Raw genomic sequence first — 57,671 nt, forward strand, 5'->3', positions numbered from 1 at the left:
TATCAACAACCTTATTGGTTTTAATATCTATCTTAATTATTTTAATGCCTTTTTTATTTGGTTTGTTCCCGAATTTATCGATACCATTATCAATGATCCATAGATAACCATCAGGTGTTAAGGTCATTCCAGATAATCCAACAAATGCGTTTGAGGGATCAAGGTTGGATGTCTTGTTCCAGTCATTCCATTGACCTCCCGGATATGGAGTAACTGAATTATCAGCGTTTATAGTTGCCAGGGAAGGGCCTGAATCTCTATTGTAATTGAAAAATTGAACAAAAATTCTTTTTTCCGTATCAACCGCAATATAATTTGGAATATATTGATTAACAGTTGCAACGCTTTGTAACGCATTGGATGGTAATAGAGAGGGTTGATCTAATTTTTGCTTTGCCATACCTTTGTCAAAAGAGACGAACACAACCATCAGGGTCATGGACAGGGCAATGAAACAATATTTTAAAATGCTCATGATGAATATTCTATTACCAGTTAATTTTTGTTTATTTATAAGTTAAAATCAAAGATTATGATAGAGACTAACCTTATTTAATACTGTTATTCTCATAATAGAATAAAAAAAATGTATAACGCACGAAATTTTAAACCAATAAATTTGTATTGATTAATTTTTGATCATTCTTCTGTTTATAAAGTGACATTTGTTTATGACAAATTATAAGCTGTTGATAAAATTGGGTATGGATTACATATCCGAGGGAAAATTTCAAGAAGCGGATCAAGTTTTCTTTGAAATTTTAGAAAGCAATCCTGATGAACCAGATGCATTATATGGGCGCGCACTTGTTTTTTATATGGCCAAAAGATTTGATCTATCCATAGGTTTCGCAGGTAGGGCCGTCCAACTTTTGTCCAAACCTGAATATTATGTAATTCTTGGGAAAGCGCTGCATTGTCAGGGTCATTTAAATGAGGCTAAATCAGCGTTAAAAAGTGCAATTATTTTACAACCATCCGATGATCGGGCATTAAACGCCATAGCTAGAGTTTATAACGATTTAGATGATTATACACGTGCCGAACAGACATTTAAGCAGGCGGTTGAATTACAACAGCAGATATTCAATTATTGGAATGATTTGATCGATTTTTATTGGGATCGGCATTTTTATGAAACGGCTTTGTCGGTTGCACAGGAATCTGTCAGAAATAATCCAGGAGAAATAGATTTTCTATTTAAACTTACATTGGTTTTGCAGGCGTTAAATTTATTGGATGAAGCTGTTATTGTTTATAAGAAAATTATACATTTAAAACATGATGATTACGGTGCCTATGCTAATTTGGGGGGGATATTATTTCAATTAAATCAAATTGATGAAGCCAAACATTATTTGGAAAAAGCATTTGATAAGCAGAATGACAATTCAGAATGTCAGGTTAATTTGTCCCTTGTTTATATGGCAGAGGGATCATTGCTGAAATCTCTAAAGTTACTGAAGAAGGTTTATGACAAATTTCCGGCAGATCTGAAAGTAGGCTTGAATTTAGGTACGTTATTTTTTGAATTAGGAATGATTGACGAGGCTGAAAAACTATATATTCGGTTGTTTCATGATGATAATTTTCATTTTTTGTCAGAGGAAGATCAGAACAGAATAAAATATAATTTGTCATCGGTATTATTGGCCAAGTGTCAATTTAAAGAAGGCTGGAGACTTATGGAATCTCGTCATCCTTTACTTGAAATTGCTCCAGAATATTCTGATATACCTTTTTGGGACGGGAAAGTGCTAAAAGGCACATTGCTGATAAGATCAGAACAGGGATTGGGGGATATTCTTCAGTTTATCCGGTATCTACCATATTTAGATAAAAACCTTTCTATAATTTTGGAAGTTCCTTTACCAGTATATCGATTGGTTGGATTGGTTATTGTTCAACAAGAATTAAATAATATTTGTAAAGTTATTGTAAAAGGGGAGGAAATTAATCAGCCAATTGATTTCCAGGCAAGATTAATGAGTTTGCCCTATTTGTTAGATATTAATTTCATTCCAATTATGCCTACAGTTATTCTTGATAAAACAAGTGAAATAGTTTTGCATGAAAACAAATTTCATGTTGGAATTTGTTGGGCAGGCAGTCCGGATTATCGATTTGACCGAATAAGGTCTATATCTTTTAAATTATTATCAAAGTTATTTTCAATTCAACATGTGATTTTTCAATCTTTACAAATTAATTTTTCTCAGAAATTACTTGATAAATATAAAATATTGACTTTACCACAGGGTGATTTACTTGATACAGCCATAATTATGCAGAAAATGGATTTGATCATAACAGTTGATACTGTAATAGCGCATCTTGCCGGTATTTTAGGTAAAGAGACCTGGCTTTTAAACCGTTATGGTGGGGACTGGCGATGGTACAATCAAAGTCCCGATATACCAAAAAAGAATTTGTGGTATCCAACTTTGACATTATTTAAACAAGAAAAAGCGGGGAATGGGGAAGAGAGCTGGCAAGCTGTCATTGATAAGGTAAAACTTGCATTGGAAAAGAAGGTAAGTAAATTTATAAATTGATATTTTCTGACTGAGGTTGATGTTGTGTTACCTTAGATTTTTCAGATTGTTGACCAGTAATTTTTTCTTCAGCTTGGTAAAGTTTTTGAAGAATAGCGTCTCTTATGAGAGACAATTTGGTTTTATCTTGAATTTTTAGACCAAACGCGTCTTTAACATAGAAAACATCCACAGCTCTAATACCATAAGTTGTAATATGGGCGGAACTTATCTGTAGATTTTGTTCCTTAATAGTCTTTGTCACATCATAAAGTAAACCAATCCGGTCACGTCCATTAATTTCAATGACGGTAAAACTGTTAGAAGCCTGATTATCTATAACAACACGGGGAGGGACATGAATTGCCCGCATACGTCTTCCATATAACAGGTGATGGGAATAATTATATATGCATTGTTCTATGTCTGTTTTCTGTTCGAGAGTTGAATGAATTAATTCCTCAACTCTTTTCAGGCGGTGGGGTTCATCAAAAACATCTTTGGAGGCGTTTTGTATCCAGAATGTATCCAGAATCATGCCATTTGTGAGGGTGTGAATTCGTGCATCCACAATGGATGCCCCAGCAATCGATAGGGCACCTGCGATTTTTGAAAATAAACCGGAGTGATCCTGTGTATAGATGGTGACTTCTGTGACACCACGGTCATGAATGGGATGGGTATGGACCGTTAGGGGAGAGCTTGCTTGATTCGCTTTTGTAATTATTTCCGCGTGGCGCAAATATGTGTCTTGATCAAAAGATAGCCAATAACTGGCATATCCCAGCTTGATAAAATCATCAATTTCCCATGAATTGAATTCTTTGCTATTCAACAGGTTGGTGATATTATCTTTACTCTGGTGGACTCGGGTATCTTGTTCAGCAGTTGCAAGACTTCCTTCTAAAACCTCGGATATTCGGTTGTAAAGTTCGACTAAAAGGGTGGCTTTCCATGCATTCCAAACTTTATCGTTAACGGCACGAATATCAGAAACGGTTAGTAAAAATAATAAACGAAGACGTTCTGGAGATTGAATGGTATCAACCAGATCCAAAATTGTTTTTGGATCATCGATATCGCGTTGAAATGCAGTACTGCTTAAAAGCAGGTGATGAAGGATAAGCCAGGAAACGGTATCTGATTCATCGGCTGACATATGCAATCTTGCACAAATATTAACCGCCATTTGAGAACCAAGTTCAGAATGATCTGAACCTTTGCCTTTGCCTGAATCATGAAGAAGGGTGGCAAGATATAATGCCCGTCGTGACTGTAATCCCTGAATGAGTTTGTAGGCAAAATGTAAATCCTCGGGATAATATCCTGCTTCGAGTAGCGCCAAAAGTTTGACAGCTTCAATACTATGTTGATCAACGGTAAATACATGATAGGTATCAAATTGCATCTGTCCCACCATATGACGCCATTCAGGAATGAACTGACCCAATACACCTGTTGTATTAAGGATTTGCAGCCAATGAAAATTATATTGTTCGTCCGAGACTGGGTCAAACGGAACAGCTATCTGACGTTCATTTTTATTCTGGCTTAGACGTTTATAGCGTGCCTTTGAAGTAAGTACTTTCGGTATATCGCATAACAGATCAAGGAAAATATGGGAAGCCTCTTTGTCCCCACGTAATAGGTTGGTCTGTCGTTCCGCTCTGATCATTTGATGAATTGCCAGAGGATGAATGGCACGTTTTTGGGTCTGGGCAATCTTAAGCATTCGCATCATGTAAATGGGCTGATTGTCAAATGAAATTTTTGGCGTTGGAAAAAGCTGGTTTTCTAAAAGGGCAAAACCGGTATGTTCAAGAAATTTATTGTTTTGGTAATCGGTTATTTTGAGCCGTTGGGCATGAAGATATAAAGCCGCCTCGATAACATAGGTTAAACGCGTTATTTCGCGGGCCGTAAGAAAATAATGTCGCATAAATCGTTCAACACCGACTTGTTGTCCATGTCGTGTGTATCCCATCCTCCCCCCAATGATGGGCTGCATATCAAAAGTCAATCGGTCTTCAGCTCGTCCTGCGATATAGTGCAACTGAAAACGAACCGTCCATAAAAAATTATGCGCTCTCCTTAAACGTCGAACCTCTTGTTCATTCAGTACATTCAAGGATCCGATATATGGATTGATAAAGATATTGTCCTGCTGATTTAACCCGAGGATATAGCGGCATTCCCAATGAATTGTCTGTAAGTCTCTTAGCCCTCCCAAACCTTCTTTGATATTAGGTTCAACTAGATATGGAGTTTCTCCAAATTTTTTGTACCTGTTTTTTTTCTCTTTACGCTTTTCCTGAATATAACGAACATCACCCACGGTTTCATGGGTCCTTTTGAATTCAATACTAAATTGGTTGAAAAGTTTCTGATCTCCGCTTACAAAACGTGAATCAAGTAAAGTGGTCAAAATGGTTATGTCTTTTTGTGCTGTTGAAAGACATTCCGAAATGGAACGTGTGGCATGACCAACTTTTAACCCTAAATCCCAAAGAAAATATAAAAATTGTTCAATCGTATTGAGCAGATTGCTTGAGGGATGCTCAGACGTTAAAAAAAGAAGGTCAATATCACTGAACGGGGCAAGGGCCTTTCTTCCATATCCACCTGTCGCGACCAATGCTATGGAATGTGTGGCGATATCTGTGGAGGGTAAGGTTTTATAGATAAAATCAAATATAACGGTAATTAAACCGTCAATATATTCGGCCAATTCCGTGGCGGCTTTCAGTCCTGGAATTTTGGATATCTCAAATTCGGATTGAATTTGTGTCTGTATGCGCCCGAGATGACGTCTGAAAATTTGAAGCAATTCCTCTCTGGATAAATCTGGATTATTATTTAAAACCTTTTGAACGTAATTGCGAAGAGATTCTGTCGCTTTTTCAGGGTTAGAGGAGAAATTAAGTAAAGATTGCTTCAATTTATTTAACCAATTTCATAATAGAATAAAGGGCATTTACAGATAATAATTAAAAAAAAATCATCATCTATCAATAACTTTTTTTAGTTTATAAAGAATATTTATGGCATCCATTGGAGTGATTTGATCAGGATTGATTTCTATAAGGGCAGTTTCTATTTCATTAAGCATTTTTCGTTTTTTAGTATCAAAATTTACTTGGGAATGATCCTGATTTCCAACCGTTGCATCAGTGTCTGATAGAGGAAGTGAGATTTGGGAACCATACTGTTGCGTTTCAAGAGTTTGTAAAACCGATTTTGCCCTGTTTAACGTTGTTGTTGGAACTCCTGCTAACTGTGCGACATGAATACCCCAACTATGTTCGGCTGCGCCAGGCACTACCTCATATTGGAAAATTATGGAACCTTTCCATTCTTTAATTTTCATGGTAAAATTTTGTATAAATGGCAAATGATGGGTCAATTGTGATAATTCATGAAAATGTGTGGCAAAAATTGTACGACATTGTATCGTATTATGCAAGGTTTCTAATATAGCCCAGGCGATGGCCAATCCATCCAGAGTTGAAGTTCCTCTTCCTATTTCATCAATTACAACAAGAGAACGGGGACCAGCCTGATTTAGAATTGAAGCTGCCTCGGTCATTTCAACCATAAAGGTTGATCGGCCATTGGCAAGGTCATCAGAGGCACCCACCCTTGAGAACAGGCGATCGACAATTCCAATTTCGGCATTTGTTGCAGGTAAGGGCAAACCACTTTGTGCAAGAATGATGTTTAGGGCGACTTGTCTTAGGAATGTTGATTTTCCGGCCATGTTAGGACCTGTAAGCAGCATAACCCTTTTATTGTTGGATAAATTGCAGGAGTTGGGTGTAAACTTATCAGGATTTTGTAACGCGGCCTCAACAACTGGATGGCGTGCGTTTTTAAGTGTGAAGCGTGTATCATTGGTTAAAGTTGGTACACACCATTCTTGCGAGGAATAAAGCGTCGCACATGCCTGTAAAACATCAATGACAGCAATGGCGTTTGCCAGAAGCGGCAAATCTCTTTCCCGTAACGTTTCCTCAATCAGCTTATCAAAAAGCATCTTTTCATATTCTGCAGAAATGGAGGAAGATTCAAGGATCTTTGTATTTAAGATATTTAATTCGTCGGTTGTATAACGTGCAAGATTAACTGTTCCCTGTCTTAAAATCAGTTCTGGACAATCTTTTAATTTTGCGGCTGCAGTACGACTGAGCTCAATGATATATCCCAATTGGTTGCTAAATCGAATCTTTAATGTGGAAATATCATATTTTTTGCAGTATTTTTGTTGCAAATCAATAATTATTTGCCGGCTTTGCTGATGAAGATGACGGTAAGTGTCAAGCTTTTCATCATAACCCTCTTTGATAATTGAACCCTCTTCCAGTTTAAGGGGAGGATTTTCCATCAAGGCTTTGGTTAAATTTTCAAGAAGGATGTTTCCTGATAAAAGATAATGCTTGATTTTATGGATATAAGGTGGAGTTCGATCAATTTTTTTTTCGTATTTCGACAAGATTTGTGCTATTTTTCTGGCAACATGCAAACCGTTTCGTATGGATGCCAGATCACGGGGAGAACCTCTGCCGACCGAAATTCGACCCAGAGAGCGGGCAATGTCTGGCGAACCTTTCAGGGTCTGGCGTAAAAGGGTTAGAAGCTGTGTATTTTGATATAGATAAATCCATCCTTTTTGTCGGGCTTCAATTTTATCGATTTCAGTCAGGGGTGACGACAGCCAATTTGCCAACATTCTTGAACCTGGTGCCGTAATGGCACGGTTAATGCTGGAAAATAGGGTAAATTGGTTGTTGCCAGCATTATTTTCAAGAATTTCAAGACTGTTTCTCGTTGCTTGATCAATAGCTAGGATTGATTCGTATTTTTGTGATTGAGGACGTGATAATTGTGGAATTCTACCATTTTGTGTTTGGCCAATATAGGTGATCAGTTCATATCCAGCAATAATTTCTTCATTTTTGAAATCACCTAGTGCGGATAAGGAGTTGATATTGAATAAAGTCGCAAGTTTTTTTTGAGCAATCTTGATATTACTGATTTCATTCAATATTGTTTGACGATTTTCATACGAATTTAGATATAATTGATTGGGTGCCAAGATTTCAGAGGGATTGATACGGGCTAAAAAATCATCTAATTGAAAGGATTTGAAATAGCTAGTTTCAAAAATTCCTGTTGAGATATCAATCCATGCCGCTCCCAGATTGGAGGAATTTTTTTTAAGGTCAGGGATGATACAAAGGATATAATTTGGTTGAGAAGCGTTTAATAATTCATCTTCGGTCAGGGTTCCTGGAGTGATTAAACGTATAACAGCTCTTGAAAGCGGGCCTTTTTGATTTTTTCCTCTGTTTTTTGGACTTTCTGTTTGTTCTGCAACGGCAACCTTGAATCCTTTTTTGATGAGACGAGCAAGATAGGTTGCAGCAGTACCAACGGGAACACCACACATGGGAATTGGCTGTCCGGCATGGGTACCACGAGCAGTCAGGGCAATATCGAGTGCATTTGCCGCCGCTTCTGCATCATGAAAGAACAGTTCAAAAAAATCACCCATTCTAAAGAAAAGAAGGGCATCAGGATGTTCTTTTTTAAGAGAAAACCATTGTGCCATTACGGGTGTGGCACCTTTTGCAGAAGGAAGTGTCATATATACCTGTTTAAACTGCTTTTTTATTTATCGTTTCAAAATTCTTTGTCTGACTTTTAGGCAAGTCGAATTCAAATCAATGATATCAAGAATGTGAAGAATTCCTCCATAAACAAGTCCGCCTGTTAATACTAAAATAGAAAGATCTATTATACGAAATAAAATTGGGTTTTTAATTATATTTTGAAAGAAAATCATTTCTGTCAAAAATATGCTCAAACTCATGATGAATGCGGCAACAATCATATAAATGATACGTTTTATTATAGAAACTGGTAGGTAAAACGCATCTTTCTTCCATAAAATGAAAGTAAGGGCCCCGACATTAGCAATGGCCGCAATACTGCTTGCCAGAGGGGGGCCCATATGGGCAAGAGGATACATGAATATAAGATTCAGGATGAAATTCAACAAAAGGGTGAATATACCGATTTTTACAGGAGTAGATGTATCACCTCGGGCAAAAAAAACAGGAGATAAAACCTTGATAAGGATAAAGGCTGGAAGGCCAACTGTATAGGTCCGTAAGGATTGAGCTGATTTATAGACAGCGTCAAGATTAAAAGCACCATGACCAAATAAAGTTGAAATTATAAGAGGGGCCAAGGTAAATAAACCAAAAGCTGCAGGAAGTGTCAAAAGCAAACAATAATCAAGAGTTTTATTTTGAATGGATAAGGCAGCTTCTTTATTTCCGGTATTAAGCTCTTTTGTCAATAGGGGTAATAGGGTTGTTCCTGCAGCAGCCCCCAGAACACCAAGGGGTAGCTGATTAATTCGGTCAGCAAAATACATGACTGAAACGCTACCGGTCGGTAACAAGGTGGCGATGATTGTATCAATGGTTAAATTGATCTGTGTGATGCCACTTCCAATAATACCGGGGGTCATCTTCGTAAAGAGTTTTTTGATACTTGGACTTAATTTTGGCCGATGGAAAAGGATAGTGATACCAGCTTTTCTTGCCGCTAACCATAAAATACCAAACTGGGCCACTCCTGAAATTGTAACTCCCCATGCTGCAGCCCATGCTGCGTTTGGCATAAAAGGGGTTAACCAGAGCAGCGCGGCAATTCCAAATATATTAAAACTGACATAAGCAGCAGCGGCAATGCTGAAATGATGTAAACTGTTCAAAACACTAGCCAATAAAGCTGCTCCACAGATTAAGATCATATAGGGAAAGGTGATACGGCTTAAAATAATGGCTTCATGATAACGATTTTTATCGGTGGTAAAACCTGGAGCTATGATGTGAAGCAGTTGGGGCATAAAAATTTCACCCAGTAAGGTGAAAATCAACAAGATGAATATAAGAATATTGAACGATTCATTTGCAAAATTCTTAGCCTCGTTGATATTTTTCTTATCAAGAGTTAGGGTGAATAAGGGGACAAAAGCGGCGTTAAAAGCGCCTTCACCAAATAAACGGCGAAACATGTTTGGTAACCTAAAGGCAACCTGATAGGCATCCTGTAAAGAACCGGCTCCAAGAAAGGCGGCAAGCAGTTGATCCCGAACCAGTCCCAGAAGACGGCTTAACATGGTCCATCCACTGACTGTTAAAAGATTTTTAAACATTGAAACCTTTACCAAGGTGAAGGTGTTTTATAAAACAATATTATTTAGTTATTATCATTATTTAGTTATTATCAGATTTATAAATCATAGGCTACACGTTCAACCGCATTAATAAATCTCTTGGATGAAGGACGTGTTAAACATGAATACCAAGATGACAACTTACCCTGACGGCTTATAATATATTTATAGAAATTCCATCTTGGTTTTGATATATATCCCCCTGCTTTATTCAGCCATTGAAAAAGTGGAATGGCCTGTTTTCCCTTTACATGGCTTTTTTGGGCCAGAATAAAATCAATACGATAACGCTTAAGACAAAAATTCCTGATTTCTTCATTTGTTTCAAACTCTTGATTGCCGAAATCACCGGAAGGAATGGCGATAATATTCAAATCCCAATTTCTAAAATAAAGCCATAAATCCTGTAAATCTTCATATTGAGGCGTAAATTTACAATGAGACGCGGTATTGATAATTAATAAAGGCTTACCCTGGAATTTACCAAGGTTAATACTTTCTCCTGTAGAAGAGGATATAGTTAAATCATAGAGTGATGTGGTCATTATATATGTTATGGATTCAGTTTCGTTGACAAGATTTTTAAAATTTTTTTTATTATATTAAATATTATTTCAAATATAAATGTTTATTTATTCGAAAGGAATGGGACGGGACATCAATCTTTCCTTTGCTTGATGAATGGTGATTTTATCACTTAATATGGCGGCGACTGTTTCAATAATTGGAACGTCAATATGATGGTTTTGCGCTCTTTTAAGCAAGGCGGGAGTGGTTGTAACGCCTTCTGTCACGACAGTTCTTTCCTTTAGGATGGCGTCAAGTTTTTTTCCATTACCTAATTCGATTCCTAATGAATAGTTTCTAGATGACGTTCCCGTGCATGTCAAAATCATGTCTCCCAATCCAGCCAATCCTGATAATGTTCTGGGAGATCCTCCCAATCCGAGACTGAGTCTCGAGAGTTCGCTAATACCACGGGTTATTAGCGAAGCACGGGCATTTTCCCCCAAACCGGCCCCAATTGCCGCTCCTGCGGCAATTGCAAATATGTTTTTTGCAGCACCGCCAATTTGAACACCAATGGGATCATCATTTTTATAAAAACGAAAATTAAAAGTTGAAATTTCATCTGAAATTTCCTGGGCCATTTGTATGTTTTCAGACGCGATAACACTGGCTGTTGGTAAATTTGCTGCTACTTCGTGAGCAAAATTTGGGCCTGACAAAATGGCAATATTCTGTTTTGGCACAAATTCTTCAATTATCTCTGATGGAAATTTAAGGGTTTGCTGTTCTACACCTTTGCAGCAGACAATAATCGGACATTGTAAACTACTGATATTCGGTAGAATGGAGCGGATAAATTGAAGGGGTACTGCCAGGAAAATAAGGTCGGCATTCTTTGGAAATGAATTATGGACCTTAATATTATCTGGTAAAGGGAAATTTTTTAATCTTGAAAGTGTTTTTGTATTCGGATCGGGAAGCTCTTTTCTACTCCATAAATATACGTTGGCGTTTGTACGAGCAACATGAATGGCAAGGGCTATTCCCCAAGCGCCGGCACCAATGACAGCAATCGATTTCTTCATGTTTCATAATCCTTCAAATAATAAAAGACTTATTGTTCAAAACGAGACTTCATTTCAGACAAAGGCCAACGTGGACGAGGTATCAAATCAATGTCGTTTGGAATAAAATTATTTGTAATGGTCTTTTTTAAAATTTCAATTGCTGCCCATCCAATCATAACTGCGTTATCCGTACAATAACGAATTGGAGGTGCTATAAATTCCATATTATATTGACTGGCAAGTCTCATTAGATGAAACTTTAAATATTGGTTGGCCGCAACCCCACCAGCTGTCGCAAGAATTTTGGTTTTAGGGGCCATTTGAATGGCATTCTCTAATCTGTTGATAATGGTATCCGTTATAGTTTTCTGGAAACTCGCCGCAATGTCAGCTGCCAAAGAGCGTGGCAAGCAAGATAAGTCCTTATAGGGTTCTAGTAAATTAGCCACTGCCGTTTTAAGTCCGGAAAATGAGAAGTCACATCCGTCACGGCCATATAAAGGATGAGGCATGATGAATGCATTTTCATTTCCCTCTTTTGCCAAGGCTTCAAGGGCTGGACCACCAGGCCAGGGAAGTCCAAGCATTTTTGCAACTTTATCAAAAGCCTCGCCAGCCGCATCATCAATAGTACCTCCCAAGTGTTGATATTTACCGACATCGCCAACATAGATACATTGACAATGGCCACCTGATGTTAAAAATAATAAATAGGGAAATTCTATTTTCTTGCTTGAAATATCCGGTAAACGGACAGTAAGGGCATGAGCCTCGATGTGATTGATACCAATAAAGGGAATTTTTTTTGAAAGTGCCAGACCTTTTGCAAAACTGCTGCCAACAATTACCCCACCAATTAAACCGGGTCCGCAGGTTGCGGCAATGGCATCAATTTGACACCAAGAAACTTTTGCCTCATCCAACAATGAATTTACCAAAGAAGGAAGATGGTGCATATGAGCACGGGCAGCTATTTCTGGTACCACACCACCAAAATGAACATGTTCCTTTTGTGAATGAACCTTTTCTCCCAAAACCATTCCGTCCGAACGAATGATTGCGCATGCTGTATCATCACAAGAAGATTCAATAGCCAGAATTTTAAAGCAGTTATTTGTTTTTATACGTGTTTGGTGTATGGATATCATAATGAATATTTTTCTTTTAAAGAGAATATGAGCATAAATATAGATAAAGTATATTTTTATGGATATCAAAAACATAGTACATATTGCTTCAAATCCCAATTTACAACGGGTTGCCGCCAAGGCTGCGGAATTACAGAAAGCAAACTATATTAAAGCCCATGGAAAAAGAGGACTGCCTCTGCGAGTAGGGACCAGGGGTTCTCCTTTGGCTTTGGTCCAGACTCGCAATTTTCTCACATTATTGACACAATTCTGCCCTTTATTACGTCAGATTGGGGCGTTTCAGGAATTTCAAATTCATACTTCAGGAGATCGCATACAGGATCGACGTTTGGCTGAAATCGGTGGCAAGGGATTATTTGCCAAGGAAATTCATGAACAGCTGTTAGAAGGGAATATTGATTTTGCTGTCCATAGCCTTAAAGATCTAGAAACAGACCTGCCCAAAGGTCTTGTTTTGGCATGTACGCTAAAAAGACAAGATGCGAGGGATGCTTTAATTGTTAGAAGTGAATATCAACCCATTGATTCTAAAAATCCATTTGATGTTTTACCAAAAGGCGCGTTGATCGGGTCTTCTTCCGTACGACGTCAAGCTCAATTGCTGCATTATAGACCTGATTTGAAATTTGGATTGTTGAGGGGTAATATTCAGACACGTTTGGATAAAATTACCTCAAAACAATTTGATGCAACTTTTCTTGCTGCTGCAGGATTGCAAAGACTGGATATGGAACATCGAATTGATGTTTTGATTGATCCCTCAATTATGGTTCCAGCGGCTGGTCAAGGTATTGTTGGAATCACAGTTAGAGAAAAGGACACAGAATTGCTTGAAATGCTTTCGGCAATTGAAAATAGGGAGGCAAAGGCGGTATCCAGCGCTGAACGTGCCTTGCTGGCTGAGCTTGATGGATCTTGTCGAACACCAATTGGCGGGTATGCAAGGGTTGTTTCTTTTCCGGGTCAGGAAGAACGGTTGCATTTAACGGGATTGGTTGCAAGAGAAGACGGTTCTTTTTTAATCAAAAAAGATGTTATAGGAACCCTGGAAGAAGCTGAATTGATCGGTCATGAGTTAGGTAAACAATTGCGTAAAGATAGTCCGAATGATATTTTTGAGTCTTGAAATTGGGTGACAAGCAAAAAAATTATGTTGTAATAACTCGGCCAGAACCAGGGTTGAGTGAAACGATTTTAAAGGTTCAGAAATTGGGATGGAAAACATTAGCCTTACCCTTGATGAATGTTAATCAATTGTCTGTTGAATTTACCAATATTGATCAAATTCAGGCTATTTTGTTTACAAGTCGCCAAGCTATCATTTCTACGGTAAAATTATTTATTCGGCAAGATATAAGATATAGGGATATCCATGTTTTTGCTGTTGGCGATATAACTGCGCATGATGCTAAAATTGCTGGTTTTGAAAAGGTTCTAAGTGCGCATAAAGATTCGAACGCTTTGAATGATTTAATTCAAAGGGAATTGTTTCCCAAACAAGGCGGTTTATTGTTTCCTGTAGGAAAAGGGCAGGGAAAACAATTGATTTCCAATTTACAAAATTCTGGTTTCAAAATGATTGTGGAAGAAGTGTACGAAACCAGACGAAAAGATTTTATACCTTTTTCTTTTATTGAGAAACTCAAACAGGGGGAAATTAATACAATTCTATTTTTCTCTTCGGAAACAGCCCAGTTTTTTAAGGATCTTCTATATGAAGAGTATAGATATTTGCTTAACCAGATTTATGCTATTGCAATAAGTGAAAAAGTGAAAAAGGTATTGGAGAATTTTCAGTGGAAAGGGATTGTCGTTGCGGATCATCCCTCTACTGAATCCATGCTTTATCTTATAAAGTGATAGCATGCTCAAAATTATGCATGACCTGCCTCGGTATGTGTTTGGGCTGCCTGTTGTTGTTTATTTTGCCATAAAGAAACAAAATCTATGGGTTGTAGAACAACGGGTGGAAACCCTCCATCTCGTGTAACTTCACTTATAATATTTCGTGCATAAGGGAAAATCAAACGCGGAACTTCGACAAGAAGAATGGGTTCAATCAATTCTTCTGGCGGATTATTCAGGGTTACAACAGCACAGTAGATAAGTTCCGCAATAAAAATTGTGCGACTGGTACCTTCATTTTGTTTTTGTGCCTCTACAGCGTCAATTTTAATTTTTAAACTGACCTCATAAACTCCGTTTTCATTTAATCGGTTGGCATTTGTGTCAATTGAAACCGATATTTGAGGAGCCTCTTGCAAACTTGCGAAAATGGCAGCTCCGTGAGGGACTTCAAATGAAAGATCTTTTGTAAACTGGATATTAAGGGTTAATGGAAGGGAAGGGGGTGTTCCTTCTGTTTGATTGCTCGATACCGTATTTGTTGAGTCAGTCATTATATTCTCTATATATTCTTAATTTAAAAATTTTTAAATTTTCATATAACATAAATTTTATCATTAAATAAAACGATTTATACTAATTAAACTTATAGTAAAAAAACAAGAGGCAGTTTAAAAATTGAAATAATTAAATAAAATAATTTGTTTTTAATGTTTTAAATGATCATAAAAGAATATAGTAAATAACTTCAATATAGGTTCAAGTTAACAGGTTAAAAGATGGATTTTTCTGTAGGTGATATTCCCATAGATATTATAATATTTTCCTTGATAGCGATTTTTCTGATTCTCCGTTTGCGAAGCGTATTAGGGAAAAAAACTGGATTTGAGAAACACGAAGCCATTTCCTTGACAGTTAAAGCACCAGCTTTTTTATCAAATACAAAAAATAAACCCGTACAGCCAGCAGTAGCACCTGTACCCAAGGTTAATTATGAAATACCGGCTGCCAATAGTGAATTAGGACAGACTTTACAAAATATTAGCGCGCTCGATTCAACTTTTGTTCCGCAAAAATTTGTAGCAGGCACTGAAATAGTATTTCGTAAAATTCTAACTGCATTTGCTAATGCAGACTTAAATAGTCTTGGGTCAATGTTGACATCAGATGCCTATTCTTCATTTGAAAGGGCCATTAAAAAACGTCAAGAGGCACACGAAATTCAAAAAATTGAAATTAAAGCAATTTGTTCGATCGCTATAACAAAAGCTGAGATTAAATCTGAAGTTGATCCTAAAAAAGCATTGATTGAGGTTAAGATCATTTCCGATCAACTGAATTGTATATTTGATAAAAAGAAAGAACCTGTAGTTGGTACGGAATCTGTGACGGAATTTATTGATTTCTGGTTATTTGAACGTGTATTAGGAATGAATGGTCAGGATATTTCCTGGCGTTTAAAATCTACTCGTACAGGAACTTGAATTTAATAGGCTTGTTATGAAACGCTTTGTTCGTGCAATATCGATATCCCTTGGGATATGTCTGACCGCTTGTGTACAGGAAGGTCAGGAAAAACTGTCAGAATACTATCCGGTTTCCTATCAGGTATTACAAGGATGGAATCAGGAAAACCACTTACAAATTTTGACAGTTTTTCGTCAAACCTGTAGGCAGATAAGAAAATTGCCATCTACCACTTATCTAGGGGGAGTTAGCGGTTTGCCAGGAAATCAGGCTAAGGATTGGATTCCAGTTTGTATTGCTGCGGAACAGATTGATATCAAACAACCTCTACAAGTGAAAAACTTTTTTGAACAATGGCTGCAACCCTATCAATATTCCTATAGAATTCAAAAAGGAAAGGTGACAGGATATTATGAACCAGAAATTGAAGGGTCAACTGTAAAAACAGGCAATTATCAAGTACCTGTATATACACGTCCCAACGATCTGAAAGCGCGTAAAACTGTTGATGGTCAAATTCAGTATGGTCACATGCAGAATAATCAATTTATTCCCTACTACACACGTGCTGAAATTGACAGAGGGGCATTAAACGATAAAAATCTTGAAATTGTATGGTTAAAAAATTCGGCAGATCTGTTTTTTATGCAAATTCAAGGATCAGGCCGGATTTTGTTACCGGACGGTAAAATTTTACGTCTGGCTTATGCCGGCAAGAATGGACAACCCTATACACCATTAGGAAAAATCCTTATTGACAAAGGATATATGAATTCTGATGCAATCAATATTTATTCATTGAGGACGTGGTTATTCAACCATCCTGATCAAGCACTCTCCCTGATGGAAGAAAATAAAAATTACGTTTTCTTTAAAATTTTAAATAATCAAATTCTTGATGAAGGACCAAAAGGTGCTTTTAATGTTAGTTTAAGTGCAGGTCGATCTGCTGCTGTTGATAAAAAATGGATACCGTTGGGTAGTCCTTTATGGATTGAAACCCTAATGCCTGAACCTGGACATCAGGATAAAAGGTCATGGAAACATATGGTCTTTGCCCATGACTTGGGCGGGGATATTCATGGAATGAACCGGCTGGACCTATTCACCGGATGGGGTAAGACCGCTGAATGGTATGCGGGGTTGATGAATGAAAAAGGAAAGATATATCTTTTGTTGCCCCGTCAGTTTTCCCATTCCAATCAGTCAGTTCCTGTATCAGTGAAGCGATAATCAAGTGAGATTTTAGGTGTCTTTACGTAAAAAGACCAAAGTTCAAATAAAACAGGAACTTTTATTACGTCCATATAGCTTCAGGGTTGATAGGCATACTATTATTAGGGGGGATTGTTTAACGGTTTTGCAAAAAATGAAAGACCGTTCCGTAGATGTTTTTATTACCTCTCCCCCATATAATCTTGGTATAGTCTATAGCGCTTATCAGGATAAAAAGGGAGAGGCAGAATATCTCGATTGGCTTGAAAAAATCTGTTTTGAAATTAAAAGAGTCATGAAGGATGATGCTTCGTTTTTTTTGAATATTGCCGGATCATCATCAAATCCTTGGTTGCCATTTGAACTGATTGTCCGATTGAGAAAAATTTTCATATTGCAAAATCACATAGAATGGGTGAAGTCTATTTCAATTGGCGAGGAAAGTTACGGTCATTTCAAACCTGTAGTCAGCAAACGATTTCTGCATCGCAATCATGAATATATATTCCATTTGACGAAAACTGGGATCGTACAGTTAAATCGTCTCAATGTAGGGGTTCCATATAAGGATAAATCCAATATTGCTAGACGATCTCATACGTATGATTTACGTTGTCGAGGTGATGTATGGTTTATTCCCTATGACACGATTAGAAAAAAATCGGAAAAATTCAATCATCCTGGAACTTTTCCAATTGCGTTGCCCCAAATGTGTCTAAGGTTGCATGGAAGAAAAAATCCAGTTGTAGTGGATCCGTTTATGGGTACGGGAACTACTTTATTGGCAGCCCATTATGAAGGGGGAAGGGCCATAGGAATGGATATTGATAAAAATTATGTAAAAATTGCCAAAGAAAGGTTGGAAAAAGCGGTATTGACCAAATAAAAGATGAATTCTGATTTATTATTAATTCAAAACTTGATATTTTTTTTGAAATTCTAAAGATTTATAAAAATTCTAGGTTATGTATTGTTTGGAAAATAGTGGATGAAAAAACTTATTTTAATGTTTCTGGTGGTTTTTGCCATCGTTTATGGAGGGGTTGTTACGTATTTAACCCGTTATGATCATTCTACAGCTCCTAGTTTGTCAGATAGTTCACCATTGCGTCACGATAAAATGGCGATGGATGCTTTTAATGTTTTAAGGGAAGCCCGTTGTGATTACTGTCATACGCAAAAAGTGGATATGCCTTTCTATTTCAAGATACCTGTGGCAAATCAGTTGATGCAAAGTGATCGCACAAAGGGACTGGAAAATTTTCATCTTGAACCCGTTCTTGATTCGATGAATAAAGGCGAGCCAGTTGATAATGTTTCCCTGTCTCGTATAGAATTCGTAATGCAACGAAATCTAATGCCGCCATCACTGTATTTGTTAATGCACTGGCATGCACGACTTTCAGCTGAGCAACGGGATACCGTGATTAAATGGATCAAGCGTGAACGTAGACAAAGTTACGCAACATCAGGTGTTGCAGAACAATTTGCTGATGAACCCATTCAACCTATTCCTGAATCTTTAGAGGTCGATGCCAAAAAGGTTGCCCTGGGAGAAAAACTGTTTTTCGAAAAACGTTTGTCTGGTGACAATACTCTTACCTGTGCTTCATGCCATGATCTGAAAAAGGGTGGGGTGGATAATCTTGTAACAGCAACCGGGATTAATGGTCAAAAAGGTCCTATCAATGTACCCACCGTATATAATTCTGTATTCAATCACACCCAGTTTTGGGACGGAAGAGCCAGCGATCTGATGGCACAGGCTGCAGGGCCCGTAATGAACCCGATTGAAATGGGATCAAAAAAATGGGAGGAAGTTGCTGACAAATTACGTAAAGACCCTTCATATGAAAAAGATTTCATGAATGTCTATAACAGCCCCGTAATTGACCAGAAAACAATAACAGAAGCGATTGCAGAATATGAAAAAACCTTGATTACGCCAGACAGTCCCTTTGATATGTATTTGAAGGGGATAGATAGTGCGATTAGTGAACGGGCTAAACATGGATATCAAGTATTTAAGAATATCGGTTGCGCAAGTTGCCATAATGGAGTCGGTGTTGGTGGAGCATCTTTTGCCAAAATGGGACTGCAACGTGATTTTTTCCAGGATCGTCTAAACAAAGCCTTGACAAATGCGGATTTTGGCCGATTTAACTTTACACATGATCAAAATGATCGTTTTTTCTTTAAGATTCCCTTATTACGTAATATTGCCTTGACCACGCCTTATTTTCATGATGGCAGTGCGAAAACCCTAAAAGAGGCTGTAATTGAAATGGTTAAATATCAAACTCCTGATCATCAAATTCCAGATCAGGATGTTGATGATATTGTAGAATTCCTGAAATCATTAACAGGAAAATATCAAGGTCAAGCCATTGATAAAATGAATCCATAATTTCAAGCTAGTTTATTTGTTTAACCTTTCACCTGTTAAAACGGGTGAAAGGTTTTTTTGTTGTGATAAGATAAGGGTAAATGAAAGAGGATTATTTTGAAAAAAAGACAACTTAGTAAAGATGAACGAATATTATGGGATAATTTTACATATTCAATTAAAAAATCTGTAAAACGGGATAATTTAATATATATAAAAAATGATCTTGATTCATTTTTCATGTCTCAAAAACAAACGAATAAAAATAATTTCAAACAGACGAACAATATTAAGAAAATAGTGCTGAATGAAAATTCCTTGTTCATACAGCATTATAAACTTTTTAAAGCTCATAAGAAGCAATTAGATAATAAAAATGATTCTTTCATGGCAATTGGACAGAAACAATCCGGACTGGATAAAAATACCTGGAAGAAGTTTCAAAATAGCGAGTTAAAATCGCAATGGAGATTAGATTTACACGGTTTTACAGCACATCATGCATTTTTAGCCTTGGAAAATTTTATTTTAAATGCCTATAGACAACAAATAAGATGTATCGAAATTATAACAGGTGTTGGGAATCTATCCCAAGGTGGTGGTATACTCAAAAGAGAATTACCTCATTGGTTAAATCGTCCTTATATACATTCAATGATACTTGCAACTTCCTATGTGTCTGCCACGAATAATGGAGCGGTTAGAATTCTACTGAAAAAAAGGCGTTAGAATTTTTTTCAATTTTCCCATTGGGAAATTTTCAATGACAACCAGCGTCTCAATGCCAAAGTTGCTGTAGCAGAGGGGATCAATTTTGAAAAATTATCAATTGTTTTTAAACTATTTTGAGTGACAATATTGTTGGCATGTACAATTGATTGAAAATAAGGATTATCAGTGATTTTTTCGAAATTCAAACGCCATTTTGTAACAAGCGCTGAAGGGGTCAGCATGGGCAAGAAAACGGCAAAATTAATTCTGGCTGCAAGGGCAAGGGTTTGCCATATTTCAAATAATGTGTTGCCTGTGCGATAATGGGGCAATTTCGTGTAGAGACTGGAAAAAGAAGGGCTATAAGAGGATTCCTGATCAAATGAAAAAAAGATATGAAATCCCTCGGCCAACAATTTTGGCAGTTCTGCAAACCCCTCAGGGGAATCTATCTGTAATATATCTATTGTTCGGTTACGTAATGCTTCAATTCCAGTTGATAACGTTGTAATTCCGATTACGGGTTTAGTACTGATTTGTAAAAGTTCAATTCCCAATAATGTTGGAAGTTCTTTTCCAATAAGGGTGGAGACTCCAACTTTCATTGTTCTATTCTTTAAAAGATCAGGAATAGAGTTGTGAAAAGGTTGTCTCGATATGACAATAATTGGAGTGATGGTTGAAAATACAGGTATCCAATGTTGATAATCAAAATGAACACGCGGATCAGCGGCCAAGGCTGCGATAATGGCAGATCCAGAAGTTATCAATGCGATCGAGCCGTCTTGGGTTAATCTTGTATCGAATAAATTTGATGCTGTTACACTATCATAACCAGTTGTGAATTGCAGAGATAACAAAGGGTTACTCTCGATATTCTGTTTAAATAAATCTGCTAGTGTGCTGGAAAATTGACCTATTCGACTTTCTTTTGTACCACCCACGATAAGTGAATAATCATCTTTACCATCTTTAGTAGGGTCAACCGTTGATAAAACTTCATTAGCTTTAATAGGCAATGAGGGTAGAGCTGTTGTCATACCTGTCAGAGATAAAAATTTAAGTAGATGTCGTCTGGATATCGATAAAGACATGAAGGATTGCTTTATAGAAAATTATTTTTTTAAGAGGAAAAAACAAGTAAATCATTAATAAAAAACATGACTGGTTTTATTTTACATGGAATTGTAGCAATATAAAGGCGAAATTGTTATTTATTATATTATTTATAATATTTTAGAATTTGTATGCTTTTTATTGAGTAAGTTAATGGCATGGGTGATCTGAATTTATCCCAGAATGGGCAAAGAAAAAAAACTGTTAGGAACAAACAGTCTTTTAAATTATGGCTGGACAAACGTTTTCCCTTTTTTTCGGTGATTCAGAAAGAATACATTCAGTTTCCAATGCCTAAAAATTTGAATATTTGGTGGACATTTGGTGCTGTCTTAACTGTTATTTTATTCTTGATGTTACTGACAGGGATTTTTTTAACTTTATATTATACAGCTTTGCCTTATCATGCTTTTCTATCAATAGAGATGATTGAAAGAAGGGTGCCAAGTGGCTGGTTAATTAGATCCATTCATATGGCAGGATCAAATTTGTTTCTGGCTTTTCTATATTTGCATTTGTTTAGGGGATTATATTACGGTTCTTATAAATCACCAAGAGAGCTGGTCTGGTGTTCGGGGATGATTTTGACAGTTTCTGTAATGATAACGGCTTTTGCTGGATATATATTGCCATGGGGGCAAATGTCTTACTGGGCTGCTAATGTAGTTATTCAAGCGATTTCATCCATTCCAATTATAGGACAAAATTTGTCCGGTTGGTTGATGGGTGGAGAAATACCAAACGCACTGACATTACATCGTTACTATACAATTCATTTAGTTATGGCGTTTGTAATCTGTTTTATCGTTTTTCTTCATGTCATTTGCATGCATCATGTAAAATCCAATAATCCTGAAGGAATCGATATTACATCAAAAAAGAATGTTCTTCCTTTCTTTCCTTATTTTGTGGCAAAAGATGGACTGGTTCTAGGCGTTTCCGGATTAATAATGGTTATTTTGATTTTTTTTGAACCAGGGTTGTTGACGAATAGTGAAAATTATATTCCAGCCAATCCACTGGAAACTCCAGCGTCCATTGCTCCAGAATGGTATTTCTTACCTTTTTACGGAATTTTACAAATAATACCATATAAATTTGGGGGAATGGCTTTATCAGCAGGAACGATTTTTCTTCTATTCTTGGTTCCGTGGCTGGACTCATCACCTGTTAAATCGGCACGATACAGACCTATTTACCGTATATCATTGATTATTTTGGTTATTGCTTTTGTAATGTTGGGTATTGTAGGAAAATTTCATACATTTAACTCACTTATATGGATGGGACGTCTTTCATTATTGTATTATTATTGCCATTTTTTAGTGATTTTACCCTTATCGGCCCGTTTTGAAATTCGATGTAAATTACATGATTCTTCATTATGTGATAATAAATAGGACGCGATTTATGGGCATGGTTAAGAAGATTGTTCTAGGTTTTTTCTTAAATATCCTGATTTTTATAACGGCAATGATGACAATCTGGGCAGCGGATAAAAATCAATTAATTAAAAATCATGAAATTATTATACCGCATTATGAGTGGAGCTTTAAAGGTTCATTAGGATATTTTGACAATGCGAGTGTGCAAAGGGGTTATCAGGTTTATAGACAAAAATGTGCTTCATGTCACTCCATCAATGTGATGCGTTATGCTGATTTGCAGCAAATGGGATTGACTCTTGAGCATATTGATAAAATTGCCCATAGGGATCAGGTCATGGATGGCAAGGATAATCAAGGGCAGGATTATTACCGTCCAGCCAATGTAACTGATTATTTAAAAAAACCGTACTTTAATGATAATATTGCGAAAACAGCCAATAACGGTAAAATACCGCCGGATTTTTCACGTTACATGATGATCAGAAAAAACGGGGCCGATTATGTGATGGCTCTATTATTGGGTTATGAAACTGCACCATCAGGTTTTCATTTTGACAATAAAGCCTCATATTATAATCTTTATGCACCGCATCACCAGATAGGAATGAAACCTCCTTTGACTGATGGAGGTATTCATTATGAAGATGGCACGTCAGCAACTGTTGAACAACAAGCAAGAGATGTTGTCATTTTTCTGAATTGGGTTGTACACCCCCATTTGACAGAACGTCATCGTATGGGAATAATGCTTTTTCTTTATATGATTTTTATCGTTATTCTTGTATTTCTTATTAATCGTAAAGTGTGGTCAAATGTCAATAAATAATCATACTCATGATAAGCCAGTCATTGGGGTTATCGGTGGTTCGGGATTATATAATATTTCAGGTTTGAGTGATCAACAGTGGGTGGAAGTTGATACGCCCTGGGGAAAGCCATCCGATCAGTTATTAAAAGGTACACTTGATGGTGTTTCCTGTGTATTCTTACCGAGGCATGGTCGGGGCCATGTATATTCCCCAACAGATGTGAATTATCGGGCGAATATTGCAGCGATGAAAAAACTAGGTGTTACGGATCTTGTTTCTGTTTCTGCTGTCGGTTCCCTGAAAGAGGAATTGTCCCCAGGTACATTTGTTGTGGTGGATCAATTAATTGACCGTTCACGTTTACGAACCAAAAGTTTTTTTGAAAAGGGATTGGTTGCCCATGTATCTCTGGCTGATCCATTTTGTCCTAAATTGAGTCAGATGCTGTATGAACAGGCAAAACAATTAGAAATCAAAGTTGTCAAGGGGGGAACCTATCTTGTTATGGAAGGTCCCCAGTTTTCAACACGGGCGGAAAGTCAGCTTTATCGTTCATGGGGTGCGTCTGTTATTGGTATGACCAATATGCCAGAGGCAGCTTTGGCGCGAGAGGCAGAAATCTGTTATGCGACAATTGCTATGGTTACCGATTATGATTGTTGGCATGAGGAACATGATGCGGTTAGCGTTGAAGCTGTTGTCAGAATACTGAAGCAAAATGCCAGACATGCTAGCTCTTTGGTTGAGAAATTTATTCCAGCTTTAGGGAAAAGACCTCAGGGAAACAGTGAATGTCAATGTAAACATGCCCTGGATTATGCATTGATAACGGCACCGGAAAAACGTGATCCTGTTTTGGTTGAACGTTTAAAAACGATTGCTGGTCGGGTTTTATAATTTCATTTTTGAATCTACTCTGATCAATTTTTATAAACCAGAGTAGAGCTTGGATTATTTTGCAACGGGATAATCCGTATAACCTTCTTTTCCCTGACTGAACCAGGTTTTGCTATCAGATGGTTTTAGGGGGATATCATTTTTAATTTTGTGAACAAGGTCGGGATTGGAAATAAATGGTCGGCCGAATGAAACGGCATCCGCCTCATTGTTCTTGATAATTTTTTGAGCAGAGTGCCCATTATAGGAGCCATTAATGACAAAATTTCCCTTAAAATTTTTCCTCATTGCGGGAGCGATGGGGGGGTAGAAATCCTGATCTGTAAGTGTTGACATGACAAAATTGTCTTCACCTGGTCGTGGTTCCCTCACTTCCAAAAAATTAATATTTTCTTTACTTAAAGCCTTTGAGGCGGCGATAAATAATGGTTCGGGATTACTGTCATGAACGCCTTGAATTTCCTCATTTGGTGAAAGTCTAACTGATGTTCTGTCTGATCCCACTGTTTTGCAGACATTATGTGTTATTTCAATTAGTAGCCTGATTCTATTTTCAATACTTCCGCCGTACTCATCCGTTCTAAAATTGCAATTGTCTCTTAAAAATTCATCAATCAAATATCCATTGGCGGCATGAATTTGTACACCGTCAAATCCCGCTTCCATGGCATGATTTGCAGCTTTTATATAATCATTGATTAATCGGGGAATTTCCTCTTTGGGTAATGCACGTGCTTTTTCATACGGCTTTTTTCCTTCATATGTATGTGCATATCTTGGAGCTGTTGTTGCTGATGCGGAAATAGGAGAAGGATAAAATGATGGATGCACGGTTCGACCCATATGCCATAACTGACAAATAATATGCCCCCCCTCATCATGAACAGCCTGGGTTACAGGTTTCCATGCCTCAACTTGCTGTTTATTCCATATGCCTGGAGCATATGCCCATCCCAACCCCTCTTGTGAAATTCCTGTTCCTTCTGAAATGATCAGACCTGCAGAGGCTCTTTGACGATAATATTCAATCATTAAAGAAGTTGGAATATGATCCTTTGTGGCCCGTCCCCGGGTTAAGGGTGCCATGATGATACGGTTAGATGCTTTTATTGCGCCCAATTGAATAGAGTCAAATAAAGTAACCATTTAATTTTTCCAATGTTATTATCATGTTAAGTCAGTTTTATCTATTGACGTAAGCAAATGAACATAATGATATTATCATTAAAGATACGGGAAGGCTATTCATTCATTTTTTTACTTGAAGTCAATATAGCCTTTTTCATCCTGAGTATACCAAATGGACGAATCATGTGGGACAAAGGGTTTGCCCGTTTTAATTTTTTCGACCAAATCCGGATTGGAAATAAAAGGACGACCAAAAGAAACTGCATCGGCTTGTCCCGCTTTAACAATTTTTTGGGCCAGTTGACCGTTATACGTTCCATTAATAACGAAATTACCCTTGAAATTTTCCCGCATAGAAGGAAAAATCGGTGGATGATAATCAGCATCTGTCAAATCTTTTTCCACATAATTATCTTTATTGCCGATTTGTGGTTCCCTGACTTCCAGGAAATTAATTTTTTCTCTACTCAATGCTTGGCTGGCAGCGATAAAAAGGCTTTTGGCATTGCTGTCAAATACACCCTGTACACGTTCATTTGGAGAAAGACGCACAGATGTTCGATCTGAACCCACCTCATGGCAAACCCTTTGCGTAATCTCGATTAGTAGACGTAGGCGATTTTCAATTGAACCGCCATATTCATCTTGACGGAAATTACTGCTGTCACGTAAAAATTCATCAATCAGGTAGCCATTTGCGGCATGAATCTGGACACCATCAAAACCAGAGTTCATCGCATTTTGTGCCGCTTTGGCATAATCATTGAGTATTCTTGGAATTTCATCAACAGGTAAAGCCCTTGCCTGAACATAGGGTTTCTTCCCATCATAAGTATGTGCATGACCTGGCGCTGTGGTTGCTGATGCAGAAATTGGGGATGGATAAAATGAAGAATGCACTGTGCGTCCCATATGCCACAATTGGCAAATAATTTTACCGCCTTCATCATGAACAGCCCGGGTTATGGGTTTCCAAGCTTCAACCTGTTCCTTATTCCATATACCAGGAGCATAGGGAAATCCCATTCCCTCTTGTGAAATTCCTGTACCCTCGGAAATAATCAAACCAGCTGTTGCCCTTTGACGATAATATTCAATCATCATAGGGGTGGGAATGTGATCTTTGGTCGCTCTTGAACGTGACATAGGAGCCATGATGATACGGTTGGAAGCTTTTATTGCGCCCAACTGAATGGGATCAAATAGGATAGGCATAGTGGTAAACCTCACTAATAATTATATTTTCAAAAAAATAGTAGACCGGTCGTCTATTAATCTATGAAAAATTAAATATTATTGTCAAGAAGAAAGTTTGTGAAATGGAGAGCAATAGTAAATGCTGTAGACCGTTTTTGTATTTTCACCATTAAACTTGCCCCCAACCATTGTTGATATAGTTGTTGAGCTATAAAAAAATTGTCAGCCTGATTGTGAATGGAATTATCTTTTTGGCCTATGGCAATAATTTGTGCGATAAGAGATAATATCCGGTCGGTTCCTCTACAGAATGCCTTACGCATCGGTTCGGAATAATCCGTCACCTCAGAACTTAATTTAACGATAAGACAATGTCCCTCAAAATTATTGTCGCATTGTGAAAATTGCCATTTTTCCCAATATTTAAGTAGACGATCTTTTCCTGAAAGTGAAGAAGACTTAAGTAAGGACTGAAGAGCCATTATATAATTGTCAATATAGTGATCAATGACCTGAACGCCGTAATCTTCCTTGGAATTGAAATAATAATAGAATGAGCCTTTGGGAATATTTGCTTGTTTGAGAATTTCAGCTAAACCAACATTTGTAAAACCTTGGCTTGCAAAAAATTCCTGACCAATTTTCAAAAGAAGATTTTTTTTATTTTTAGCATTCATAAGACGATATGAGGTTACGGAAAAAGAGATTTAAGTCTGAAAGCACGTTATGTTATGTGATAAAATCTTTTGTAAGCAACTTACTTAATAAGTATTATTCTTTAAAATATATTGTAATTATACACAATAAATCAATCGATAAAATTTAAGTAACTTATATCTGTGCATAGGAATTAAATTTAGTTGACATTGTACATGATTATGGTTACCTTAAAACCAAATATAAGTGGCAATAATGCCACTGTAATATTTGGAGTAACGCGGCAAAAACGCGCGTAGTTAAAACCCATAATGCTGCTTTGATTAAGGGCATTATATAGAAATTATGGAGCGATCCAAATGACGAATTTTCGTCCATTACATGACCGTGTAGTCGTTCGTCGGCTAAACAGTGAAGAAAAAACTGTCGGTGGAATTATCATTCCAGACACAGCAAAAGAAAAACCTCAAGAAGGCGAAGTCATTGCCGTAGGTCCGGGAGCTCGTAATGAGCAGGGACAAATTGTTCCTCTGGATGTTAAAAAAGGTGATAAAGTTTTATTCGGTAAATGGTCTGGGACCGAAGTCAAATTAAATGGCGAAGAGCTTTTGATTATGAAAGAAAGCGATATTATGGGAATTGTAGGTTAATCCGCAATTTTTCACCAGCTTTTGATTTTGACTTTTTTTAAAGAATTTCTTGTAGGAGATTAAGATTATGGCAGCCAAAGATGTAAGATTTGGTGCTGATGCACGTCAACGTATGTTACGTGGCGTTGATATTCTGGCAGATGCAGTTAAGGTAACCTTGGGTCCAAAAGGACGTAACGTTGTTCTTGATAAAAGCTTTGGTGCACCCCGTATTACCAAGGACGGTGTATCTGTTGCAAAAGAAATCGAGCTTGCTGACAAGTTTGAGAATATGGGCGCCCAAATGGTTCGCGAGGTTGCTTCAAAAACCAATGATGTTGCCGGTGACGGAACAACAACCGCCACAGTTTTAGCTCAAGCGATTGTTCGTGAGGGGTTAAAATCGGTTGCTGCCGGTATGAATCCTATGGATCTGAAACGCGGGATTGATAAGGCGGTTTCAATCGTTGTTGAAGAATTGAAGGCAAAAACAAAGAAAATTTCTACCCAATCCGAAATTGCTCAGGTTGGAACCATTTCTGCAAATGGTGAAAAAGAAATTGGTGATATGATCAGCAAAGCCATGGAAAAAGTTGGCAAAGAGGGCGTTATCACTGTTGAGGAAGCCAAAGGGTTGCAAACAGAACTCGACGTTGTTGAGGGAATGCAATTTGATCGTGGTTATATTTCTCCATATTTCGTTACAAACGCAGAAAAAATGACCGCTGATCTTGATAATCCTTTAATCTTGATCCATGAAAAGAAGCTTTCATCTTTACAGCCAATGTTGCCTTTGTTGGAAAGTGTTGTTCAAAGCGGTCGTCCGTTGTTGATTATTGCTGAAGATGTTGATGGTGAGGCATTGGCAACCTTGGTTGTTAACAAGTTGCGTGGTGGCTTAAAAATTGCTGCTGTGAAAGCGCCTGGTTTTGGTGATCGTCGTAAGGCAATGCTTGAAGATATTGCCATTTTAACCGGTGGTCAGGTTGTAAGTGAAGATATCGGCATTAAACTTGAAAACGTTACAATTAAAATGCTTGGTAACGCTAAAAAAGTTCATATCGATAAGGAAAATACAACAATCGTTGAAGGTACTGGTGACGTTGATCAAATCAAGGGACGTTGTAACCAAATCCGTGCTCAGATTGAAGAGACAACCTCAGATTACGATCGTGAGAAATTACAGGAACGTCTTGCTAAATTAGCAGGTGGTGTTGCTGTTATCCGCGTTGGTGGATCTACAGAGGTGGAAGTTAAGGAACGTCGTGATCGTGTGGATGATGCTCTTCATGCAACTCGTGCAGCAGTTGAAGAAGGTATTGTTCCAGGTGGTGGTACCGCATTGGCACGTGCATCTTTAAGACTTTCCAATCATACTCACGAAAATGATGATCAACGTGTTGGTGTTGATATTGTTCGCAAGGCATTGCAAACCCCATTACGCCAAATTGTTGAAAATGCTGGTGAAGACGGTGCGGTTATCGCTGGTAAAGTTCTTGAAAATGACTCATATAATTTCGGTTTTGATGCTCAGGTTGGAGAATATAAAGATCTCGTTCAGGCCGGTATTATTGATCCGACAAAGGTTGTTCGTAGCGCTTTACAAGATGCGGCTTCTGTAGCCGGTCTGTTGATTACAACTGAAGCGATGGTTGCAGAACGTCCAGAGAAAAAAGCTCCTGAAATGCCTGCAGGTATGGGTGGCATGGGCGGTATGGGTGGAATGGATTTCTAATTTCTCCCTTATTGCACAAAAGATAATAACTAAATAATTATCTTATTCTGAAAGGTTACTGTCAATAATGGCAGTAACCTTTTTATATATGTGAATATTTGATCACAATTATAAAGTAGTAATTGTTAAATTAACCATATTAAATAGTCTTGAATAATATTGTAAATGAAATGTTACGATATATTTTTTAAGTGTTTTATTCTAAATAATAAATAAATATTTTAAAATTTTAATAAATACTAAAAATTTATTTATATTTTATATTAAATTTACAATATATATGTTTTTTTTATTTAATAAATAATAATTATATTGACAGTTTATTTATTTTATGTGTCAAATAGTCCCATGAAAGTTTTCTTTCTGAATAGGTAAACGATTTATTCGTTTTGATTTTAACTCTATATCAGGTCTATGTTTCAAGGCTTGATATTCTATATATGATAAGGATGCGCGGTTATAATGTATACTGGAACCGTGAAATGGTTTAATCCTACAAAAGGATTTGGTTTTATTGTCCCTGAAGAAGGTGGCAAGGACGTTTTTGTGCATATTACAGCTGTTCAGGCTGCTGGACTTCGTGATTTGAAGGAAAATCAGCGTGTAAGCTATGATATTGTAACAGAAAGAGGTAAAGCTGCTGCAGCTAATCTCAAGCCTTTGTAAGATCGAAGCATACGATTACTGGTATTAGAGTTATCTATTTACCGTAAGCAAGCCAGCTCTTTTGATAAAGAGCTGGTTTTGTTGTTTATGATGATTTATTTTTCATAAAAAAGGGTCGTCTGATTGATTACCTCTTGTAGGCTTAGTCTTCGTATCGGAACATTTTTTGGGAAAGCGGACAATACACGAGTTGGTGTACGACGGTCCAAAATAATAAAAATTCCCTTGTCTGATTGAGTACGTATCAATCTGCCAAAAGCCTGTCTTAAGCGCAAGCGAACAATTTGCTCATCATAAAGATTGGGTTTGTCCTTATAAAAATACTTTTTTCTTTCTCGATAAAGAATATCAGGGCGAGGCCAGGGTATTCTTTCAAATACAACAAGGCGTAAAGAATTACCTGGAATATTGATTCCATCCCGCATGGCATCAGTACCCAATAGACAGGAGCGCATATCACTTTTAAACAATTCAACCAGACTATTATTACTCAATGGATCGATATGTTGTGCAAAAAGAGAAATATTATCTTTTTCTAAAGATTCATTAATCTGGTGATAAATTGTACGTAACCGATGAATTGCTGTAAACAATCCCAATGCGCCACCTTTGGAAGCCTTGAATAAATGCAGGTAGGCATGGGCCACTTCATTGATGGAATGAATATTAATGTCATTAACTACAAAAACGCGGGCTTGCTTGTCATAATTGAAGGGACAACTTAATGCAGCTCTAAGAGGTTGAACGGGAAGATGTTCTGTCCCAACTCTTTGTTCGGCTGCTTGCCAGGATGCTTCTGTGTCATTGTTACTTTCATCGCGTAAGGTTGCAGAGGTGAAAAGCATACCTTGTATTGAGGGTGCCAGCATTTTCATCAATGGAATGGTTGGGTCAAGCCAATGATGAAATAAACCTACGTTTGTTATATTTTTATTCTTATGTTCAGATTTCAGAAATGAAACATGAGTTTTAGGTTGGCTGTTGGAATGTTCTGGTTTATTCAGTGAAGTCAAAAGATCCAACCATAGAGTTAAGGGAGTAACCGCTTTCCGGGTTAATGTTGCGTGAGTTGTCTCAAGTCTCTCAAGGGACATTTTGTCCAGAGAGTCTTTTTCATTATTTAATTTGGTTTCTATATTGCGTGTAAATTTTAAAAGACAGTTTAGCAATTTTTGAAAGGATTGAATTAAATTTGGTACAAGTGCAACTAATTCCGGTAATAGCGGATAGAGATCGCATTCATATTGTCTTGTTTCCGCGTAGGACTGATTGATAATTTTGTTACGGGAAGAGCGGGCTTGAATTTGCTGATATATGAGGTAAAAGAAACGCTCAGATATATTGGTTGGGTTTTCATCCTTATTGTCATGAAATGATGCAAGATGACTTGACCAATTTAAGGGGGGTAAAATAAAGGCGGAATCAATAATTTCTTCCAAATCCTTTTCAAGCGCTTTATTGCCAATAATTACGTCATGAATACGCTTTTTCAATCCTTTTGAACGTGTATTGTTTCCTTCATTTCCTAATAGCCATCGTCTCAATTCGCTGGTTTCAGTAGCCGAGAAAGCGGTTGAAAAAGCTGAATCGGCTGCATCCGATATATGATGGGCCTCGTCAAAAATCAAGCGGGACGGTAGATTACTTTCCCATTCAGGAGAGGCATTATCTAAAGACCAGGCAAAGTGGTTAATGACCAGGGCGTGGTTTGCAATAACAATTTCTGCATTTTGGGCTCTGCGAATGGAATGTTCAACAAAACAAGTCTGGTAATGTGGGCAACTTGCATGAATGCATTCACCCCGTCTTTCAGCAAGAATAGATAATATTCTGTTGTCAAAAAGATCATGGAACCAGTTGGGCAGGTCACCTCCAAAAAGATCACCATCATTGCTTTGTTCAGCCCAGTTGCATAATAAAATAATGGCGATATTATTACCGTTACCATCATTTTTATTAAAATGAAGCGTAATATATTCATCTAAATTTAATAAACATAAATAATTCTCTCTACCTTTTCGGACAACAATTTTTTTCGTGCGGGTGGCAGGATCTGGATAAAGATGATCGAATTCATGTTCGATTTGCCTTTGTAAATGGCGCGTGTAGGTATTTATCCAAACTGTTCCTTTATTGTGTTCAGCCCATAAACTTGCTGGAGCAATATAGGCCGAGGTCTTTCCTGTACCTGTTCCTGCCTCGGCTAATACAATATTGGGTTTTCCCTGTTCCTCACAAGGTTCAAATGCATAACGGGCAACATCTGTAAAATCAATTTGTCCAGCTCGATCTTCAGCGCCAGGTCCCAGAATTTCGGCCAAACGATTAAAGGTTTCCTGGCGTTTGACAGGAAATTGACTGGGTTGGGGACGTGGGGAAAGTTCTTGCCATTTTGGTAATCGTTGCCATATTCTGAGTGCGTCGGAAGCTTGCATTTGTTGCGCTGGTAACGGTAGAGAAATATCAAGTGCAGATAATAATATTGGAGCCCATAACCATTGTGCATGATAGAGGGCCGCTAGGCGAGCGGCAATCAGGTCTTTGTTGCCATGATTATATTCTTCCTTGAATTTTAGGATAAGATAATCGCAGATAATTATTAAAAAATCAGCTTCAGGATTTAAAGGCATGGGGATTTTTAATGCATTGGCAAAATTTGTGACTGTATAGCCAAAGGATTGAACGGGAAATACAAATGCGGCAAGTTCAAGCAAATCAAGCCACCGGTCAGTATGAATGGTTTTTGGGGATTTTAGTTTACGGTAGGTATAAGATTTGTGTATGATCAGCAATTCAGTTGTTTGTTCAAGTTCAGCAATCAATGTCTGTAATGGTAAATTAAGAATTTCTCCATCCGTATTAAATAATGAAAATTGATTATCATGAATAATTAATGCGGAATAATCTTTTAAAACCATTTATTTTCTAACAATTCATACGTATATGATAATATATTGATTTTTATCCTGTTAATCTAACAGATAATAGTTTTTTAAATCCATATTTAATCAGAGGGCAGGCATTTTTATAGTGGCTGTAAAATAATGACAATAAACGATTTTTCTTCTTTTACTTCAATACCCAAAATATGGCCTTTCGAGGAAGCCGTAAAATTGGCTGAACATGTTCGGAATAAAAAAGATAAATCGGATAAACCCGCCTTGCTTGAAACAGGATATGGTCCTTCTGGTTTACCGCATATCGGAACATTTGGCGAAGTGGCTCGCACTTCTTGGGTCAGCCAGGCATATCAGGCCCTGACAGGCAAAAAAGCTGTCATTCTTGCATTTTCAGATGATATGGATGGTTTACGTAAAGTTCCAGAAAATGTACCTAATCAGGAAATGTTAAAAGAACATTTAGGAAAACCTTTGTCAAGTATACCTGATCCATTTGGAACACATGAATCTTTTGGTGCACATAATAATGCCCAACTTTGTTCCTTTCTTGATCATTTTGGATTTGAATATGAATTTGCCTCCTCAACAGAATATTATCAATCAGGAAAATTCGATTCCGCTTTGAAAAGAATATTGGAAGTTCACGACAAGATAGTTGCTGTAATTGCACCGACACTGAGAGAAGAAAGACGGGCCACCTATTCCCCTGTGTTACCTGTCCATCCTGAAACGGGAATTGTTATGCAAGTTCCCATGGAAAAAATTGATCCGGTATCTGGAACTATTCAATGGCGTGATGGGAATGGCAAGCTTTTTGAAACCCCTGTTACAGGTGGACATGCAAAATTACAATGGAAAGCTGATTGGGCAATGCGCTGGTATGCCCTGGGGGTAGATTATGAAATGTCAGGAAAGGATCTGATTGACAGTGTTCGACTTTCAAGCAAGATTTGTAAAATTCTTGGTGGCACTCCACCAGCCAATCTAACCTATGAATTATTTCTTGATGATCAGGGGCAAAAAATCTCAAAATCGAAAGGAAATGGACTGTCGATTGAAGAATGGTTGCGATATGGTCCCTCTGAAAGTCTTGCGCAATATATGTTTAATGCACCTAGACGGGCGAAAAGATTATTTTTTGATGTTATACCCAAGACTACAGATGAATATCTTAAACATGTTGAAAATTGGCAGAAATCAGAGCAGGAAGATGACACTGTCGTATCCGCTGAAAAAGAAAAGAAATATGCTAATCCTGCCTGGTTCATACATGGAGGTGTTTTACCAAAAAAAGTGGGAAGTCCGATTTCATTCGCAATGTTATTAAATCTTGCCAGTGTTGCGAATGCGGAAAGAGCCGAAATATTATGGGGATTTCTTAAACGATATGATGAATCTGTATCGCCAGACAATAACCCCATGTTGGCTCAGCTAGTAGAGAATGCCCTGGCATATTATGCTGATTTCATTCGTCCCAATAAGGTTTATCGTACACCGGATGAACGAGAGGCAAGGGCTTTGATTGAGTTATCTGTTGAATTGAAGAAATTACCAGCGGAAGAGCATAAACCAGATATTTTACAAAATTTGGTGTTTGCAATCGGTAAAAAATACGAATTTGAACCGTTAAGGGATTGGTTTGGTTGTCTTTATGAAGTGTTACTCGGACAAAAAGATGGGCCACGTTTTGGAATGTTTATCGCCGTATATGGAATAAAAGAAACAATAGAGTTGATTAACAAGGCGATAAAAAGATAAATATAAGAAGATCGAAAGATTTTGCTTTATCAATTATAACATAGAAGATTCATGCAGCCATCGGATTTCGAAAAACTCAATAACACCCAGAATGATGGGAAACATTATAAAAACACGGGTTGGAAGATTCATTTAAAATATTGTTCTCGTATTCTTGGTGTTTTGTTATTCATGGCTGCAATTTATGTTGTGCAAAAGGAATTCAAACATCTCAGCCTGAAAGAGATTAAGCTATCTTTTGAACAAATTCCCACTTTTTCCTTGTTAATGGCTGGTGTGTGCACCTTATTGTCATTTTTTGTCCTGTCGTTTTATGATAAAATGGCTGTTAGACAAATTGGATACCGCTTGTCTTTTTTGAAAACTGCCTTTGCATCTTTTTGTTCCTATGTGCTTTCACATAATATTGGTTTGTCGGCAGTTTCTGGAGCAATGGTTCGTTTCCGGTTATATGGGAGTTGGGGGCTTAAGCCTTTAGAAATCCTTCAGGTTATCGCCTTTTGTTCCATTACCTATTTTATAGGTGTTGCGGTGCTAGTAGGCGCGTTATTAATATTTAAATCGAATTCATTACCAATCATTGGGCAGGCATTGCCAGACTGGATATTTATTTTTATCGGAATTGTCGCGTGGTTAGGGGTCTTTGGTTATATTTTTCTTTCATTCCGATGCAACACGTTAAAAATCTGGAAATATACTTTATCGTTTCCTCGGCCATCCATGGCTATTTCACAAATTGTTGTCGCAACTGCTGAAGTTATAATAACGGCTGCAATCCCTTATTGTGTCGTGCCGTCTCATTCAATCATGACCGGTTATCCTGCACTTGATTTTATGTCTTTTATGGCGATTTATATCGCTTCTTATATTGCCGGGTTAATATCAAGTGTACCTGGAGGTGCAGGGGTGTTTGAGGGCAGCATGATATTGGCTTTAAAAAATTATATGCCAATGGCCAATATTATGTGTGTTATATTTGTTTTCCGGTTTTTGTATTATTTAATACCATTGTTTATTGCAGGCAGTATGTTTGCAGTGCATGAAATTTTAATTAGAAGCAAATCCATATTTGATAAGCCCAGAAAAAAGAATCTGTTACGATTCAATCCATCTCTATTCATTGATGAAAATCTGCGGGAGAGTGATGCGGCTTTTTCTGTAGCCATTGCAGCAGCGGCAGTTTTTATTTGCGCTTTGATTGATCTGGCTGTGCCTTTGTTTGATTCAGGATTGATTCTTCACGATGCAGGAACTTTTTCATTATTTATTGAACTTACAGGCGATTATATTTTATCGTTTTTAGGTCTTATCCTATTAACTCTTACGGTGTCATTAGTCCGTAGAATTACACTCGCATGGGGATTAAGTCTTTGTATTTTAGTTGCATCAGCAGTAATTACGTTGATTATGGGAACTTATCTCATTATTCCGGCCATACTGACTTTGGTTGCGTTTTTTATTGCTCCGTTTAGAAAGTGTTACTATCGATCAGCCAGTTTAACGGATGCACCGTTTTCCAGCAAAATTATTGTAGAGGTTATTTTATTTTTAACCACTGTATTGATAATAAACTGGTTAATCCCGCAATCAATTGCCCAATATGGAGTTGTTCAGGTTTTTTTCTCTGGCAATATTTCAATCGCAACAAAAATAATTATTGCAGTGGTGGGAATAAGCGGAATTTTAATATTGTTTAAGCTTATGCTTCCAGCAAAAATAGTTTCATGGCCCTGGTCAGGGGAAACTAAAGAATTATATCGGGTTATGTCTGATACAGACAATAAATTACTGGATGATATTAAACCGAATGGTATCTTGATCTGCTCAAAGGAGGGAACGGCTATACCTTTTATTCGTAAGGATAATTTTTTAGTCGGAATAGGAGATCCCGTGGGTAATGAACGTGAAATTGTCAATACTATCTGGCGTCTTAGGGATTTGGCGTTACAGGAAAATCGGTCTATTGGTTTTTGGGGTGCGGGAAAAAAATACCTGACCATTTATCACGATTTTGGATTGGCGAGTTTGAAACTGGATAAAACGGATCATTTTGTTTGTTGTGAAGTCCAGTATGCTAGTTTTATGATTAATCTGATTGGTAAATTCAAAAAATCTTAAGTTTGAAAAGATAATGGATAATTTTTCTCAATTATGTAATTGGGCTGCTCCTTACCAGGATACGAGCTGAACAATGAGAAGTGGGTTATTTCAATATCGGGAATTTTTAACAGGTTATAATGATTCAACCATTGTTTGATATGTTCTTGAGGAAGGTAAGAACCTTTCCCCAGTGTAATATGGGGAACAAATTTTTGTTTTTGAGTTTTGATATCTAATTGTCTTAAGATTTGTTCCACTTTTTTACGTAAATGAACCAGACTCTCAGAAGGCTGGATCCCCGCCCATAATATTTGGGTATTGGATGCTGTTTGAAATAGATTAACCTTATCAATTGTCAAATTGAATGAAGGAGGCGATATTTTTTCAAGTGTCAAATCAAGATCATTCAACAGATCATAGTCATTAATTTCACCTATAAAATTTAGTGTGAGGTGGTAGGTCCCAGGGTCATACCATCTTACATAGGTCAAACTACCTCTTAATTGACTTAAATGGCGAGTTACATAATCTGGGAAATCAATACCTATAAATAAGCGCATATGATCAATTCTGTTTTTATAATTCAACTCTTTGCGTATTAATTATGAATATAACATATTTTTTTTCAATGCTTGATATTTGGGCTGTAAATGAAATATATTATATAAGTCTATGAAAATTTTAATGAGTAAAGTAAATGGTATTTCGTCCTGATTCTTATAACAATATGACCAATGTCAATGCCAAAGTCGCATATGATGCAGGTCTTAGAAATTATATGCTTCGTATCTATAATTGGATGGCATCAGGGTTGTTGCTAACTGCATTAGTTTCATATTTGGTTGTTAACACATCTTTAGGTGATATATTTTATCATCCGGTAGTGATGGGGTACAGAACCATTGGAATCACTCCAACATTATTGGGTTATATCGCTATTTTTTCACCATTGGCATTTGTATTGGTAATGTCCTTTGGGGTCAATCGTCTTTCAACGCAAGCTGCACAAACGCTTTTCTGGGTATTTTGTGGTGTCATGGGCGTTAGTATGGCAAATATCTTTTATGTATATACAGGTGAATCCATCGTAAGGACGTTTGTAGTCACAGCAGGTATGTTTGCAGGAATGTCTTTGTGGGGATACTCAACTCACAAAGATTTGACAGGTATTGGTTCTTTTTTAGGAATGGGCCTGTTTGGTCTTGTTTTAGCCATGGTTGCGAATATTTTTTTCAAAAGCGGACAACTAGGATTAATCATTAATATAGTTGGAGTGATCATTTTTACAGGTCTTGCCGCTACGGATACTCAACGTATTAAGCTTTCATATCAAAATCTCTATCAATATGAAGGGTCTGATATCGTGCTTAAAGCCAGCGTTTATGATGCCTTAAGTATGTATTTGAATTTTATTAACCTGTTTCAGTTTATGCTGCAATTCATGGGTGTTCGTCAAAACGACAACTAGGCTTAAAATGACAGTTTTATGAATGTTGAAAATAGTGCTGATTTTTTCAGCACTATTTTTTTTGACTATAGGTATAATCCATAATCAATATTTAAATAAGTGCTTGCTTATAAAGTGAGTTGTAATGGGATGTTATTTATAGTAAACAATTAGATATAAAATAACATTATACTAAGATCATGATTATATGTCTAAATTTAGAAAAAATTGTGGTCTTTTTATGAAGAATGAATTTTATGTAAAAAATTTAATAATATAAAACTGTTTTTTTATATGATTTCTCAATTAAAAAGAAGTTTTATAAAATAAACACGCTGATGAGTTGAGCGATGTCAGAATCAACGAGGCATAGAATGAAAAAATTATTACCGAAAATTACATTATCGGTAGTGGGTTTAACATCTACTCTTATGTTGGGTGGATGTAACTTGGTTTTATTTGATCCAAAAGGACCGATAGGACAAAGTGAGAAAGAATTGATTATGATGACGGTAGGGGCAATGCTTTGCGTTGTTATTCCCGTTATTATTGCAACCTTAATTATTGCAAGACGTTATCGTGCATCAAATACCAGTGCGACATATTCACCAAAATGGGATTTCTCACTTCCGATTGAAATATGTATGTGGGGAATTCCAATGTGTTTGATTGCTTTTCTTGCATATAAAACATTTGTTTCATCTCATGAATTGGATCCTTATAAACCAATCGCTGCACCTGCTGATAATCCACAAGTCAAGCCAATTGATGTTCAGGTTGTTGCGTTAAACTGGAAATGGTTATTTATTTATCCTGAATATGGTATAGCCACAGTTAATCAATTGGTGGTACCTGTTAATACACCAGTTTCCTTCCGATTAACATCCGATGCGACAATGAACTCTTTTTGGATTCCGCAGCTTGGGTCACAAGTCTATGTAATGGCCGGTATGCAAACTCAATTGCATTTATTGGCTTCTACAGAAGGTGATTATTTTGGGGAATCCAATAATTACAGTGGTGCTGGATATTCAGATATGAAATTCCGTACATTGGTTAAAGATGAAAAGGGATTTCAGGACTGGATTGAAAAAGTTCGTGCGTCTTCTCAAGACTTGAACAATGAAACATATGCTAAACTGCATGAAGATAGTATTAAAAATCCAGTTGAATACTATGCTCATGTGGAACCGGTTTTATTCGATACAATCATAGCAAAATATAACAATGGTATGGTTATGGATAAAGCTACTGGGCAAATGATTCATATGAGCTCAAGTCAATCTGGTGAAATGAAGCACGCAGAGGAATAGATAAATGTTAGGTAAATTAAGTCTTTCGGCTATTCCATATCATGTACCTATATTGGTAGGGACATTTATTGGGGTAGTTATTGTTGGATTGGCTGTTTTAGGAGCGATCACATACTATGGTAAATGGGGTGTATTGTTCAGAAACTGGCTTTTCTCGGTTGATCACAAGCGTATCGGTATAATGTACATCGTGCTTGCACTTGTTATGTTATTCCGTGGATTTGCGGATGCTATCATGATGCGTCTGCAACAGGCCATGGCTTATAATAGTCCTGGTTACCTGCCTCCATCGCATTATGACCAAATTTTCACTGCTCATGGTACAATCATGATTTTCTTCATGGCCATGGCATTTATGCAGGGTCTATTTAACCTTATCGTTCCTTTGCAGATTGGTGCCCGTGACGTCGCTTTTCCATTTATCAACTCATTAAGTTTTTGGTTAACGACTGCTGGTGCTATACTAGTTAACATCTCTTTGTTTATTGGTGATTTCTCGACTGCTGGTTGGTTGGCCTATCCACCTGTTTCTGAATTGCAGTTCAGTCCTGGCGTAGGGGTAGACTATTATATCTGGGCTGTTCAGATTTCCGGTGTTGGAACGCTTTTGACTGCTGTTAACTTTATGACTACAGTTGTCAAAATGCGTGCCCCGGGAATGACATGGATGCGTGTTCCTGTTTTCACATGGACTGTTATTGCATCTTGTATCATGATTTTTACGACATTCCCTGCCTTGACAGTAGCTGTGGCTGAATTGGCACTGGATCGTTATTGTGGAATGCATTTCTTTACCAATGATGGTGGTGGAAATGTAATGTTGTATTTGAATCTGATCTGGGCATGGGGACATCCTGAAGTTTACATTCTTGTAATTCCTGCCTTTGGTGTTTTCTCGGAAGTTGTTCCTGTATTTTGCAAAAAACCATTATTCGGTTATGCAACAATGGTTTATGCAAGTTTGGCGATTACGACCTTGTCCTTGCTGGTTTGGGTTCATCACTTCTTTACAATGGGTGCCGGAGCAAATGTTAATACCTTTTTTGGTATCATGACGATGATCATTGCCATCCCAACAGGAGTTAAGGTCTTTAACTGGCTCTTTACCATGTTTAGAGGACGTATCGAATTTACTGCACCAATGTATTGGACAATCGGATTTATGATTGTTTTCGTTATTGGTGGTATGACCGGGGTTATGCTGGCAATTCCAGCCAGTGACTTCGTTTTGCATAATAGTGAATTCTTGATTGCTCACTTCCATAATACTATTATTGGTGGTGTTTATTTTGGTTATGTCGCGGGAATGAATTTTTGGGCTCCAAAAGTAACCGGTTTCAAGATGAGTCAGAAACTTGGTAAGGCCGCATTCTTTTTCTGGTTCTTTGGATTTTTCCTTTCATTTGTTCCATTATACATTACCGGATTTGATGGAATGGTTCGTCGTTTGAATCATTATGACAATCCCAATTGGCATTTCTGGTTACAGATTGCCTGTGTTGGTGTATTTTGTATCCTTTGTGGTGTTGTTTGCCAATTATTACAGATTTTCCTTGGTATTATTAACGCGAAAAAACCTGAAAATATTGATGTAACGGGTGATCCATGGGATGGTCGTAGTCTTGAATGGTCAACTTCTTCTCCAGCTCCTGTTTATAACTTTGCTCATATTCCAGTTGTTCAATCACGTGATGCTTATGCATATAATAAAGAGCATGGAATTGATACACGTCGTACGTCTGAAACCTATAAGGATATTCTTATGCCCAAAAACACGTCTGCAGGTTTTTGGCATGGCATGTTTGCATTGGTTCTGGGATTTGCGGCAGTTTGGCATATCTGGTGGCTTGTGATTGTTACCGTAATTCTTAATTTTGTATTAGCTATTGGCTATAGCTTTAAAGATGATAAAGAATATGTCATTCCTGCTTCAGAAGTTGAACGTATTGAAAAAGAACATTCTCGTAAACTTATGACACAGGTGGCTGAATAATGGCTGAGAATATGAGTACAACGATGTCAAATACTTCACAAAATGTTCATGAACACGAACATGAGCATGAAAATCATTCATTCTTTGGCTTTTGGATGTATTTGATGTCGGACTGCATTGTCTTTGGGTGTTTATTTACCAGTTATGCAGTTTTAAGAAATCAGTTTGCTGGTGGTCCAACCAGTAAAGAAATGTTTGAACTGGGACGAGTGGCTATTGAAACTGCCTTGCTGTTGACAAGTTCACTTACCTTCGGTTTCGCGATGATTCAGGCGCGTCGTAACAGTAACAATGGAACACTTTTATGGATGGTGGTCTCAGCCATTCTTGGTTTAGGGTTCCTTGTTTTGGAAGTTCAAGAGTTTATCGCTTTTGTTCAACATGGTGCCTCACCAACCGTCAGCGCTTATTGGTCGGCATTCTTTACACTTGTTGGAACGCATGGCTTACATGTTACTTTGGGTCTGATTTGGATGACGGTTCTGATGATTCAATTGGTAACAAAGGGTCTAAACAAAACAATGATGCCAAGATTGGCTTGTATGAGTTTATTTTGGCATTTCTTGGATATTGTTTGGATTTGCGTATTTAGTTTCGTTTACCTGTTGAGTATGGCATAATGACAGAAAATCACACTACAGCCTCAGAAGAGGCAGGACACGGCTCTGTAGCATCCTATATAGTCGGGTATGTATTATCGATCATCCTTACGGTAATTGCTTTTTATATCGTTATGGAACATATGTTTTCAACGATGGCTACTGCAACTACGCTTGGGGTATTGGCAGCATTACAAATTATTGTTCAGTCAGTATTCTTCTTGCATGTCAGTGTGTCTCCAGAAAAACGTGTTGATTTGGTAAGTTATGCATTTTCGCTTTTCGTAGCAATCGTTATTGTATTTGGAACGTTATTCGTAATGCATAATGCAAGTTATAACATGATGTCTCGATAATTATATTTACGTTTTGTCCTGTAAATCATTATGGGGCAAAATGAAATCAAGTTATAAAAAAACCCTTTATCAAATGATAAAGGGTTTTTTATTGATTAAAGACTGATATACATTAGCTCTTATGCGGTTCCCGGGAAAGCATATCCTTTTTATCAGGCTTTCCGTTCCATTCATCAGCATCCGAAGGTGTATTTTCTTTTCTTGTAATGTTTGGCCATGATTTGGACAGTTCAGCATTGATCTCAATCCAGTCGGTAGAACGATCATCACTGTCAGGGAATATAGCTTCTGCAGGGCATTCAGGTTCACATACTCCACAATCGATACATTCTTCTGGGCTTATAACTAGAAAATTTTCACCCGCATAGAAGCAGTCGACGGGACATACTTCTACACAATCCATATATTTGCAGCGGATACAGTTTTCTGTGACCACATAGGCCATTGTTTTCTCCGATTCATACTAGTTAAATAAGGGTTTTTCCCTAAATAATTGTTTTTCTTAATTATATAAAATAGCTTACTTATATAAGTTAGGTATCGTCTTGATGACTAACAAGAAAATTATTCATTTTCTTTATTACATCAAAATCTATTTTTCAAGAATTTCTTTGTATAAAGAGTGACATAATTTTGCTGAAACTCTTCGGATTGAAAAACCCAAGACCTGTATTACCCTGCTACTGTTATTCCAGGGAATGGTAATGATATCGTCTTTTTTTATTAAAGTTGCAGGTTTGATAACTGATTTTGAATTTATTTTTATAATTTCGTTTTTAATCGAGAAATGACTGATCGATCGGGATTTATATATTCTAGCATGCCAAAGCCAGACATCAATACGTTGGCAGGTTAGCTCAGTTTGATAGTTCATGTACGATTCAAAAGTAGGTTTTTAAGAATGTTAAATGGATTATCTTGGGTAAGATGTGTCATATGTTTAATTTTGCGCTGTTTTTTTATTTTAATTTTTTTAATTAATAAGGGTGCTGGAGGACCAAATTTTTCATATGATAATTTTTCTGGTTTTTTGGGTTGCAATTTTAGCGATTTAAGTAGTGGAATAATATTATCATTATAATATGGAACAGGTGCTATCCATTTTTTATGAAAACAAACAGGATGTTTTTTTGACGCTTTCTTAAGCTTGAACGTCAATTTTTCTGCAATATCCAATCTGATGATCTGTTTATTGGCAACAAGCCATCCCATCTTGGCAACAAGATTTTTGTTCATTTTCGTAGAAGTTGAATAAGCAACTTGTTTAGGTGAAAGTAAAACAGGATTAGCAATCTGTTCATTGAGTGTGAGGAGTGTATGTCGTAAATAATATTGTTTTTCTTTAAAAAGGTTTTCGATATAAATTGCGTGATTTCCATAATGAATCTTGTAATGTTTCAAATGTTTAATTGTGTCTTTTGACAAACTGAAATATTGTTCAGTCCATAAAATGCCACCATTTTCATAAAGTTGATGCAGAATTCCACGTAGTTCTGATGTGTTATTATCATTATCCAAGGCATTAAAAAAATTTGGAAATAATCTTCGGTTATAATTTTCTAAAAATTCTATCAATCTTCTCAAGATTAAATTTTGAAAAACTTGTTGAATTAAATCCTTATTTAAAAGGCAGATATCTGGATGAAAAAAATCCTTGCCTTTTTTTAATTGAGCGATTGGTGATTTTTGCCATGATATAATTTTTTTATCATGATCTATCGTAAATTCTTTATCATTATCGTGAATTAATCGATTAACTTGTTGAGGGATAAATTTTTCAATCGATTTATTAATTTTTTTTAAAATAAAAGAGCGTTCCTCTTTTTGGATTGAATCTGGAAGTTGAAAACAAAATCCCCGAATTTTACCAATAAACTCGCCATCAATTGAAATATTCCCTTCATTTGTTATAGAGGTAAAGGCATTTATTTGTTTAGAGTGAGATAAATGATGGATAAGGTTTGTGACCCTTTGATTAACGAACTTTGATACCAAACTGTCATGTAGCGCGTCGGAAAGTTTTTCTTCTATCTCTTTTGTTTGGGCGTGCCAATAAGATGATGATTCTACCCAATTATTTTTTGTTGTTAAAAATGAATAGATACGAATACTGGCAAGTCTCTGCATTAAGGTATCGATGTCCCCCTGCAAATGATTTAGCTGTTGAATTTGCTGATCAATCCAATTTTCAGGTATATGGCCTTGTTTGATCAAAAAAAGGAAAATTTGTTTACATATCCGCGCATGATATTCACTGCCAATTTTTTTAAAGTCGGGTATTTGACAACATTCCCATAACAATTCAGTTTTAAATTGTGACGTACATATTGAACGTACTTCATGGTCTTGGATAAGATAAGATAGGTTTTTAAGATCAGAGGAATATTGACCAGTTATAAGCTGTGGAAACTGTGAGGGTGTGGTTAAGGTGGAAAAAAGTGTCAGGGGATTTTGAAAATCGAGATCATGATTACGCCAATAAATTTGTTTTATGGGATCGAAAGCATGATTTTCTACGGCATTGACAATTTTATCAGAAATTATTGGACAATTCGCGGTTATGCCAAATGTTCCATCCCTTGAGCCTCTCCCAGCCCTACCTGCAATTTGAGCAATTTCACTTGGATAGAGATTACGCATCTGTCGTCCATCATATTTTGATAAATTCACAAAAGCGATATGATTGACATCCATATTCAAACCCATGCCAATTGCATCAGTGGCAATCAAATAGTCAACCTCTTTATTTTGATAAAGTTCCATTTGTGCATTACGGGTACGGGGAGAAAGTCGTCCCATGATAATAGCACATCCACCTTTTTGACGCTTGACCAATTCTGCAATGGCATAAACTTCATGGGCTGAAAAGGCAACAATTGCACAACGTGGTGGTAATTTTGTTAATTTGGTAAATCCATTATATATTAATGATGAAAGTCTTGGCCGTGTTTGTATTTCGATAGATGGAACAAGTTTTTTCAAAATAGGGATGATTGTATCAGCCCCGAGAAAAATTGTTTCATATGTTCCGCGGCAATGAAGAAGCCTGTGGGTAAAAATGTGTCCACGATCTGGATCTGAACAAAGCTGAACTTCATCAATGATGACAATATCAACGGGTATATGAACGGGCATTGCCTCAACAGTGCAGGAAAACCATTTTGCCTGGGGTGGGACAATTTTTTCCTCACCTGTTATAAGCCCGACATTTTTTTTCCCTTTGATTTTAACCATTCGGTCATAGTTTTCCTTGGCAAGAAGCCTTAGGGGAAATCCAATGATTCCGGAAGGATAAGCAAGCAAGCGTTCAAGGGCTGTATAGGTCTTGCCAGTATTTGTTGGTCCAAGTATTGCTTTGATTTGTGTCATTATAGGTAATTTATATCAGCTGTTTTTGATAAGCGTACAGGATAATAGATAAATTAATTAGATAATCATTCAATGATAATTATAAATTACAATTGTTTTGAGATTTTATTTTAATTAATAATTAAATAATTAATTTATTGCTTGCAAAAAATTAATCATTTTCAAACATGTTTGAAAAATCAATGTAACAAAGGTTTTTTATGGGTCAGGGTATAGATACAGAACTAAAAAGAAATTTGAGTAACCGACATATGCAGTTAATTGCAATTGGAGGGTGTATAGGCACTGGTCTTTTTATGGGAGCGGCTAATACGATTTCACTTGCTGGTCCCTCTATTATTTTTATTTACTGTATTATTGGTATTATTGTATTCCTTGTAATGCGTGCCTTGGGCGAAATTCTTTTATCTGATTTACGATACAGATCATTTGTAGATTTTGTTACAGAATTGCTTGGACCTTGTTGCGGCTTTGTTTTGGGTTGGTCTTACTGGTTGTGCTGGATTGTCATTGGTATTGCAGATTTAATTGCCATTTCAGGATATACGCAAATATTTTATCCCAATTTGTATTCTTGGATACCGGCTTTATGCTGTATCGCAATATTTTATATTTTAAATCGCTTGACTGTTCGAATATTTGGTGAAATGGAATTTAGTTTTGCCATTATCAAAATTCTAGCCATTATTGTTTTAATTCTTGTTGGTATCTTTTTTATCGTTACGGGTTTTCGTTCTCCATCAGGAGATGTGACCTCTGTAAAAAACATATGGAATCATGGTAATTTGTTTCCTAATGGATTTGAGGGGTTTTTGGCTGGATTTCAAAGTGCCACTTTTGCCTTTATTGGAGTTGAACTGATTGGTACCGTTGCGGCTGAATCTAAAGATCCGGAAAAAAATTTACCCAAGGCTATTAATAATATCCCTTTAAGAATTTTGATGTTTTATGTATTTTCTGTAATGGTTATTATGGCGGTTATTCCTTGGCAAAGTATCAATCCATCCAAAAGTCCATTTATCATGTTGTTTTTGTTTGCTGGTCTCCCTGCAGCTGCTGCAATAGTCTATATTGTTGTGATTACGTCAGCGGCATCATCCACAAACAGCGGGGTATTTTCCAGTAGCCGTATGTTATATGGTTTGGCAAGACTTAATAAAGCGCCTGCTTTTTTTGGGAAATTATCCAAACATTCTATACCGATAAATGGTCTGAGATTTTCTTGCTTATGTTTATTAACTTCAGTTATCTTATTACTTTTTAATAATAAAAGTATTATTGAAATTTTTACTTTGGTGGCTTCCGTTGCGACAATTATTTCATTATTTACTTGGTTGCTAATATTACTGTCCTATATCCAGTATAGAAAAAAACATTTTCATAAACACATGAGCTCTTTCTTCAAATTACCTGGTGGATATATCTCCTGTATTCTTTGCATAATTTTTATTTTTTTCACGTTATTGACGCTAATGATACAGTTTAACACGCGTATGGCATTATATATCGGAAGCGCTTGGTTTATTTTTATTACTTTTTGTTATTATATAGTTACAAAATCAAAAAAAAAGAGTAAAATAATTTTATTATCAAAATAAAAAGGAGATGAATAAAGCTTAAATCTTAATAAACTAATTTTTCAATGAGAAATTTTATTGCTTTTCCTATGTTTTTTTGGTGTGTCAAATTAATTGTAATTAATTTGTTATAATTTTTTGTAGAGAAGGTTGATATTTTAAGTCATAATACTCATTTGTTTAACTGACACAACGTTATATGTAAGTAATTATTCAAAGGTTATAAAATGACTTCTAAAAAAATCCCTTTTGAACAACAGATTGTTATTCTCCAGAATACAATCACGACAATGGTACGTCAGGATAAACCTGACTTGTCAGCACGTCAATTGGCTGTTTTCTTGATTTGTTATTTGAATGAAACAGTTCAGACTGTTCGTGGACTGGCAGCGGCTCTAAGAGTTTCAAAACCGGCTATCACAAGAGCTCTGGATCGATTGGAAGAACTCAATTTGCTAGGTAGAAAAACAGACCCTATGGATCGTCGTTCTGTATTAGTGCAGCGTACAGAAGAAGGATATGAATATTTGCAGAATATTCAATCTATTATGAGCGAAGCTGTGAAGCAATAATAATAGTTATATAACAATTACTATATATGTTGTAAGAGCAGTTATTAATTTAATAACTGCTTTTTTATTTAATACCCAAATGAGAATGTAGTTTAATATATTTATTTATTTCCAGGTAAGTGTTATTATAGTACAGAAACTATTTGGGGAAATCATAATGAAAAATAATAACTTACTCTTTGCCGCTACTCTGATTGGATCGTCTTTTTTGATTAATCCAATATTTGCGGCCAATCATCATAAACGTGTTCACCAAGCTGCTGCATCTTCTGAAAAATCCGTAGGTACGGTGACTATGACCTTTCATTCAGCAGATTTAGGCGTTGGTTATACTTGGGGAGATGGTGTTCTTCATTATAGGGGACATGTTTACAAGTTCAAGATAAAGGGTGGTGATGTTGTTGCATTAGGTTTTTCAAAATCTCAAGCAACAGGACGTGTTTATCAGTTGAAAAATATATATGATTTTGCTGGAAAATATGCTGCTGCTACGGGTGAAGCCACAGCTGGTGTTGGTGTAGGGGCTGGAAATCTAAAAAATGCAAAGAATGTTATCATTAAAATGGATACAAACACTGTTGGCGGAAGATTGGCCGGTGCACCTGCAGGTTTTGAAATTAAATTTGTTGATAAACATTTGCAAAAAGCAGCTGAGGCTGACAAGCAGAAAGAAAAAAACATTAAGAAATCTGCAAATAAAAGTCATATGACTGCAGATGAATTAAATGGTGAACAACTAGATAAAATGAAAAAATAGTTGTTTGAATTTTTGGAAATGGTAACTGGATATCATACAGTTACCATTTTTTTATATTTAAAGACTGTGTTTTGTAAAGAATGAATAAAGTCCAGATAAGTTGAGGCAAAATCAGTAGCGAGCACGCGAGTTCAATGTTTTGCAATGAAGTAAGGGGGAATATATAGAATAAAAAACCACCCCAAATGCAAAATAAACATTCTATAAACGTGATTAAAAACGGAGAAATATGACTGCGATGTGCCATTTGATATAAATGGCTGCGATGTGCTTGTAAAAAAGGTTCCTTGTTAATTATTCTACGTATTAATGTAAAGGTCACATCAAAAATGAAACCAAACAAAAGAAAAAATATTATTATATTTTGAGAAATTAAGGTGACAAAGTTTGGGTTGATCGCTGTGCCTAAGGGGATAATGGCAAAAGAGGCCAATATCAAACCGCAAGCTTGACTTCCGACATCTCCCATAAAAATTTCAGCTTTTGGAAAATTAAAAGGAAGAAAACCAAGCAATCCAGTCAATAGGGATAATGCAAAAATTTTATTTTCCATATTTGTGCTATAAAAATAAATAAACAGGCAGCAGATTGCGGCAACTCCAGCAGCCAATCCGTTTAAACCATCCATAAAATTATAAGCATTAGTTATATAAACAAGCCAGATTATAAAAAAAGGAAGCAAATATAAATGGTTTTCTAAGAAAGAGGCTGGAAAGACAAAAATACAAACACTTATGGATGCAATAAATTGAATTGCCAGTTTGGATAAGGCTGACCATTGTTTGATATCGTCCAGCCACGAAAATAATGATATGAATGTAATGGTTGATAATAAACCTATGATTGATAAAGAATAATGCTGGTTAAATAAGTAAATAAAACTTATATTGGCAGTTAAAAAGGCGGAAATGATACCTATCCCACCGCCTTTTGGTATTGGAAAAGTATGAGAACTCCGTTGGTTTGGATTATCCATAATACCAACTGAGGCAACATATTTCACAATTGTTGCGGATAATAGTGTATTGGAGATAAGCCAGATAAGTAACAAATATTTATAGTTTACAGAGTTCATTGTTTTTTAAATGTAATGTAATTAAATAAAGTTATTCTACATTATTTAAATGGAAAAGTGATTTTGCAACAGCCTAGTGTAACTATTTCTAGCCAACAAAAAAAGATTTTTAATCGTATTGCTATCAATATTTTTATGGATGGACTGTTGGCGGCCATTGCCGCTCCATTGGCACGTTGGCTTTCTGATCCACAGGGCGGGTTTATCCATCCATTATGGTTTTTAACGGGTGGTGTATTGACCTTGCTGGTTAGTGGAATACCATTTCATATTCCACAACAATATTGGCGTTTTTCCGGGATAGCGGATTTGTTAAATATAGCCGCTGCATCTGTAGGCAGTGCGATATTATTCACCTGTTTATTGTATGTAACCGGATATCCATTACCTTCCGTGACATTTCCGTTTATTTATGCAATGGTTCTTTTGCTATTAATGGGCGGTGGTAGAATAGGTTACCGGATTTTATCTTCAGAAGCATTTAGAAATTATTTCAATAAAAAAAGAAAAATTATCATTGTTGGAAATGATGCAGATATTGATCTGTTTATGCGGGCTATACGGCTTGATCATTCAAACGTATTATCGGTTATGGGACTGATCTCTTTTCGTCAGAATAGAAAAGGGCATCGTATTCATAATATTCCCATTTTAGGAAGTTTGGATGATTTTTCTGTCATACTGACACAGCTTGATGCACAAAAAAAATTACCTTCTTTATTCGTGATTATTGGTCAAGAATTAAGAGGGGAGCAATTGCGGGATTTTTTAGCAATTGCGGGTAAATGGAATATTGATGTTCAGAGAACACCAGTAATTACCCATTTATCACCTGCCGCCAATTTAGAATTGAAACCGATTGCTCTTGATGAATTATTGAACAGGCCACAGATTGTCTTGGATCGTGCTGGCATGGCTGAAATGATAAAGGGCAAAGTCGTGGCCATTACAGGTGCGGGAGGAAGTATAGGATCAGAATTGGTTCGGCAAGTTGCTGATTTATCCCCTAAATTATTATTGTTGCTTGATCAAAGCGAATATGCACTATGGAAGATAAATATTGAATTATCGGAAAGTAATTTTGCAGGTTTAAGGGAAACGATCTTAATCAATATACGAGAAAAGAAAAGAGTGGATTCCCTCTTTCAAAAATATAAACCAGATTTGGTCTTTCATGCTGCAGCATTGAAACATGTATTTACAATCGAGAATAATCCAATCGAGGGATTTTTAACAAATATTATTGGCACGCGTGTTGTGGCTGATGCTGCTGTTAAATGCGGGACACAGGCATTTATCATGATATCAACTGATAAAGCGGTTAATCCCTCAAGCTTTATGGGCGTTTCAAAACGAATTGCAGAAATGTATTGTCAGTCTCTCGATAAAACCATTCGTGACCATGATCCTGAAAAGAAAAATCAGGGTTTTGAATGGTTGGGTATGAGCAAAATGCGATTCATTACGGTAAGATTTGGAAATGTTCTTGGCTCAACAGGATCTGTTGTTCCCTTGTTCAAGCGTCAGTTGAGTCATGGAGGACCTTTGACGGTTACCGATCCAAATATGCAACGTTATTTTATGACTATTCCAGAAGCGGTAGGGTTGGTTTTACAGGCTAGCGTAAGAGCAACAATAAGATTTGGGAATGGAGACAAAACGGATGAGATGTTGCATCAAGGGGGCATTTTTGTACTTGATATGGGAAAACCCATAAAAATTCTGGATTTGGCACGTCAGATGATTCGCCTTGCCGGATTAAAACCGGATGAGGACATAGTCATAGAATTTACCGGGGCAAAACCTGGTGAAAAATTATTTGAGGAATTATTTTATGGTCGTGAAGCCCCAGTTCCAACTGATCATGACGGTTTATTGATGGCAACGCCCAAAGGTATGGATATCAAGGTGGTTACGGAATATATCGATCGGATTAGATATGCATGTGATAATAATGATGTCGTTGAGGCAATAACATATGTGCAGAAATTAGTGCCTGAATTTAAACATTTGTCGAATTAAATGAACGAAATCAAAAAATCGAATAAGATAATTTAAAAAATTATACTAGAGGTGAATATGAATGATCCGATATTATTTTTAGATTTGAACAAACAACAGGCACGTATAGGAAAGATTTTAAAAGATCGTATAGACAAGGTTTTTTCACATGGAAAGTTTATTTTAGGACCTGAAGTTCAGGAACTTGAAGATCGTTTGGCGGAATATGTCGGGGCTTCATATTGTATAGGGGTTTCATCTGGAACAGATGCAATCCAGATTGCGTTAATGGGTGAAAATGTTGGAAGAGGGGATGCTGTATTTTTACCTGCATTTACCTATACAGCAACAGCTGAGGTTCCATTATTGCTGGGTGCAACTCCCATTTTTGTTGATATTAATCCTGAAACTTTTCAAATTGATCCAATTAATCTCAAAAGTGCAATTGATAAGGTTAAAAAAGAAAATAAATTAAAACCTAAAGCCATTATTGGGGTAGATCTTTTTGGACAGCCTGCGCCATGGAATGAATTACGCCAGATTGCTAAAGATGAAAATTTATTTTTGTTGGATGATTGTGCTCAGTCCTTTGGTGGTCAATATCATGGAAAGAAACTGGGGAGTCAGGCAGATGCCACGATCACCTCATTTTTTCCATCCAAACCTTTTGGAGCCTATGGGGATGGTGGTGCAATTTTTACAAACAGTTTAGAAAAGTTTGAACTTTATCGCTCGTTGCGTTCGCATGGCGAAGGACAAACACGTTATCAGGTTTTGCGAACGGGAATAAATGGACGTTTGGATACGATACAGGCAGCGATATTATTGGCCAAATTCGGTTATCTTGAAGAGGAGCTTGTAAGAAGAGAAGAAATTGCAACTTTATACGATGCCGCGCTTTTGTCTTGTGTAAAAATACCCGATCGGGTATTAAATAGTAAAAGTGCCTGGGCAATTTATTCAATTCTATTAAGTGATGAAGCAGAACGCAAATTTGTACAAGATACGTTAAAGGCTGAAAATATTCCCTCGGCCATTTATTATCCCTTACCATTGCATTTACAACCTGCCTATCACTCCTATCATGATGGAACATATTTGTCAGTATCAGAGGAAGTTTCCAAACGGATTTTGGCATTACCTATTCATCCAGAACTTTCGAATGCTCAGGTTAACCGTGTTATTCAAGCAGTTTTAAAAGTAAAAAAATAAAAGAATGAGAAAGCAAAATATAATTTTAACCCTTGTATTAATCGTTTGTCTTACCATTGTGATGATTATATGGCTTTCGGTCAGGGATAAAATTCAACCTGTTACTTTTCCACCGATAGTCAATGCAGAACTTGTTGTTGGGCCCTTGCACAAAAAACGTAGTTTAACACCTTCAGAGCTTGAATCGGTTAAGAAATGGATAAAATCCAATCTAAAAGGTTGGGGACCATTACATCAGAACCCACCATCTACCGGGGATGTCGAAATTCAGTTTAATCGTGATCTGGACAAAAACTATTATATTAACAAGCCTGAACATGAAAAACCTCATCCTTTCACTTTGGTATTGTGGCTTGGGATCAGTCAGGCGGATTGGAATAACAAGATATTTTATGAAGTCATCAATGAGAGTGAAAGCAAGATATTTGTAAAAGATTGTAATGATAGTGCTTTTGATCCATTAAGAAAGCTTGTTGATCAATATGATTATGAAAGGACAGATTTTCCTTAAAATATTTAAATCTTGTTAAAATCAAAAAAATTAAAAATTTAAAAAATAAAAAAAATTGATTTATGAAGATAAATTATACTTTTGAAGGAAATATTAATGAGGCCAGCAAAAAAAATATATAAACCAATGAATATTAATGACATCACCATTATCGATGATGACAAATTAAAAAAAGCCATAACTGCAGCCGCACTTGGAAATGCAATGGAATGGTTCGATTTTGGGGTTTATGGATTTTTGGCCTTTGTATTGGGTAAGGTTTTTTTTCCTGATGCTTCACCAAGTGTTCAAATGATTGCCTCATTGGGGACTTTTTCTGTTCCTTTTCTTGTTCGTCCATTGGGGGGAATAGTTTGTGGTGTTTTGGGGGATCGATACGGAAGACAAAAAATCCTGGCGATAACTATAATCATAATGTCCTTGGGTACTTGTAGTATTGGATTAATCCCAAGTTATCAATCCATTGGTATTATGTCCCCGGTCTTATTATTGATTGCAAAGCTTGTACAGGGGTTTTCAGTAGGTGGAGAATATTCCGGTGCCGCAATTTTTGTCGCGGAATATTCCCCTGATCGTAAACGTGGATTAATGGGAAGTTGGCTTGATTTCGGATCCATCGCAGGGTTTGTAATTGGAGCTGGTGTTGTTGTTCTGATATCCAGCATGATTTCTGATGTGCAGTTTGAAAGATGGGGGTGGCGTATTCCTTTCTTTTTAGCCCTTCCTTTGGGAGCTATAGGATTATATTTGCGTCATGAATTGGAGGAAACACCAGCCTTTCAAAAGCATGTCGAGGATATGGAGGCTGAAAGTAAGGTAAACCTCAGAAATTCACCCAAGTTATCATATCGGGAAGTGGCCGGTAAATATTGGAAAAGTTTAATGATATGTGTTGGAATAGTAATTGTTACCAACGTGACGTATTATGTTCTTTTGACTTATATGCCAAGTTATCTTTCACATAATTTGCATTATTCAGAGAATCACGGCGTACTGATTATTATTGCCGTAATGGTTGGTATGTTATTTGTTCAGCCTATAATTGGAATGACAAGTGATAAAATTGGACGACGTCCTTTTATATTGGGGGGTAGCACTGGACTTTTTTTATTATCTTATCCTGCCTTTTTGATGATTCAAACCAATTCAGTCGGTTTTATATTTATTGGTTTATTAATTCTTGCCATATTATTGAATTGTTTTATTGGTGTAATGGCTTCAATCCTGCCAGCTATTTTTCCAACTCAAATTCGTTATAGCGCATTGGCGATTGCTTTTAATATTTCGATTTTAATCGCAGGCATGACACCAACAATTGTGGCATGGATGGTTGAAGCAACGCATAATTTAAATATGCCTGCATTTTATTTGATGGGTATTTCATTAATAGGACTGTGGACAGGAATACGAATGCCTGAAACGGCCAATAAACCCTTAAGAGGTGAAACACCAACAGCTTCCGATCGTAATGAGGCCAAAGAAATTTTATCAGAACATTTTGATACGATAGAGCAAAAAGTTGAGGAAATTGATGAAAAAATCGCAGATTTGGAACGACGTAGACAGATACTGATTGATCAACATCCTAAACTGGACTGATTCAATATGTTATTAACAGGCAATGATGAAATCATATTCATTGCCTGTTAGTATATTATAAATTATTTACAATTCTTTTTCAGTATTTTCCAGTTTATCTTGTAAAATAAGCCAATCTTCTTCGGCTTGATTTTTTCGTTTTTGATATTCAGCCAATTCTATTTGTAATTTTGTTATTTCTTCAGCTGATACATTTGAATAAAACTCTGGTTCAGCCATTTTTTGTTCAATTTTGAGATAGGCTTCACTATTTTTCTGAATAAGTAATTCAAGAGCCTTTATTTTATTTTTTAACGGTTGAAGTATTTTCCGTTTTTCCGCTCTTTCCTTGCGTGCTAATTTTTGAGATGAGCCAGTTTCTGTATTTTTTACAGATGAATCAAGAATACGTTTATTATCCGTTAGCCATTGACGGTAATCATTGATATCACCATCAAAAGATTCAACTGTACCATTATTAACCAACCAAAGCCGGTCAGCTATCAGTTCTATCAGACGTGGATCATGGGAAATAAGTATGACAGCTCCTTCAAAGGAGGATAATGCATGAATTAGGGATTCTTTGGCATCAAGATCCAAATGATTGGTAGGTTCATCAAGCAATAGGATATTGGGTTTATGACGTGTGATAAGAGCCAGAACAAGTCGAGCTTTTTCTCCACCAGACAAGGATTGAACAGGGGTATCAATTTGCTCGGTATTTAATCCAAATCGGGCAAGTTGCGCTCTCAATTCAGTGGGTGTGGCTTTTGGTAAAACCTTTTCAAGATGACTGAATGGGGTTTGACCAGGAATAAGTTCTTCTAATTGATGTTGAGCAAAATAACCAACAGAAAGTTTGGTGTGATTATGAATGCTACCTTCCATTGGTTTCAGACAACCTGCGATAAGTTTGATAAAGGTTGATTTACCGTTACCATTTGCACCCAAAAGGGCAATACGGTCATCTGGATCAATTCTTAATGTTAAATTGGAAAGTACAACATGATCGCCGTATCCAACCTTGACTTGATTAAGGGTAATTAATGGAGGCGGTAATTGTACAGGTTGGGGAAATTCGAAATGTATTGCCCTTTCCTCAACAATTTCTTCCAAAACAGGCAGTTTTTCAAGTGCTTTTAAGCGTGCTTGCGCTTGTCTGGCCTTGGTCGCCTTGGCACGAAAGCGATCGACAAAAGCTTGCATATGAGCACGTTTCGCGGCTATTTTTTCAGTTTCCCGATTTTGTTGAAGTATTTTTTCGTTATGTATTCTGATAAATTCATCATATCCTCCAACTGTCATGGACAATTTCTGATGATGAAGATGGGCAATGGCATCAACACATTCATTCAAAAGATTGCGATCATGGCTGACAATTATTGCACTGCCAGAAAAATTGTTGATCCAGGATTGCAACCACAAAGTCGCTTCTAAATCAAGATGATTGGTGGGTTCATCAAGGAGCAGTAAATCAGGATTTAAAAACAATGTGCTCGCTAGAGCAACTCGCATTCTCCATCCACCAGAAAAATCCGAAATAGGACGTTGTTGGTTTTCTGCACTAAAACCCAAACCTGCAAGAATGGTTGCTGCGCGAGCCGGAGCGCTGTCAGCTTGTATGGCTATTAGTCTTTCATGAATTTCAGCAAGTCGATACCCATCCCGTGTTGATTCAGCCTTATTTATGAGATACGTACGTTCTTTATCCGCAGAAAGCACTGTTTCAATTAATGATAAATTACCAGATGGTGTTTCCTGTTTAACCCGTGCCATTTTTATACGGTTTGATAAAAGGATCTCACCTCCATCAATTGATATATCTCCAGAAATTGCGGCTAGCAATGTTGATTTGCCTGTTCCATTTCGGCCAACCAGTCCAACTTTTTGCCCATTCTCAATGGTAAGGGAAGCATCTTCCAAGAGGGGGCGACCTAAAATTCGAAGGGTAAGGTGATTTATAACCAGCGTACTCACAAATCTGCCTGCAAAATATGATAAAAAAACTATCGACAAGATAAGAGAAATACTTCTATTTACCAATAGAGTATTTTTTCTCTGCAATATATTTACAGATTAAAGGAAATTTCAATATGACTTTACAAAGAACGCTGTCAATTTTAAAACCAGATGCAACACGTCGTAATTTGACTGGTAAAATCAACGCTTTAATTGAAGGGACGGGATTAAAAATCGTTG

Annotated in this window: 48 protein-coding genes (2 of these 48 only partly in view); 29 read left to right on the top strand and 19 right to left on the bottom strand. The window is 36.7% G+C overall.

Going from position 1 to position 57,671, the window contains the following annotated elements; all coding sequences use genetic code 11:
• On the bottom strand, positions 1 to 475 hold the beginning of the coding sequence (locus tag H3R28_RS02060) for an L-dopachrome tautomerase-related protein (protein ID WP_198209068.1). It extends 665 nt beyond the left edge of the window; 475 of the gene's 1,140 nt are visible here — the first part of the coding sequence; the start codon lies at positions 473 to 475; the stop codon falls past the left edge of the window.
• A gap of 196 nt (positions 476 to 671) precedes the next feature.
• On the opposite strand from H3R28_RS02060, the gene H3R28_RS02065 reads away from it, so the two are divergent.
• Complete coding sequence (locus H3R28_RS02065) at positions 672 to 2,555, top strand: tetratricopeptide repeat protein (protein ID WP_198209066.1); 1,884 nt, start codon at positions 672 to 674, stop codon at positions 2,553 to 2,555.
• Here the strand turns inward: H3R28_RS02065 and H3R28_RS02070 are convergent.
• The 6 genes from H3R28_RS02070 to tsaD all read right to left on the bottom strand — a co-directional run bounded on the left by H3R28_RS02070 (position 2,545) and on the right by tsaD (position 12,505).
• Entirely contained in the window at positions 2,545 to 5,472 is a 2,928-nt protein-coding gene (locus H3R28_RS02070; RefSeq protein WP_198209064.1) for a [protein-PII] uridylyltransferase, read from the bottom strand. The genes H3R28_RS02065 and H3R28_RS02070 overlap by 11 nt on opposite strands.
• 63 nt (positions 5,473 to 5,535) lie before the next feature.
• A complete protein-coding gene (gene mutS / locus H3R28_RS02075; protein ID WP_198209062.1) occupies positions 5,536 to 8,178 on the bottom strand; it encodes a DNA mismatch repair protein MutS in 2,643 nt (880 codons plus the stop codon).
• Between the two features lie 27 nt (positions 8,179 to 8,205).
• Complete coding sequence (gene murJ, locus H3R28_RS02080; RefSeq protein ID WP_198209060.1) at positions 8,206 to 9,759, bottom strand: murein biosynthesis integral membrane protein MurJ; 1,554 nt, start codon at positions 9,757 to 9,759, stop codon at positions 8,206 to 8,208.
• Between the two features lie 77 nt (positions 9,760 to 9,836).
• Entirely contained in the window at positions 9,837 to 10,325 is a 489-nt protein-coding gene (locus tag H3R28_RS02085) for a glutathione peroxidase (RefSeq protein ID WP_122123753.1), read from the bottom strand.
• Positions 10,326 to 10,412: 87 nt separating this feature from the next.
• The gene (locus tag H3R28_RS02090) at positions 10,413 to 11,375 is read right to left on the bottom strand and encodes an NAD(P)H-dependent glycerol-3-phosphate dehydrogenase (protein WP_198209058.1); all 963 of its coding nucleotides are present in this window, start codon (positions 11,373 to 11,375) and stop codon (positions 10,413 to 10,415) included.
• Positions 11,376 to 11,404: 29 nt separating this feature from the next.
• Positions 11,405 to 12,505: a tRNA (adenosine(37)-N6)-threonylcarbamoyltransferase complex transferase subunit TsaD gene (gene tsaD, locus H3R28_RS02095; protein ID WP_198209056.1), complete on the bottom strand. Its 1,101-nt coding sequence runs from the start codon at positions 12,503 to 12,505 to the stop codon at positions 11,405 to 11,407.
• Between the two features lie 58 nt (positions 12,506 to 12,563).
• On the opposite strand from tsaD, the gene hemC reads away from it, so the two are divergent.
• Both hemC and H3R28_RS02105 read left to right on the top strand, forming a co-directional pair.
• Positions 12,564 to 13,634, top strand: a complete 1,071-nt coding sequence (gene hemC / locus H3R28_RS02100; protein WP_122123750.1) for a hydroxymethylbilane synthase — start codon at positions 12,564 to 12,566, stop codon at positions 13,632 to 13,634.
• A gap of 2 nt (positions 13,635 to 13,636) precedes the next feature.
• Positions 13,637 to 14,368, top strand: a complete 732-nt coding sequence (locus H3R28_RS02105) for a uroporphyrinogen-III synthase (RefSeq protein WP_198209054.1) — start codon at positions 13,637 to 13,639, stop codon at positions 14,366 to 14,368.
• A 14-nt stretch (positions 14,369 to 14,382) separates the two neighbouring features.
• Here H3R28_RS02105 and secB read toward each other — a convergent pair whose 3' ends face one another.
• Positions 14,383 to 14,907 (bottom strand): protein-export chaperone SecB, encoded by a 525-nt coding sequence (gene secB, locus H3R28_RS02110; RefSeq protein WP_122123748.1) that lies wholly within the window; start codon positions 14,905 to 14,907, stop codon positions 14,383 to 14,385.
• A 225-nt stretch (positions 14,908 to 15,132) separates the two neighbouring features.
• Between secB and H3R28_RS02115 the strand changes: the two genes are divergently transcribed.
• The 5 genes from H3R28_RS02115 (at position 15,133) to H3R28_RS02135 (ending at position 20,150) form a co-directional block, all read left to right on the top strand.
• Positions 15,133 to 15,837 (top strand): Tim44/TimA family putative adaptor protein, encoded by a 705-nt coding sequence (locus tag H3R28_RS02115; protein ID WP_198209052.1) that lies wholly within the window; start codon positions 15,133 to 15,135, stop codon positions 15,835 to 15,837.
• 16 nt (positions 15,838 to 15,853) lie between these two features.
• Entirely contained in the window at positions 15,854 to 17,053 is a 1,200-nt protein-coding gene (locus tag H3R28_RS02120) for a murein transglycosylase A (protein WP_198209050.1), read from the top strand.
• Between the two features lie 46 nt (positions 17,054 to 17,099).
• Positions 17,100 to 17,921: a site-specific DNA-methyltransferase gene (locus H3R28_RS02125; RefSeq protein ID WP_347400635.1), complete on the top strand. Its 822-nt coding sequence runs from the start codon at positions 17,100 to 17,102 to the stop codon at positions 17,919 to 17,921.
• 102 nt (positions 17,922 to 18,023) lie between these two features.
• Entirely contained in the window at positions 18,024 to 19,442 is a 1,419-nt protein-coding gene (locus tag H3R28_RS02130; protein ID WP_198209049.1) for a cytochrome-c peroxidase, read from the top strand.
• A 366-nt stretch (positions 19,443 to 19,808) separates the two neighbouring features.
• Entirely contained in the window at positions 19,809 to 20,150 is a 342-nt protein-coding gene (locus H3R28_RS02135; RefSeq protein ID WP_198209048.1) for a Smr/MutS family protein, read from the top strand.
• Positions 20,151 to 20,158: 8 nt separating this feature from the next.
• On the opposite strand, the gene H3R28_RS02140 is transcribed toward H3R28_RS02135, so the two are convergent.
• Positions 20,159 to 21,226 (bottom strand): hypothetical protein, encoded by a 1,068-nt coding sequence (locus H3R28_RS02140; protein WP_110438204.1) that lies wholly within the window; start codon positions 21,224 to 21,226, stop codon positions 20,159 to 20,161.
• 180 nt (positions 21,227 to 21,406) lie between these two features.
• Between H3R28_RS02140 and H3R28_RS02145 the strand changes: the two genes are divergently transcribed.
• Genes H3R28_RS02145 through H3R28_RS02155 form a run of 3 tightly spaced genes read left to right on the top strand, consistent with a single transcriptional unit; the run spans position 21,407 to position 24,342 of the window.
• A complete protein-coding gene (locus H3R28_RS02145) occupies positions 21,407 to 22,648 on the top strand; it encodes a cytochrome b N-terminal domain-containing protein (RefSeq protein WP_155569370.1) in 1,242 nt (413 codons plus the stop codon).
• 16 nt (positions 22,649 to 22,664) lie between these two features.
• A complete protein-coding gene (locus tag H3R28_RS02150) occupies positions 22,665 to 23,462 on the top strand; it encodes a cytochrome c1 (protein ID WP_198209047.1) in 798 nt (265 codons plus the stop codon).
• A complete protein-coding gene (locus tag H3R28_RS02155) occupies positions 23,449 to 24,342 on the top strand; it encodes an S-methyl-5'-thioadenosine phosphorylase (RefSeq protein ID WP_198209046.1) in 894 nt (297 codons plus the stop codon). The genes H3R28_RS02150 and H3R28_RS02155 overlap by 14 nt, the downstream gene beginning before the upstream one ends.
• A 54-nt stretch (positions 24,343 to 24,396) precedes the next feature.
• On the opposite strand, the gene H3R28_RS02160 is transcribed toward H3R28_RS02155, so the two are convergent.
• The 3 genes from H3R28_RS02160 to H3R28_RS02170 all read right to left on the bottom strand — a co-directional run bounded on the left by H3R28_RS02160 (position 24,397) and on the right by H3R28_RS02170 (position 27,344).
• On the bottom strand, positions 24,397 to 25,488 hold the full coding sequence (locus tag H3R28_RS02160; protein WP_122123739.1) for an alkene reductase: 1,092 nt from the start codon (positions 25,486 to 25,488) through the stop codon (positions 24,397 to 24,399).
• Positions 25,489 to 25,599: 111 nt separating this feature from the next.
• The gene (locus H3R28_RS02165) at positions 25,600 to 26,685 is read right to left on the bottom strand and encodes an alkene reductase (RefSeq protein WP_198209045.1); all 1,086 of its coding nucleotides are present in this window, start codon (positions 26,683 to 26,685) and stop codon (positions 25,600 to 25,602) included.
• Between the two features lie 71 nt (positions 26,686 to 26,756).
• Positions 26,757 to 27,344 carry a TetR/AcrR family transcriptional regulator gene (locus H3R28_RS02170; protein ID WP_122123737.1) on the bottom strand — a complete coding sequence of 196 codons (588 nt, stop codon included), beginning with the start codon at positions 27,342 to 27,344 and terminating at the stop codon, positions 26,757 to 26,759.
• A gap of 339 nt (positions 27,345 to 27,683) precedes the next feature.
• On the opposite strand from H3R28_RS02170, the gene groES reads away from it, so the two are divergent.
• From groES to H3R28_RS02185, 3 genes are all read left to right on the top strand, one after another.
• On the top strand, positions 27,684 to 27,974 hold the full coding sequence (gene groES, locus H3R28_RS02175) for a co-chaperone GroES (RefSeq protein WP_110438197.1): 291 nt from the start codon (positions 27,684 to 27,686) through the stop codon (positions 27,972 to 27,974).
• A 67-nt stretch (positions 27,975 to 28,041) separates the two neighbouring features.
• A complete protein-coding gene (gene groL, locus H3R28_RS02180) occupies positions 28,042 to 29,688 on the top strand; it encodes a chaperonin GroEL (protein WP_110438196.1) in 1,647 nt (548 codons plus the stop codon).
• Between the two features lie 462 nt (positions 29,689 to 30,150).
• A complete protein-coding gene (locus H3R28_RS02185; RefSeq protein ID WP_110438195.1) occupies positions 30,151 to 30,354 on the top strand; it encodes a cold-shock protein in 204 nt (67 codons plus the stop codon).
• Between the two features lie 95 nt (positions 30,355 to 30,449).
• Here H3R28_RS02185 and H3R28_RS02190 read toward each other — a convergent pair whose 3' ends face one another.
• Positions 30,450 to 33,272, bottom strand: a complete 2,823-nt coding sequence (locus tag H3R28_RS02190) for an ATP-dependent DNA helicase (RefSeq protein WP_198209043.1) — start codon at positions 33,270 to 33,272, stop codon at positions 30,450 to 30,452.
• A 126-nt stretch (positions 33,273 to 33,398) separates the two neighbouring features.
• Between H3R28_RS02190 and H3R28_RS02195 the strand changes: the two genes are divergently transcribed.
• Positions 33,399 to 35,012 (top strand): lysine--tRNA ligase, encoded by a 1,614-nt coding sequence (locus H3R28_RS02195; protein WP_198209041.1) that lies wholly within the window; start codon positions 33,399 to 33,401, stop codon positions 35,010 to 35,012.
• Positions 35,013 to 35,063: 51 nt separating this feature from the next.
• Positions 35,064 to 37,130, top strand: coding sequence for a lysylphosphatidylglycerol synthase domain-containing protein (locus tag H3R28_RS02200; RefSeq protein WP_198209039.1), 2,067 nt, complete (start codon positions 35,064 to 35,066; stop codon positions 37,128 to 37,130).
• Here the strand turns inward: H3R28_RS02200 and thpR are convergent.
• Positions 37,127 to 37,672 carry an RNA 2',3'-cyclic phosphodiesterase gene (gene thpR, locus H3R28_RS02205; protein WP_198209037.1) on the bottom strand — a complete coding sequence of 182 codons (546 nt, stop codon included), beginning with the start codon at positions 37,670 to 37,672 and terminating at the stop codon, positions 37,127 to 37,129. The two genes, H3R28_RS02200 and thpR, sit on opposite strands and share 4 nt — an antisense overlap.
• 137 nt (positions 37,673 to 37,809) lie before the next feature.
• Between thpR and H3R28_RS02210 the strand changes: the two genes are divergently transcribed.
• The 5 genes from H3R28_RS02210 to cyoD all read left to right on the top strand — a co-directional run bounded on the left by H3R28_RS02210 (position 37,810) and on the right by cyoD (position 42,820).
• Positions 37,810 to 38,580, top strand: coding sequence for a Bax inhibitor-1/YccA family protein (locus H3R28_RS02210; RefSeq protein WP_122123732.1), 771 nt, complete (start codon positions 37,810 to 37,812; stop codon positions 38,578 to 38,580).
• A gap of 329 nt (positions 38,581 to 38,909) precedes the next feature.
• Positions 38,910 to 39,872, top strand: coding sequence for a ubiquinol oxidase subunit II (gene cyoA, locus H3R28_RS02215; RefSeq protein ID WP_370533598.1), 963 nt, complete (start codon positions 38,910 to 38,912; stop codon positions 39,870 to 39,872).
• A 4-nt stretch (positions 39,873 to 39,876) separates the two neighbouring features.
• On the top strand, positions 39,877 to 41,865 hold the full coding sequence (cyoB, locus tag H3R28_RS02220; RefSeq protein WP_155566946.1) for a cytochrome o ubiquinol oxidase subunit I: 1,989 nt from the start codon (positions 39,877 to 39,879) through the stop codon (positions 41,863 to 41,865).
• Positions 41,865 to 42,485: a cytochrome o ubiquinol oxidase subunit III gene (gene cyoC, locus H3R28_RS02225; RefSeq protein ID WP_196424137.1), complete on the top strand. Its 621-nt coding sequence runs from the start codon at positions 41,865 to 41,867 to the stop codon at positions 42,483 to 42,485. The genes cyoB and cyoC overlap by 1 nt, the downstream gene beginning before the upstream one ends.
• Positions 42,485 to 42,820 (top strand): cytochrome o ubiquinol oxidase subunit IV, encoded by a 336-nt coding sequence (cyoD, locus tag H3R28_RS02230; RefSeq protein WP_110438187.1) that lies wholly within the window; start codon positions 42,485 to 42,487, stop codon positions 42,818 to 42,820. Before cyoC ends, cyoD begins: the two co-directional genes overlap by 1 nt.
• 112 nt (positions 42,821 to 42,932) lie before the next feature.
• Here cyoD and fdxA read toward each other — a convergent pair whose 3' ends face one another.
• From fdxA to H3R28_RS02245, 3 genes are all read right to left on the bottom strand, one after another.
• Positions 42,933 to 43,265 (bottom strand): ferredoxin FdxA, encoded by a 333-nt coding sequence (gene fdxA, locus H3R28_RS02235; RefSeq protein WP_110438186.1) that lies wholly within the window; start codon positions 43,263 to 43,265, stop codon positions 42,933 to 42,935.
• Positions 43,266 to 43,412: 147 nt separating this feature from the next.
• Complete coding sequence (locus tag H3R28_RS02240; RefSeq protein WP_198209035.1) at positions 43,413 to 43,694, bottom strand: RNA-binding S4 domain-containing protein; 282 nt, start codon at positions 43,692 to 43,694, stop codon at positions 43,413 to 43,415.
• A complete protein-coding gene (locus tag H3R28_RS02245; RefSeq protein WP_198209032.1) occupies positions 43,691 to 46,189 on the bottom strand; it encodes a helicase-related protein in 2,499 nt (832 codons plus the stop codon). Before H3R28_RS02245 ends, H3R28_RS02240 begins: the two co-directional genes overlap by 4 nt.
• Before the next feature lie 200 nt (positions 46,190 to 46,389).
• Between H3R28_RS02245 and H3R28_RS02250 the strand changes: the two genes are divergently transcribed.
• The 3 genes from H3R28_RS02250 (at position 46,390) to H3R28_RS02260 (ending at position 49,095) form a co-directional block, all read left to right on the top strand.
• Positions 46,390 to 47,787, top strand: coding sequence for an amino acid permease (locus tag H3R28_RS02250; protein WP_198209030.1), 1,398 nt, complete (start codon positions 46,390 to 46,392; stop codon positions 47,785 to 47,787).
• Between the two features lie 206 nt (positions 47,788 to 47,993).
• Complete coding sequence (locus tag H3R28_RS02255; protein WP_110438182.1) at positions 47,994 to 48,338, top strand: MarR family transcriptional regulator; 345 nt, start codon at positions 47,994 to 47,996, stop codon at positions 48,336 to 48,338.
• A 157-nt stretch (positions 48,339 to 48,495) separates the two neighbouring features.
• The gene (locus H3R28_RS02260; RefSeq protein WP_198209029.1) at positions 48,496 to 49,095 is read left to right on the top strand and encodes a hypothetical protein; all 600 of its coding nucleotides are present in this window, start codon (positions 48,496 to 48,498) and stop codon (positions 49,093 to 49,095) included.
• Between the two features lie 40 nt (positions 49,096 to 49,135).
• Here the strand turns inward: H3R28_RS02260 and H3R28_RS02265 are convergent, their stop codons facing one another.
• Positions 49,136 to 50,098 (bottom strand): UDP-phosphate alpha N-acetylglucosaminyltransferase, encoded by a 963-nt coding sequence (locus H3R28_RS02265; RefSeq protein ID WP_198210972.1) that lies wholly within the window; start codon positions 50,096 to 50,098, stop codon positions 49,136 to 49,138.
• A 135-nt stretch (positions 50,099 to 50,233) separates the two neighbouring features.
• Between H3R28_RS02265 and H3R28_RS02270 the strand changes: the two genes are divergently transcribed.
• The 4 genes from H3R28_RS02270 (at position 50,234) to proP (ending at position 55,493) form a co-directional block, all read left to right on the top strand.
• Positions 50,234 to 52,192 carry a nucleoside-diphosphate sugar epimerase/dehydratase gene (locus tag H3R28_RS02270; protein ID WP_232351175.1) on the top strand — a complete coding sequence of 653 codons (1,959 nt, stop codon included), beginning with the start codon at positions 50,234 to 50,236 and terminating at the stop codon, positions 52,190 to 52,192.
• Positions 52,193 to 52,249: 57 nt separating this feature from the next.
• The gene (locus H3R28_RS02275; RefSeq protein ID WP_198209025.1) at positions 52,250 to 53,383 is read left to right on the top strand and encodes a DegT/DnrJ/EryC1/StrS aminotransferase family protein; all 1,134 of its coding nucleotides are present in this window, start codon (positions 52,250 to 52,252) and stop codon (positions 53,381 to 53,383) included.
• Positions 53,384 to 53,387: 4 nt separating this feature from the next.
• Entirely contained in the window at positions 53,388 to 53,894 is a 507-nt protein-coding gene (locus H3R28_RS02280; RefSeq protein ID WP_198209023.1) for a hypothetical protein, read from the top strand.
• A gap of 96 nt (positions 53,895 to 53,990) precedes the next feature.
• Positions 53,991 to 55,493: a glycine betaine/L-proline transporter ProP gene (proP, locus tag H3R28_RS02285; protein ID WP_122123726.1), complete on the top strand. Its 1,503-nt coding sequence runs from the start codon at positions 53,991 to 53,993 to the stop codon at positions 55,491 to 55,493.
• A gap of 66 nt (positions 55,494 to 55,559) precedes the next feature.
• On the opposite strand, the gene H3R28_RS02290 is transcribed toward proP, so the two are convergent.
• On the bottom strand, positions 55,560 to 57,449 hold the full coding sequence (locus H3R28_RS02290; protein WP_198209021.1) for an ABC-F family ATP-binding cassette domain-containing protein: 1,890 nt from the start codon (positions 57,447 to 57,449) through the stop codon (positions 55,560 to 55,562).
• Positions 57,450 to 57,565: 116 nt separating this feature from the next.
• On the opposite strand from H3R28_RS02290, the gene ndk reads away from it, so the two are divergent.
• Positions 57,566 to 57,671: the start of a nucleoside-diphosphate kinase gene (gene ndk / locus H3R28_RS02295; protein ID WP_110438175.1), read on the top strand. 317 nt of this gene lie beyond the right edge of the window; only the first 106 of its 423 coding nucleotides appear in the window; it begins with the start codon at positions 57,566 to 57,568; the stop codon falls past the right edge of the window.

Origin of the sequence: Commensalibacter sp. M0268 (assembly GCF_016101925.1) — a bacterium.
Taxonomy (GTDB): Bacteria; Pseudomonadota; Alphaproteobacteria; order Acetobacterales; family Acetobacteraceae; genus Commensalibacter; species Commensalibacter melissae.

Coding starts and splice junctions, on each gene's coding strand:
- H3R28_RS02065 (WP_198209066.1), top strand. CDS start 672: ATGACAAATTATAAGCTGTTGATAAAATTGGGTATGGATTACATATCC.
- mutS (WP_198209062.1), bottom strand. CDS start 8,178: ATGACACTTCCTTCTGCAAAAGGTGCCACACCCGTAATGGCACAATGG.
- murJ (WP_198209060.1), bottom strand. CDS start 9,759: ATGTTTAAAAATCTTTTAACAGTCAGTGGATGGACCATGTTAAGCCGT.
- H3R28_RS02085 (WP_122123753.1), bottom strand. CDS start 10,325: ATGACCACATCACTCTATGATTTAACTATATCCTCTTCTACAGGAGAA.
- H3R28_RS02090 (WP_198209058.1), bottom strand. CDS start 11,375: ATGAAGAAATCGATTGCTGTCATTGGTGCCGGCGCTTGGGGAATAGCC.
- tsaD (WP_198209056.1), bottom strand. CDS start 12,505: ATGATATCCATACACCAAACACGTATAAAAACAAATAACTGCTTTAAA.
- hemC (WP_122123750.1), top strand. CDS start 12,564: ATGGATATCAAAAACATAGTACATATTGCTTCAAATCCCAATTTACAA.
- secB (WP_122123748.1), bottom strand. CDS start 14,907: ATGACTGACTCAACAAATACGGTATCGAGCAATCAAACAGAAGGAACA.
- H3R28_RS02115 (WP_198209052.1), top strand. CDS start 15,133: ATGGATTTTTCTGTAGGTGATATTCCCATAGATATTATAATATTTTCC.
- H3R28_RS02120 (WP_198209050.1), top strand. CDS start 15,854: ATGAAACGCTTTGTTCGTGCAATATCGATATCCCTTGGGATATGTCTG.
- H3R28_RS02130 (WP_198209049.1), top strand. CDS start 18,024: ATGAAAAAACTTATTTTAATGTTTCTGGTGGTTTTTGCCATCGTTTAT.
- H3R28_RS02135 (WP_198209048.1), top strand. CDS start 19,809: ATGGCAATTGGACAGAAACAATCCGGACTGGATAAAAATACCTGGAAG.
- H3R28_RS02140 (WP_110438204.1), bottom strand. CDS start 21,226: ATGTCTTTATCGATATCCAGACGACATCTACTTAAATTTTTATCTCTG.
- H3R28_RS02145 (WP_155569370.1), top strand. CDS start 21,407: ATGGGTGATCTGAATTTATCCCAGAATGGGCAAAGAAAAAAAACTGTT.
- H3R28_RS02150 (WP_198209047.1), top strand. CDS start 22,665: ATGGTTAAGAAGATTGTTCTAGGTTTTTTCTTAAATATCCTGATTTTT.
- H3R28_RS02155 (WP_198209046.1), top strand. CDS start 23,449: ATGTCAATAAATAATCATACTCATGATAAGCCAGTCATTGGGGTTATC.
- H3R28_RS02160 (WP_122123739.1), bottom strand. CDS start 25,488: ATGGTTACTTTATTTGACTCTATTCAATTGGGCGCAATAAAAGCATCT.
- H3R28_RS02165 (WP_198209045.1), bottom strand. CDS start 26,685: ATGCCTATCCTATTTGATCCCATTCAGTTGGGCGCAATAAAAGCTTCC.
- H3R28_RS02170 (WP_122123737.1), bottom strand. CDS start 27,344: ATGAATGCTAAAAATAAAAAAAATCTTCTTTTGAAAATTGGTCAGGAA.
- groES (WP_110438197.1), top strand. CDS start 27,684: ATGACGAATTTTCGTCCATTACATGACCGTGTAGTCGTTCGTCGGCTA.
- groL (WP_110438196.1), top strand. CDS start 28,042: ATGGCAGCCAAAGATGTAAGATTTGGTGCTGATGCACGTCAACGTATG.
- H3R28_RS02185 (WP_110438195.1), top strand. CDS start 30,151: ATGTATACTGGAACCGTGAAATGGTTTAATCCTACAAAAGGATTTGGT.
- H3R28_RS02190 (WP_198209043.1), bottom strand. CDS start 33,272: ATGGTTTTAAAAGATTATTCCGCATTAATTATTCATGATAATCAATTT.
- H3R28_RS02195 (WP_198209041.1), top strand. CDS start 33,399: ATGACAATAAACGATTTTTCTTCTTTTACTTCAATACCCAAAATATGG.
- H3R28_RS02200 (WP_198209039.1), top strand. CDS start 35,064: ATGCAGCCATCGGATTTCGAAAAACTCAATAACACCCAGAATGATGGG.
- thpR (WP_198209037.1), bottom strand. CDS start 37,672: ATGCGCTTATTTATAGGTATTGATTTCCCAGATTATGTAACTCGCCAT.
- H3R28_RS02210 (WP_122123732.1), top strand. CDS start 37,810: ATGGTATTTCGTCCTGATTCTTATAACAATATGACCAATGTCAATGCC.
- cyoA (WP_370533598.1), top strand. CDS start 38,910: ATGTCAGAATCAACGAGGCATAGAATGAAAAAATTATTACCGAAAATT.
- cyoB (WP_155566946.1), top strand. CDS start 39,877: ATGTTAGGTAAATTAAGTCTTTCGGCTATTCCATATCATGTACCTATA.
- cyoC (WP_196424137.1), top strand. CDS start 41,865: ATGGCTGAGAATATGAGTACAACGATGTCAAATACTTCACAAAATGTT.
- cyoD (WP_110438187.1), top strand. CDS start 42,485: ATGACAGAAAATCACACTACAGCCTCAGAAGAGGCAGGACACGGCTCT.
- fdxA (WP_110438186.1), bottom strand. CDS start 43,265: ATGGCCTATGTGGTCACAGAAAACTGTATCCGCTGCAAATATATGGAT.
- H3R28_RS02240 (WP_198209035.1), bottom strand. CDS start 43,694: ATGAACTATCAAACTGAGCTAACCTGCCAACGTATTGATGTCTGGCTT.
- H3R28_RS02245 (WP_198209032.1), bottom strand. CDS start 46,189: ATGACACAAATCAAAGCAATACTTGGACCAACAAATACTGGCAAGACC.
- H3R28_RS02250 (WP_198209030.1), top strand. CDS start 46,390: ATGGGTCAGGGTATAGATACAGAACTAAAAAGAAATTTGAGTAACCGA.
- H3R28_RS02255 (WP_110438182.1), top strand. CDS start 47,994: ATGACTTCTAAAAAAATCCCTTTTGAACAACAGATTGTTATTCTCCAG.
- H3R28_RS02260 (WP_198209029.1), top strand. CDS start 48,496: ATGAAAAATAATAACTTACTCTTTGCCGCTACTCTGATTGGATCGTCT.
- H3R28_RS02275 (WP_198209025.1), top strand. CDS start 52,250: ATGAATGATCCGATATTATTTTTAGATTTGAACAAACAACAGGCACGT.
- H3R28_RS02280 (WP_198209023.1), top strand. CDS start 53,388: ATGAGAAAGCAAAATATAATTTTAACCCTTGTATTAATCGTTTGTCTT.
- proP (WP_122123726.1), top strand. CDS start 53,991: ATGAGGCCAGCAAAAAAAATATATAAACCAATGAATATTAATGACATC.